This is a genomic window from Anaeromyxobacter terrae (genome assembly GCF_022690685.1).
Lineage (GTDB): Bacteria > Myxococcota > Myxococcia > Myxococcales > Anaeromyxobacteraceae > Anaeromyxobacter > Anaeromyxobacter terrae.
The window spans coordinates 54,433-107,715 of record NZ_JALCYY010000014.1; the positions used below are offsets into that span (position 1 = coordinate 54,433).

Consider the following 53,283-nt stretch of genomic DNA (forward strand, 5'->3'; position numbering starts at 1 on the left):
AGCACCTCGAGCCGGACGTCGTAGACGCCCGCCGGGAGCGCGCCGACCGCGACCGCGATCCGCCCGTCCGAGTCGGTGGTCGCCTCGCCCAGCGCGCGCCAGCCGCTGCAGTCGTCGAGGTAAACGCGGACGCGCTCGCCCTCGAGATCCTTGGAGACCGTGCCGTAGGCGAACTTGCCGTGCACGACGATCGAGGCGCCGTCGACGGCGACGACGTCCTGCATCGAATGGCCGGGCGAGCCGAGCGCGGCGAGCAGCGCGTTCGTGTCGTAGGCGAACCCCTTCGCCGGGGCGGGCGTGAAGGGCGCGCCCACGCACCAGGCGAGGCCGGCCGGACCGGTCTGGTCGGTCTCCTCCGGTCCGGTGGCGGGGAGCTGGCAGGCGGCGGCGAGGAGCAGCAAGGCAGCGGCGGATCGCATGGCGCCCTCTAGCGAGCGGCGACGAACGTCGCGCTCGCCTCCTCCTCGCCCTGGCCGAGATCGACGCTCGCGGTCCATACGCCGCCCGCGAACCGCTCCGCCGTCGCGATCTCGCTGGCCGGGTCGACCGCGACGCCCTCGGCGGTCGCGGTGCCGGCCTGCAGGTGGATCGCCTTGTAGTCGAGCGCGAGGATGCGGGCCTCGACCTGCGCGGCCGCCTCGTCGAGGCCCCCCTCGCACACCGCGGCGAGCTCGGTCTCGTGCCCGACGCAGACGAACCCGACGCAGCGCGCGCCCACGCTCTCGGCCATCGCGGCGCAGTCCACGGCGCCGGCGAGCACGGCGCGCACGTCCGGCACGCCGTACTGCGCCTCGAGCAGGATCGCGAGCGCCTGGCGCGCGTAGCGGCCGAACGGGACGCCCATCGCGTGGTCGCCGACGGAGAGCTTCGCGGGGCCATCCTGCCCCTCGACCCAGGACACGTTCGCGTACACGCCCGTCGCGGCGGCGACGGGAGCGGTTGCGTCGACCGGGATCACCAGGGGCTCGCCCGTCGCGTGGAAGGCGATCGCCTTCGGCGTGTGCCTGCCGGGCGCCGGCGTCAGGAGCTCCAGCTCCGAGCGCAGCTCCCAGTCGAGCAGCACGGAGCGGATGAGCGCGTCGAGCGCGACGAGGTCGTCGTGCGGCGTGCTCCCGCCGACCGTGGCGGTCTCGAGGAATGCGTTCATCCAGCCTTCCAGCTCGCCCTGGAGCGCGTCGGGGAGGACCGAGCGGATCGTCCCGAGCGCGGGGACGCCCGCGTCCTCGGCGAGATCGAGGAGCGCGCCGGCCGGGTTCACCGCGAGGCCGTGAACGAGGCCCAGCGCGTCGCCGAGCGGGCCGGGGGCCGCCGCTGCGGCCGGAACGCTGAACTGGGAGACGACCTGGTAGCTCCCGGCGAGCGGGTGGACCTCGGCGTTTACTGGAGGTGTCCCAAGGCCCGCGTCCGGGGTACACGCGGAGAGGAGCATCAGCGACACGGTTCCGAGCGCGATCGTTCGCATGTTGCCTGACAGTGCAATGGCCGGTCCGACGGCGCGATTGCGCGGCAACATGGGCGGATTCACTGGCGGAATGACGACATGTCGCACAGCGGGGCCGCGTAACGGTCGTGGCGGCACCGCGACGCGAGCGCCGCGGTGCGGCGATCTTGCGCTGATCGCCGTCAAGCGGTCACAGGCGTGGCATCCTCGCGGCATGGTCCGCTTCGCCGCCGACGTCCTGGTCGCGCTTCTCGCCGTCATCCTGATCGCGCGCGCGCTGCTCTGGTGGATCGAGCGCCGCGACCGCACGCGGGCGAGGCCGCCGGTGCCGCCGCCGGGCCCGCCTCTCGCCGGCACCGCCGTGCCGCTCCCCGCGCGGCTCGAGCCGCACCGGGCGCAGCTCGAGGGGCTCCTCGCGCCTGCGGCGAGGCTCGAGCCGCTCGCGCCTGCGCCGGCCGACGTCGCGCGGCGAGAGCAGGGCGGGGCCGACGCCGCGCCCGCGCAGCTCGGCGGCGCGCCCCACCTCCCGGACGACGTGCCGTGGCCCGCGGCGCCGGACCGGCCGCTGTCGTTCCTGGCCGAGCTGGATCTCGCCGCGCTCCACGCGCGCGCACCGGAGGCCGCGGCCGGGCTCCCGGACGAGGGCCTCCTCCTGCTGTTCTACGACGCGGAGGCCATGCCCTGGGGCCTCGAGCCCGCCGATCGCGAGCGCTTCTCGCTCCTGCACGTCCCCGCCGGCGCCCCGCCGCGCGCCGCACCCGCGGGCGCGACGGTGTTCCCGAGTCGCCGCCTGACGCCCGCGCCGGTGCGCGTGCTCCCCGCGGCCGACGAGCTTCCCGGGGGCCGCTTCGGCGACGACGCCGCCGACGAAGCCTACGTCGAGCACGCCTGCGCGCTCTGGGGCGAACCCGACCACCGGGTCCGCGGGTTCGCGGGTTGGATCCAGTCGGAAGCTCGCGAGGAGGCCGCGCTCGCGGCGTCCGAGTTCCCGACCGGCTCCCCGGCGCAGCTCCAGGCCGCCCGGCCGCACGCGCCCGAGGTGCGGCCCGCGGACTGGCGGCTCCTCTTGCAGCTCGACTCGGATCCCGCCGTCCGCTTCGAGTGGGGCGACGCGGGGCGGCTGTACGTGCTCGCGAGAGACGAGGACGTGCTGGCGCGCCGGTTCGATCGGGCCTGGCTCCTGCTGCAGTGCTACTAGCGCAGATCGCCCGGCGCGTGCCGACGAGGCGGCATGACAGCCTGGCGCCTGCCTGCCCTCCCGCCTTCGATGCGGCCCGCCGACAGCCTCTTCCGGGCGAGAAGGGGCGCGAGGATGAAGGTCGGGCTCGCGGCGGATATGGTGCTGCGCGACCCCGTCCTCGGGCACCGCTTCGAGCGGGAATCCCGCGGGCGGCGGCGTGTTGAGGCCCCGTGCGCTATCGAGTCCGTCACCGTTCCAACGGGATCACGGAGATCCGTCGCCGCACCGTCGCGGATGCGCTCCTCACCCGCGAGCTCGCACTCCTCGCGCTGCTGATGGGCGTGTGGGCCGTCTGCACCGTGGCGCTCGTCGAGGCGCTGGTCGTCCAGGCCGCCCTGACGAGCACGGTCGTCCTGCTCGGCGCGGTCTCCGTGTCGAGCGCCGTCGCCGCGACCCGGGCGAGCGCCAACGCGCCCGTCCAGCGCGGGCCGACTCGCGGGCCGACGCCTCCCCCCGGCCGCGCCGCGTGACGCGTTCGCTCGCACCGTCGACCCCGGTGCGGAGCGAGGGCGTGCCGTGAGGGAGACCTACGGCCCGACGGTGAAGAGCTTCAGCGCGGTGCTCGTGAGCGTCAGCATGCGTAGCCCGTCGCCGGAGACGGCGATCCCGCGGTCGGTGAGATGGGTGACCGTGTACGCCGACTGCAAGCTTCCGGCGGCGTCGTAGATCCAGACGTCGTTGGTTCCGGAGGGGTTGTCGGCGCCGCAATAGATGCGGCCCTCGGACCCGACCTCCACGGCGACGGGATACGCGGAACCGGAGAGATACTTCACCATCGGCATCGTGGCTCCGCTCGCCGTCGCGTCGAACTCCGCGAAAGCGTAAGGCGCTCCGGAGGCGACATAGACGCGCGACCCGTCCTCGTCGATCGCGACGTCCCGCCCGTTGCTGCCCGCGTCGCTCGGCGACTTCGCCGCCCCGAGCAAGATCTCTCCGGTGAGGCCGCTCACGTCGACGGCGTAGCACTTCAGCGTGTAGGGGCTGGACGACCGTGTGATCCCGCACAACCTCGAGCCGTCCCGGCTCGCCGCCAGGACCGACCCGCTGAACGCCGTGGTCGCGTACCGCGACCCGGTCGCCGCGTCGTAGACGTGGTGGTCGTTCGCGAAGACGACGCCGACCCCCTGCACGCGCGCGTACGCCACGAACGAGTTCGGCTCGCTCGTGTAGGTGGGGATCTCGAGCGCCCACGGGGCGCCCACCGTACGCGTCCCGAGATCCACCGGGACGATGGTCTTGCTCGTGTCATCGATGACGAAGAGTTGCGCGCCGTCGCTGCTCACCGTCATCTGGCCGAGCTTCGTCCCGATACGGGCGATGGTGGCGACCTGCGTGCCCGTGTAGACGTTGTACACGACGACGTCGGTGCCGCGGTTGTGGACGTAGGCGTAAGGCCTCATGGGATCGGCGGCGATCTCCGCGTAGATGGCAGCCAGGGACGTCGAGGCCGCCGGCGTGCTGGAGCCGATCCAGAGGGCGACCTGGACCGTCTCGGTGCCGACGACCGTAGGGTCCTGCGAGGTGATCGAGACCACGGCTCGGTGGAGCGTGTCCGCCGCGAGGCCCGCCGGATTCGCGGTCAGCACGAGGGCGTCGTCGGTGGTGCCCGAGGAGGTCACGGTGAGCCAGGTGGGAGCGTCGGTGGTGGCGTTCCACGTCGTGGTGAGACCGCGATTGCTGCGGATCCGCAGCGCGCGCGTCAGCCGGGACAGCCCGGGCACGCTCGAGAAGGCGACGCCGCCGTCGCTCGCGAAGAGCTTGTGCGCGTCGAGCGTCAAGCTCACGGGGACCGACGTCGAGACGTCGCTGCCGTCTACGTTGGCGGTGAAGGTCACGGCGCCGGTGTACGTGCCCGCGGCGAGACCCGCGAGGTCGGGCGAGAGCGTGACCGGCACGGCGGTGCCCGAAACCGATCCCGAGGAGGAGGAGAGCCGGAGCCAGGTGGGCGCGCCCGTCGCGGTCCAGCCGAACGCGCGGGTGCCGGTCGACAGGCTGAGCTGCACGTCCTTCCCGCTCAGGTCGTGCCCGCTCGCGCCTCCCAGCGCGATGGTTCCCGCCGGCGTCGCGGTCAGCGCGGGGGCGGTGATCGTCAGGGTCACGCCCACGATCGACGTCACCCCGCCCCCGGTGAAGGTCACCGTCGCGGTATGCGTCCCGGGTCCGAGCCCGGCGGGGTTCACGGACATCCGCGTGTTGGAGGGGACGGTGCCGCTCTCGGCGGTCAGCGACACCCAGCTCTCGCTCGGCGACGCCGTCCAGCTCACCCCGGTCGTGCCGCTCACGACGATGGTCTGCGTGGAAGGCATCGTGCTGGACCCGAGCACGTAGGCGAACTGCTCGGTCGAAGGCCAGGCGGAGATTCCCGGTTGCACCGTGTACGTCACCTGCACGTCCTTCATCTCGATGATCGTCTGATCCTGGCGCGCCACGCCCACGCGCAGCGTCGCGGAGTAGGTGCCCGCGGCGAGCGCGGTGGTGGTGACGGACGTGCTGAGGGTCCAGCTGTTCCCCGAGCCATAAAGCGACTTCGAGAGCCAGGTGGGCTCCGTGGTTCCCTGCGGGTACCCGGCGGCGACGTAGTACGCGTCCGGGTGGTTCACCGTGATTTGGAATGACCTGGAACCGGGGGTCGTCGATGCGTTCTCCACGGCCGAGAAGCTCACGGAGCCGGGCGTGACCGTCAGGGCCGAACCGCCCCCGCCCCCGCCGACAGTTCCACCTCCTCCACCGCTGCACGCGTCGAGCACCGCGACCAGCACGGCCAGCGACGAGGAACGGCGAAGCGCGAGCGCGAGCGACATGTGTGGTCCTCTCCCGAGGCCGCCCGCGAAACGCACCGCGACGGGCCGGCAACCACGGCGAGTGTACCATCGCCGTTCACTGTGCGAGCGGTCGGGATGGCGGTGGAGGTCGGACGTTCTCGGCGCTGTGACCGCAGCAACCACGACCGGGAGCCAGAGGGGCGGCGGATGCCCGCGTCGGGCTCGCGCGGGCGTTCCCCTGCGATCATGGAGCGAACGCAGCGCCGGCGGAGGGACCGGCTCGCGGGTGGAGACCACTGGTGGTCAATCAGGCGGACGTGCCGGCGAACGCGCCGTTCCGCCCGTATCCGCGAGGCTCGGGCGTAAGGTCCCGACCGACTACTTCCCCAGCGCACGCCGCGCCGCGGCGCGCGCCGCGCGCGCGAGCCCGGACCCCATAGGAAGGCGCGACCCCCCCGCCCCGGGGCGCGGGGGTCCTCGTCCTTGCTTGCGTCGCAGGGCGGGCGGCCAAATCGTCTCGGCATGCCAGCGATGTCAGCGTCCGGCGTGCGTACGGTCGTGCTCCCGCTCGGCGAGCGAATTCCCGCCCTGGGGCTCGGCACCTGGTTCATGGCAGAGGATCCGACGCGCCGGGAAACGGAGCTGGCCGCGCTCGAGCTCGGGATCGACCTCGGCCTCACGCTCATCGACACGGCGGAGCTGTACGCCGACGGAGGCGCCGAGAAGCTCGTCGGCGAGGCCATCGCCGGGCGGCGCGACGAGGTCTTCCTGGTGAGCAAGGTGCTCCCGACGAACGCCTCGCGCGCCGGCACGATCGCCGCGTGCGAGGGCAGCCTGCGACGCCTCGGGACGGACCGGATCGATCTGTACCTCCTGCACTGGCGCGGCTCCTTCCCTCTCGAGGAGACCCTCGAGGCCTTCCATGAGCTCGTCGACGCCGGGAAGATCCGTCACTGGGGCGTCAGCAACTTCGACGTGCCGGACCTGGAGGAGCTGTTCGGCCTGCCCGGCGGGCCGCGCGTCGAGGCCGACCAGGTGCTCTACAACCTCTCCCGCCGCGGCATCGAGCTCGATCTGCTGCCCTGGTGCCGCGCGCGGGGCATTCCCGTCATGGCGTACTCGCCCTTCGAGCAGGGACGGGTACTCCGCGACAACCCCGCCCTCGCCAGCGTCGCCGAGCGGCACGGCGCGACGCCGGCCCAGATCGCCCTGGCCTGGGTCCTGAGGCTGGGCGGTGTGAGCGCCATCCCGAAGGCGGGCACCCCTGCGCACGTCGAGGAGAACCGCGCCGCGCTCGACCTCCGCCTGACCGGAGAGGACCTCGCCGAGCTCGACGGCGCCTTCCCGCAACCGGAGGAGGAGCAGCCGCTCGAGATGCTGTGAAGGCCTTTGCCGCGGAACCCCTCGCAGGCCGTTGCCGCGCCCGTGGCGAAGAGCAAGACGTGTCACCCTGCGTGCGCAGCTTCTGACGCCTTCGGCGCCCCGAGAGCTTCGAGCTGACGGACGTCCCGAAGCCCGCATCCGCCCAGCCCCGGCATCCCGTTGACGAGGCGGACGCTCGCGACCATGTCAGCGCTTCAATCCGTCGTGCCTTCACTCGGGGCCCGCGCAGGCGGCCCGCGCGTGCGGGCGCGCGAGGAGGGGACCGTGGATCGTGACGACGTGACCGTGCTCCTGCAGGACGCAACCGCGCGTGCCTCGGCGTACCTCCGGGAGCTACGGACCCGCTCGGTAGCACCGTCCCCGGAAGCGGTGGAGCGGCTCGCCGCCCTGGACCGCGCGCTGCCCGCGGAGCCGAGCGACCCGAGGACCGTGCTCGCGGAGCTCGACGCGCTCGTGTCGCCGGCCACCATGGCCATGGCCGGGTCGCGCTTCTTCGGGTTCGTGATCGGCGGGGCGCTGCCGGTGACGGTGGCCGCGAACATCCTCGCGACGGCGTGGGACCAGAACTCGGCCCGTCGCGACGTGACGCCCGGAACGGCCGTGCTGGAGGACGTCGCGCTGCGCTGGGTCGTCGAGGCGCTCGGGTTGCCGCCCGGGACGGCGGGCGGGTTCGTGACCGGCGCGACGGTGGCGAACCTGACCGCGCTCGCCGCCGCGCGCCACGCGGTGCTGGCGCGGGCGGGCTGGGAGGTCGAGTCGCAGGGCCTCTTCGGCGCGCCGGAGATCACGGTCGTCGTCGGCGCCGAGGCGCACGTCAGCGTGATGAAGGCCCTCGCGATGCTGGGCCTCGGGCGCGACCGGGTCGTCGTCGTCCCCGTGGACGGGCAAGGTCGGATGCGCCCCGAGGCGCTGCCCCGGCTCTCCGGGCCGACGATCGTCTGCCTCCAGGCGGGCAACGTGAACTCCGGCGCGTTCGACCCCTTCGCCGAGCTCGTGCCGCGCGCCCACGACGCCGGCGCGTGGGTGCACGTGGACGGCGCCTTCGGCCTGTGGGCCCGCGCCGCCCCGAACCGCGCGGCGCTCGCGAGCGGGATCGAGGGCGCGGACTCCTGGGCGACCGACGCGCACAAGTGGCTGAACGTGCCGTACGACAGCGGGCTCGCGCTCGTCCGCGACGGCGCTCCCCTGCGCGCCGCCATGGGCATGACCGCGGCCTACCTGCCCGCGGGCGGCACCCATCGCGATCCGGCCGACTACACCCCGGAGCTGTCGCGCCGGGCGCGCGGAGTGGAGGTCTGGGCTGCGCTGCGCGCGCTCGGGCGTAGCGGGCTCGCGGACCTCCTGGAGCGGAGCTGCCGTCAGGCGCGCCGCTTCGCCGACGGGCTCGCCGCGGCGGGTTACCGGGTGCTGAACGACGTCACGCTGAACCAGGTGCTCGTGTCGTTCGGCGATCCGGAGCGCACGCGGCGGGTGATCGCGGCGATCCAGGCGGACGGCACCTGCTGGTGCGGCGGCACCGTCTGGCAGGGCCACACCGCCATGCGGATCAGCGTCTGCTCGTGGGCGACCACCGAAGAGGACGTGGAGCGGTCGCTCGAGGCGATGTGCAGGGCGGCGGGCGCGAACCCGCGGTGATCTGTCGGCTCGGTCGCGCACCGCGGGGCGCCTGCACCGCTCGCCGCGTACCGGGGCCGAGAGGGACCCTCACCGTCACGCCCGCCCCGCAGCGCGGCCGGCGCCTGAGCGGGCGTGGAGGGGTGCGCTCGGGCTCGCGACCACGCACGGTCCTGCCGCGCGACCGTCCTCTCTCGACGCGGGAGCAGAAGGCGCGCCCGCCGCTTGCGTCGGGGTGGGCTCGCGGGAGGATCAAGCCGAGGATCGAGTCATGGCAACCACAGCAAATACCCGCGCGCCCGGAGAGTTCGGCGCGACATTCTCTCTCGGAGCGTCCTCCTTGCCTCGGTTGATCAACCTCACACTGGGCGCATGGCTGTTCGTCTCCGCGTTCCTGCTGCCCCGCACCGGCGCGGGCTTCACGAACACATGGATCATGGGAGTCGTGATCTTCGGGTTCGCCCTCCTCGCGATGGGCGCGCCGCTCGCGCGCTGGGTGGACACGCTCGCTGGGGCGTGGGTGTTCATCGCGGCGTTCGCCCTCCCGCATCCGTCGGTCGCGTCGTTCTGGAACGACCTGATCGTCGGCGCCGCGGTGGCGCTCCTCTCGCTCGTCCCGACGAGGGAGTCCGGCCCGGCGTCGGTCCGGACCTGAGCGCGTCGCGGGTCGGACGTCGGAGCGGTCGCTCGAGGCGATGTGCAAGGTGGGGCGGGCGTAACCGACCGGCGCCGACCCCGGACCCAGAGTAATCCGCTGTCGCACGAAGCACGCGCACCGCTGTCGGCGGCCGGTCGCGAGGATCTCTGACGGTGTGTCATGCCGAGCTTCGAGAACGCCTCAGACTCCCGGTGGTTGCGTCCCCCGCTCCATTCCTGGGCCTTCCCGGACGCTGACATCTGCGACACACTCTTCGAAGCCGCCGCGTCGTTCCGCCGAGATCTTGCTGGGAATAGACGGGGCTCGCGCCTTTCGTTTACCCTGAGTCATGCGAGCTCTACTCGTACTCCTGCTTCTTGCCGTCGCCTGTGGTCGCGCCGCGACGCACACCGACGGAAGCCCCGCGGCCGACGCGGCCTGCACGGGAGGACCCTTCGCGGACGCCTGCGCAGCGATCGAGAACGCCGCGTTCAGGTCGATCGAGCAGCATGAGGTCGGTCTCGGGCCGGATGGCCCTGTGCTTGGAAGCTGGGCCGTGAGCTTCGCGAGCGGGAGCTTCGTCTACGACCACTCGGACGTCACCGAGTCCGGTACGTACACGTGCTCTGGACTGACCGTGACGGGCCAGGCGGGCGGCAGGACCTTCGCCGGAGTCTTCGACCCGGCCTGCCAGGTCCTCACCTGGGATGGCGTGACCTACGCGCGGTTGCCGGGGCCTTGATCGCGCAGGATGTCGAGCGCCCCGAACACGAAGCGCTCCCCGCTGCATTCGGCGATCACGGGTTGGACCGGCGAACGGCGGCTTGACGCGAGTTCAGCTCGCCGCGCTCGTGGCCGTGACGCCGAATCGGCGCACCATTCGGACCGCCACAGCTTCGAGCTCGCCAACGCGAACGGAGCGACTCCTGCGTCACGGCGATCCCGCCCCGTCCGGCGCGAGCGGTAGCTTCAGCGAACCAGCGCCGCCTCGACGACGTCCTCCAGCCGGCCCGCGACGTCGACGGCGACGCCGCGCTCGTCCGCCCCGCTATCCACGTCGTTGCGGTTGCTCGCTGGGCCGGCGGAGGTGCCCTCGGCGCTGGGGCGCAACGCCGTGCAGCGCGATCAGCGCCGTCTCCGCCTCCGGAACGAGCGCTGTGACGTCGGGAAGGAGCTGTGAAGGTGAGGTGCTCGCCGACGCCGGCGCCGCCGCGGATTACAGAGATCGGAGGAGAGACACCATGGATCTCGGACTCGCTGGAAAGAGGGTGTTGGTCACCGGGTCGACCGCCGGCATCGGCCGTGCGGCGGCGCAGGAGTTCGCGCGCGAAGGGGCCGAGGTGATCGTGAACGGCCGCACCGAGGCCCGCGTGAAGGAGGCGGTGCAAGCCATCCTCCGCGCGGAACCGCAGGCGCGCGTGCGAGGTGTCGCCGCGGACGTGTCGGTCGCCGCCGGGGTGGATGCGCTCGTCCGCGCGGTCCCCGACGTCGACGTGCTCGTGAACAACGCGGGCGTCTTCGAGCCGGTGCCCTTCGAGCAGATCACGGACGAGGGCTGGATGCGGATGTTCGAGACGAACGTGATGAGCGGCGTGCGTCTCGCGCGCCACCACTTCCCGCGGATGCTCGCGAGGAGCTGGGGCCGGATCGTCTTCGTGTCGAGCGAGTCGGCGCTCCAGATCCCGGAGGAGATGATCCACTACGGGGTCTCCAAGACCGCGCAGCTCGCGGTGGCGCGCGGGCTCGCCGAGCGCACGCGGGGCACGGAGGTGACGGTGAACGCCGTCCTCCCGGGCCCGACGCGCTCCGAGGGCGTCGGCGAGTTCGTGCGTCAGCTCGCGCAGGAGCGGGGAATCGGCGAGCAGGAGATGGAGCGGCAGTTCTTCGCGACGGCGCGGCCGACGTCGCTGCTCCAGCGCTTCGCCACCCCCGAGGAGGCGGCCCACCTGATCGTGTACGTCGCCAGCACGCCCGCCAGCGCCACCAACGGCGCGGCCCTGCGCGTGGACGGGGGCGTGGTTCGAGCGATCGTGTGATTCGCCGAGGGTGACTTCGTCGTCGTGCACGTCCACGGGGTACGGGAGCCGGGGCAGCGGAGAAGACGAAGCGATCATGAACGAGATCAAGACCACCGAGCTGACCGTGAAGCGCACCATCCCGGCGACCCCGGCGCAGGACGACGAGATGGGCCGCATGCACGCGGAGGGCTGGGGGTACGTGCTCGGCGCGATCGCCGACCGATTCGTGAAGCGGTAGGCGGCGAGCACCTTTCTGCCGGAGGAGACCATGTCCGTTCGACGAGAGGGCCGGGGCGGCGAGGCCTCGGAGCACGAGATCGTGAGCTCGCGCACGTTCGCGGCTCCGCCCCAGCGCGTGTTCGAGGCGTTTCGTGACCCGTCCCGCCTGGCGCGCTGGTGGGGGCCGCAGGGCTTCAGCAGCACCTTCGAGGTGTTCGACCTGCGCCCGGGCGGCACCTGGCGCTTCGTCATGCACGGGCCCGACGGCGTCGACCATCCGAACGAGAGCGTCTTCCTCGCGGTGGAGGAGCCGGGGCGCATCGTCTTCCGCCACCTGTCGGGAGGCCACCCGCTCGAGATGACGATCACGCTGGACGAGCAGAGCGGCGGCGCGACCCGCGTCACCTGGCGCATGTGGCACGAGACCGCTGAGGACTGCGCGAGGATGAAGCCGTTCGTCGTCCCGGCCAACGAGCAGAACTTCGACCGGCTCGCGGCGGAGCTCGAGCGGACGACGTGAAGCTCAGGGATGGCCGGCGCTGCGAGCCCCGAGCGTGCGCGGCCTGGAGGGGGGGAGTCCCCGACCCAGAGTCCCCGAGGTTCCGCTCGAGGTTCTTCCGCGCTGGCGCGCGGGGGAGCCTCAGGGACCGCGCAGGAGCTCGTAACCGCCGAGCTCGGACCGGACCTGCCACCGCTCCAGCGAGGCGGCACGGTCGAACCCGATCCGCTCGTAGTGGGCACGCACCGCAGTCGCTGCCCGGTCGATCGCCTCCTGGCTCTCCCAGACCGCGAGCGTCACCACGTCGAAGGCGGTCGGCCCGCCCGTCTTCCGGAAGACGAGGTGACCGCGGAAGCCGGGGAGGGTCGAGATGAAGTCCAGGTTGCGCCGGGTGGCCTCCTCGAACTCGCCCCGAGAGGCGGCGGGTACGCTGAAGCAGTCGATGCGGAAGCGCAGCCGGGGGTCGTCGAGCGCGGTTGTCAGCGGGGTCATGGCGATGGCCTCATCGGGTGTCGCGGGTTGATGGAGCCCTCCGGTGCGACGAGCACGCGGTGGACGTTCGCGGCACGTGACCTAGGGGCCTCGCTCGGGCGCCGCTTGTACGAACTCATTGCCTTGCGCGCGGGCCCGCGCGCCGGCAAAGACGCGAGGGTGCAGGTGCGGTCCTTCCAGCCTAGCGCGCGCCTCGCGCCGTTCGTCCACGCCCTCGAGATCGTCGAGGCGCGCGAGGAGGCGACGCGCACACTGCTCCCCGAGCCCGGGATCGTGGTCGGCCTCCGCTACGGCGGCTCGGCGGCCCTGATCGAGGGGGCGGCCGCGCGCCGTCTCCCCGACGCGACGGTCACCGGCCTGCACGGGACCAGCCGCCGCGTCCGCACTTCGGCGGGGGGCGGCGTGGTGCTCGTGAAGTTCCGCGAGGGGGGAGCCGCGCCGTTCCTCGACGTGCCCCTGCACGAGCTCCGCGGCGAGACGCTGCCCATGGACGCGCTCGTGCCCCGCGACGAGGTGGAGCGCGCCGCGGCGCGGCTCGCCGAGGCGACCTCTGCTGCCGAGCGCCTCGCAGTCCTGGAGGCGTTCCTCGTCTCACGGTGGAGGCCGGGCGCGCCGGACGGGGTCGTCCAGGCCGCGGTCGGGGAGATCCGGGCCCGTCGCGGCCACGTGCGCGTCGGCGAGCTCGCGCGGCGCCTGGGCCTCTCCCACGACTCCCTGGAGAAGCGCTTTCGGCGGGTCGTCGGCGCGTCGCCCCGGCAGCTCGCCTCGCTCCTGCGCCTGCGCCACGCCGTGGAGGTCCACCGCCGGGGAGCGACGCTGTCGAGCGTGCCGTACGAGGCCGGCTACTACGATCAGTCGCACTTCATCCGCGAGTTCCGTGCCGTCACCGGCCAGCCCCCGGGCCGGCTCTTCGCGGCCGGTGAGCTCTGCTGACGGGGCGGGACGGGAGCAGGGGCAATCGGCGCCGCCGCAGGCAGCCCGTAGTCCCACCTCCCAGAAACACCAAGGCCGGGACCCTTGTTCAGGATCCCGGCCTCGAGAGGTGGCGGGGTGTAGGGGACTCGAACCCCTGGCCTCCGGCGTGACAGGCCGGCGTTATAACCGACTTAACTAACACCCCAAGTCGAACACTTGGATGGGCGGAACAGGCTTCGAACCTGTGACCCTCGCCTTGTAAGGGCGACGCTCTACCCCTGAGCTATCCGCCCAAGGCGCGAAAGCGGTCGGGTTTCTAGCTTGAGCAGACCCGCGTGTCAACGGTGTGCCACGCGCCTGGGACGAGCCGCCGCGCGGCCTCCGCCGGGAGGTGGTCGGGCTGGACCAGCCTGGGTACGGATGGTAAGGGGGCGCCACGGATGGCCTGGAAAACGGGGACGAAGGTGATCCACCGCGCGCAGCGCGGCTGGGGCGTAGGGGTGATCGTCCAGATCGCCGACGAGGGGCGGCGCCTGGCGGTCCGCTTCGCCGGCCGCGAGGGCGTGACGGTCGTCTCCGGCCGCGACCCCGCGCTCACCGAGGTCCCGGCCGACACCCCGCTCGAGAAGGCGGGGGCCGGGGGTCCGCTTGACGCCCTCGCCGCCGGCGAGCACGCCTCCGCCGCCGCATTCGCGCTGCGCACCCGCGTCGACCGGCTCGAGGCGCTCCGCCGCGCCGACTCGCTCGGCGCGCTGCTCTCGTCGCGCGTCCACGTCCTCCCGCACCAGGTCGGCGCCGCCGGCCGCATCCTCTCGGATCGGCTGCCGCGCTTCGTGCTCGCCGACGAGGTCGGCCTCGGCAAGACCGTCGAGGCGGGCCTCGTCTTCGCCGGCATGCGCCAGCTCGGGATCGCCGAGCGCGTCCTCGTCGTCGTCCCCGAGCACCTCGCCTTCCAGTGGCTCGCCGAGCTGTTCCACAAGTTCAACGCGCTCTTCACGCTGCTCACGCCGGAGCGGATCGCCGCGCTCGGGGGGGCCGAGGCGGCGCTCGCGCGCTCGCCCCACGCGATCGTCTCCTTCGAGGCGCTCCGCGACGACCCGGAGCTCGTCGACGTCGCCGCCGAGATCCCGTTCGACCTCCTCGTCGTGGACGAGGCCCACCACCTCGCCGACGACGCGCTCCACGCCGCCGTCGCCCCGCTCTGCCGCGCCTCCTACGGCGTGCTCCTCCTCACCGCCACGCCGGTGCGCCTCGATCCGCGCGAGTACTTCCGGCTCCTCTCGCTCGTCGAGCCGGTCCCCTCGACCACGCTCGACGAGTTCCTCGTCCGGCTCGAGCAGCACGACGCGTACGCGGACGTCGCGCGGAAGCTGCTCGCCGGCGGCTCCCCCGAGGAGGCGCTCGCGCAGCTCCGCGAGCTCTCCCCCGGCGACGAGGTCTTCACCCGCGAGGAGCCGCTGGACCGCCTCGCGATCCTCTCCCACCTCGCCGATACCTACAGCCTCTCCGCCCGCCTCATCCGCAACCGGCGCGTGAAGGTCGGCGCCTTCACCGCCCGCGTGCTGCGCCGCACGGACGTCGGTGAGGGCGAGAAGCGCGCCGCGCTCGTCGAGCTCTGCGCGCGGCTCGCGAAGGGCGGCGAGAAGGTCCTCGTCTTCGGCCACGACGTCGGCGAGCTCCGCGAGCTGCAGGCCGGCATCGGCGTCGCCGGGCTCGAGGCGCTCCTCTACGACGACGCGCCCTCGCTCGAGGGGCGCGACCGGCTCGTCGCGCGCTTCCGCGATCCCGAGGGGCCGATGGTCCTCCTCTCCGGCGAGTCCGGCGGCGAGGGCCGCAACTTTCAGTTCGCGAGCCAGCTCGTCTGCGCCGACCTCCCCGAGTCGCCGCTCGTGCTCGAGCAGCGCATCGGCCGCCTCGACCGGCTCGGCCAGCACCGGCCGGTCGAGATCCACCTCGTGGTCGAGCCGGGCGAGGAGGCGTTCCTCGCCGACCTCTACGAGAAGGAGATCGGCATCTTCGAGGAGCCGGTGGGCGGCCTCGACGCGGTGCTCGCCTCGTTGCCGGAGGAGCTCGACGCGCTCCGCCGCAAGCGCACCGAGCGCACGCGCGAGGCGTTCCGCAAGGACCTCGCCGAGCGCGTCGCCTCCGCCCGCAGGGCGCAGCACGAGGGCGACCCGCTCCTCGACATCCGCTCCGCCTCGCTCCCCGAGCTCTCGCGCCTCGTCACGAACGCGTTCGGGCGCATGGGCGAGGAGGTCCCGGACGGCATCACCGGGGCGAAGGCCTCGGGCGAGGCCGTGGAGCAGGCGCTCGTCACGCTCTCGCGCTGGCTCGAGGAGGAGCTCGAGGACCTCGCGACCGACGTCGGCCAGCGGATCGGGATGGAGGTCGACACCGATCAGAACGTCCACCCGTTCGAGGTCGCCTTCACCCTCGGCTCCGGGATGCGCATCGAGGCGCTCCCCGGGATGGAGATGCCCGAGGAGCCGGTCACCTACCTCGGCTCGTTCTGGCGCGAGACGGCGGTCGCGCGCGACGAGCTGCAGTGGTTCGCGACCGGGCACAAGCTCGTCGAGGCGCTCGTCGGGCTCGTCCGCGACGGCGAGGCGGGCCGCTCCGCCGCCCTGAAGCGCGAGTGGGCGCCGCGCCGCGGCGGGCTCTACGCGCGCTTCGAGCCGCGCCTCGCCTCGAGCGCCGACCTCGCCCCGGGCGCGCGCGTCGCCTCCCGCCAGGCGTCGCGCTACCTCGACCTCTCCCCCGTGTCCGTGCTCGTCGACCTCGAGGGCGTCCACAAGCACGTCCCGGGCGGCGCGCAGCGGCTCGAGGACGAGATCGCCGACGTGCAGGACGCGAAGGTCGGCGCCGCGCCGGCGGCGCTCCTCCAGGCGGCGCGCGAGGCCGCCGAGCGGGAGGCGCTCGAGCTCCTCGCCCGCCGCCGCGAGGAGGCCCACGAGCTGCTCGCCTTCCACGCCGACTCCGAGGAGGAGCGGCTCATCGAGTCCGCTTTCCAGGGCGGCGCCCCGCGCGCCCGCATCGAGGCGGCGCTCGGGCTCCTGCGCCAGCACCGCGAGATCGTCGCCCGGGCCATCGACAAGGCGAAGCTGGAGCTGGACGCGGTCGCCGTGGTCGTGCCGTAGCGCCGGCATCCCGCTCACGGACCCTCGCGAGGTCTCCGTGGCGCGCCGCCTGGGCGCCACGTGAGCGGCGGCGCGCTGCGCGCGGTGTGGCTGGGGATGGTCCGCGACAGCGCCTACCCGCAGAACCGCTCGATCGCGCGCGTCAGGATCCCCGCCGCCTGCTCGAGCTGCGCGATCTCCACGTACTCGCCGGTCCGGTGCGCCACGCGGATGTCGCCAGGGCCGAAGACGCACGCCTCGGCGCCGAGGCCGATCACCTCGGGCAGCTCGGTCCCGAACGGCACCGTCGTCGGGCGGTTCCCGCTCTCCGACTCGAGGAAGCGCACGATCTCGGCCTCCGCCGGCGTGACCGCGGCGGCGTCGGTGCGGAGCGGCGTCACCTGGACCTGCACCTTGCCGCCGTTCGCCTGCGCGACCCGCGCGCAGGCGTCCTCGACGAGGCGGAGGGCCTTGCGCGGATCCTGGCCCGGGATCGGCCGCCACTCGTAGGTGAAGCGGCACTCGCCCGCGATGATGTTGCGCGCCTTGCCGCCCTGGATGACCCCGACGTTCCAGGTGGTGTGCGGCGGCGAGAACGCGCCGTCCACCTCGGCGCGCAGCGCCTCGCCGATCTTCTCGAGCTCCGGGAAGAGCCGCCCGGCGGCGTGGATGGCGGAGGCGCCGACCTCCGGGTAGGCGCTGTGGCCCTCGACGCCGGTGAACACCACCTCGACCGCGCAGTAGCCCTTGTGCGCGCGCACCGGCGTGAGCGAGGTCGGCTCGCCCACGATCGCGTGGCGCGGGTGGACGCGGCCCTCGGCGAGGAGCCGCTTCGCGCCCAGGCAGCCGATCTCCTCGTCGGCGGTGAAGAGGAGCGAGAGCGGGCGCCGTCCGGGCGCGGCGCGCGAGGCGGCGACGAGCGCCGCGGCGAGGAAGCCCTTCGTGTCGGCCGCCCCCCGCCCGTAGATCCGCCCGTCGCGCTCCACGCCGAGGAGCGCCTCGCCCCACGCCGGATCGAACGGCACGCAGTCCGAGTGGCCGACGAGCGCGAGCCCGCCGCCCGCCTCCGGCCCGCGCCGGCAGACGAGGTTGCCCTTCTCGACGCCGTTCGCGTCGAGCCAGGCCTGGCGGCGCGTCTCGAAGCCGAGCGCGCGGGCCTCGCGCTCGAGCAGGTCGAGCATCGGCAGGTTCGACCGCGTGGAGGTCGAGTCGACGGCGATGAGGGAGCGGAGGAGCGGGACGAGGTCCATGGCGAGGAGCCTAGACGACCTGCGGCCGGCGCGCCGTCTTCTCGTCACCGCGTCAGGCGGCACCCCAGAGCCGGCCCATCGCCGCGCGGAAATCCGCGAGGATCCGCTCCGCCGGCACCCGGCCGGGAGCCGCGGCGCCGTCCGCGATCACAGCCTCGCCCGCGACGTGCACCTCGCGGATGGCGGTGCGCGCGAGCGCGAAGACCACGGTGGGGAGGAGCGCCTCGGGCGCCGCGCCGGCGATCGACGGGTCGTCGAGATCGACCGCGACGAAGTCGGCTGGCTCGCCCGGCGCGAGCGTCCCGCCGCGCCGCCCGAGCGCGCGCATGCCGCCCGAGGTCGCGGCGCCGAGGAGCCGCGCCGCGAGCGTCCCGGGGGGATCGTCGAGCACGTTCCGCTCCCCGCGCACGAGCCGGAGCTGGAGCTCGAGCGCGCGCGCCTCGCCCAGCAGGTCGACCTCGGCGAGCGAGTCCGCGCCGAGCGCGAGCCGCGCGCCCGCCGCGACGAGCCGGTCGGCGGGGACCACCCCGTCGCCGAGGTTCCGCTCGGTGAGGGGGCACGCGCACACGGTCGCGCCCGCGGCGCCGATGGCCCTCACGTCGGCGTCGTCGAGTTGGATCGCGTGCACGAGCGTCGCGCCCGGGTGGAGCGCGCCCGCGCGGGCGAGGAGGGCGACCGGGGAGAGGCCGTGCTCGGCGCGGCAGGCCTCCACCTCCGCCGGCTGCTCGGCGGCGTGGACGTGGAGCGGGAGCCGCCGCCGCCGCGCCTCCGCGGCGAGCGCCGCGAGCCACGGCTCGGGGCAGGCGCGGACGCTGTGGGGGGCGACGCCGACCGTCGCGAGGGGATCGCCCTGGAGCGCCGAGGCGAGCTCGTCGAGGCCGGCGAGGTAGGCGTCCACGCTCGGCTCGACGAAGCGGCGCTGGAGCGGGTCGGCCGGGAGCCCGTGGCCGGCGCGCGCGTACGCGGCGCGCAGGAGGACGACCCGGAGGCCGACGTCGCGCGCGGCGCGCACGACCCGCAGGGCGAGCTCGGCCGGCTCGGCGTACGGGCGGCCGTGCGGGTCGCGGTGCAGGTAGTGGAACTCGCCCACGGCCGTCACCCCGGCGCGCGCGAGCTCGTGGAACGCCATCCGCGCGACCGCCTCGAGGTCGTCGGGGCCGAGCCGGTTCGCGGCGGCGTACATCGCGGCGCGCCAGCTCCAGAAGTCCTCGCGCCCCGCGCCGCGCCGCTCCGTCCGCCCGCGGATGGCCCGCTGGAAGGAGTGCCCGTGGGCGGAGACGAGGCCGGGGAGGAGGAGCCGGCGCGGGAGCCGGACGAGCTCGGCCTCCGGCGGCGGCTCGCCGACCGCCACGACCGCGCCGTCCCGGACGGTGAGCGCCGCGCCGGCGCGCAGCTCGCCGCCGGCGAGCAGGAGATCGGGCAGGTAGGCGCGCGGTGGGACGGGCACGGGGGAGGCGCGGAGCGGCAGGCGAGCTATGATGCGCTCCGTGCCGCTCTCCTTCGTGAAGTACCACGGGCTCGGGAACGACTTCATCGTCGTGGACGGGCCCCTGATGGATCCCGACCGCGCCCGGCGCCTCTGCGACCGGCGCCGCGGCATCGGCGCCGACGGCGTGCTCACCGTCCTGCCGCCCCGGACGACGGGCGCCGTCGCGACGATGCACATCTACAACTCCGACGGCTCGGTCGCGGCCATGTGCGGGAACGGGATCCGCTGCGTCGCGCGGCACCTCGCCGAGACGCGCGGCCTCTCGGGCGAGCTCGTCATCGACACCGACTCCGGCCCGAAGCGCTGCGCCGTGCACCGCGACGCGGCCGGCGTCCCCTCGAGCGTCTCGGTCGAGATGGGGCCTGCGCGGGTCCTCGGGGACGAGGAGTTCCGGGTGGAGGGCGAGACCCTCCGCGCCGCTCGCGTCTCGATGGGGAACCCGCACGCCGTCCTCTTCGACGCTCCCACCCGCGAGCGCGCGGCCGCCATCGGGCCGGCGATCGAGCGGGCGGTGGCGGGCGGCGTGAACGTCGGGTTCGCGCGCCCGCGCCATGGCGGCGGGATCGACCTCGTGGTCTGGGAGCGCGGCGCGGGGCTCACCGACGCGTGCGGGACGGGCGCGTGCGCCGCGGCGGTCGCGGCGGTGCGCGCGGGCGCGGCCCCGGTCCGGACGCCGGTGGAGGTGCGGCTCCCGGGCGGCGCGCTCGAGATCACGGTCGGCGAGGACCTCACGCGCGTGACGATGCGCGGCCCGGCCGAGCGGGTGTTCGCCGGCGAGGCGGATCTCTAGGAATGGCGACGGGCAGGATCCTGGTCGTCGACGACGAGCGGCTCTTCCTCGAGCTGTTCGGCCGCGCGCTCGCCGACGCGGGGCACGCGACGCGCACGGCCTCCTCCGCCGAGGAGGCGCTGGCGCTCCTCGCCGAGGAGCGCTTCGAGCTCGTGGTCACCGACATCGTGATGCCCGGCATGGACGGCGTCGCCCTCGTCCGCGAGGCGAAGCGGCGCGACCCCGAGCTCGAGGCGGTGGCGGTGACCGGGCGCGAGGACGTGCGGCTCGCGGTCGAGGCGATGAAGGCCGGCTGCGCGGACTTCCTCACGAAGCCGGTCGAGCCGGGGGAGCTCGTCCTCGTCGCGGAGCGCGCGCTCGGCCGCGCACAGCTCCGGCGCGAGCACTCGCAGCTCGTCTCCGAGAACCTCGACCTCACCCGCGCCCAGGCGCTCTACCGGCAGGGGCTGCAGATCCTCTCGACGCTCGACGGCGAGCGGCTGCAGGACGTCGCGCTCTCGGTGCTCGCGCGCGTCACCGACGCGCAGGGGGCGGCGCTGTGGACCGCCGACGAGCGCGGCGGCCTCCAGCTCCGCGCCTACCGCGGCGTCGTCGACCGCGCGGCGCTGCCGGCGCGGATCGACCCGGGCGGCGCGGAGTGGGCCGAGCCGCTGCGCGGCGGCGCGCCGTTCGAGGCGCCGTTCGGGGCGGGGGAGGCGGTCCTCGTGCCGCTCGTCGCGGACGACGAGCCGGTCGGCGTGGCGCTCCTCTCCGACCGCGCGGCCGGCAGCTTCGGCGCGGAGCAGCACCAGGCCGCCGCCACCATCGCCGACTTCACCGCCATCGCGGTGAAGAACGCGCGGCGCTTCCAGGCGGTGGAGCGGGTGGGGCTGCGCGACCGCGAGACCGGCGCCTACAACCTCGCCTACTTCGTGGACTACGCGGGCAAGGAGTTCTACAAGGCCCGCCGCTACGCGCGGTCGTTCTCGCTCGTGGTCCTCTCGCTCGACAACGCCGAGCAGATGCGCAAGGAGGCGGGGCGCGAGCCGTACCGCCGCGCGGTGCGGGACCTCGTCGCGGCGGTGACGCGCGTCGGCCGCGACGCCGACATCCTCGCGAAGGTCTCCGAGAGCGAGTACTACGTCCTCCTCCCCGAGACCGACCACTTCGGCGCGCTCATGTTCCTGCGCCGCGCGGTCGAGGAGGTCCGCCGCGAGGACGCGATCCAGCGCGTCGAGGAGCGCTGCCCGGTGCTCCTCTCCATGGGCGCCGCGACGTTCCCGAAGGACGGGGAGGACTTCGACGAGCTGCTCCACTGGGCGCGCGCGCGCATCCAGGAGCAGCGCGGCTCGCTCGTCCGCCGCCTGCACCTCGACGACCTCGACCCGGCCGCCTTCTGGGAGCTCGCCGATCTGCTCCTCTCCGGCGCCGGCCCCATCCCGGAGAGCTCCCCCTCGGCGCGGGCGCGCGCCGACGGCGACCTCCTCGCCGCCGCCCAGCGCGAGGCCGCCCGCGAGATCGCGCGCGATCCGCGGGCGCGCGGGATGCTCTACGTCGGCGGGCAGGGCGGGCGCGGGCTCTCGGCGCTGGTGCAGGCGCTCCCGGCCGGCGACGCCGCCGCGCGCGCCGGCGACCCGTCCGCGCGCGTGTACCTGCTCGGCCCGCGCGGCCGCGACGCGGCGCCGGTCCTGCACCCGCTCGTCACCGAGGTCTACCTCGACGGCGACAAGCGCTTCGCCGATCACGCCTTCGTGCTCTTCCTCTCCGAGCACTCCGCCTACGCGCTGCTCGCCGGCCCCGGCGGCCGCGTGTTCCACACCTCGGACGCGCCGCTCGTCGACGCGCTCGTCGCGAAGCTCCAGCACCTCTACGACCTGCAGCCCCTGTAGCGAGGCTCAATCGCGATGGCTCCCGGCCGCAAGATCCTCATCGCCGATCCCGACGCCGCCACGGTGCGCGCCCTCGCGCCGGCGCTGCGCCAGCGTGGCTACCAGGTCCACGCCGCCCGCGACGCCTCGCGCGCCCTCCAGATCGCGATCCTCCGCTTCCCGGACCTCGTCCTCCTCGACGAGCGCGCGGGGCTCCTCGACCCGCGCACCTTCGTGCGCATCCTCCGCACGAACCCGCGCACCGAGCGGATCCCGGTCGTGCTCACCGGCGAGACCGTCGATCCCGAGCGCGCGCGGCTCGGCACGTTCCTGAAGAAGCCCTTCAACCTCGACGAGGTCCTCGCCCGGATCGAGCAGATCTTCCGGCGCGCCGACGCCGCCCGGGCCGTCTCCGGCGAGAGCCGCGAGATCGAGGGGAACCTCGCGCAGATCCCCATCGCCGACCTCCTCCAGGTCCTCGCCGGGAACCGCAAGACCGGCCGGCTCACCGTGGAGCGCGAGGGGGAGCGCGCCGAGATCGCGCTCTCCGAGGGGCGCGTCGTGGACGCCTCGATGGGCGCGGCGGTGGGCGAGAAGGCGCTGTGGAGGCTCCTCACCCGGCGCGAGGGGCAGTTCGCGTTCGTGCCGGGCGCGCTCGCCGGCCCGCAGCGGATCGACCGGCGCGTCGAGGAGCTCGTGCTCGAGGGCCTCCGGCAGGCCGACGAGCTCGCGCGGCTCCTGCCCGCGCTCCCGGCGCCCGGCGACCTCGTCGAGCTCGCCGTCCACGCGAGCGAGATCCCCGCCGGCCTGCACCCGGTCACCGAGGAGGTGGTCGCGCTCCTCGCCGGGCCGCGCCGCTTCCAGGACGTGGTCGATCGCTGCCGCGCCTCGGACCTCGAGACGGTCCGCGCGCTCGTCGCGCTCCTCGACCACGGCTACGCGCGCCGCCTCGCCGGGCCGGCCGCCGAGGAGGCCGCGCCGCTCCTCGGCCCCGCCGAGCTCCACGCGCTCCGCGCGCGCATCGCCCGCGGCCGCTCCTCCGGCGCGCAGGCGGTCGGCAAGGTCGTCCTCGCCGGCGGCGGCCCGCTCGCGCGCCGCGCGGCGCTCCAGCGCTTCCAGACCGTCCCCGGGTTCCACGCCGAGGTCGAGGCACCGGCCGGCTTCGGCACGCTCGGCCGGGTCACGCTCGGCGAGGGCGTGCGCGTGGATCTGACCGAGCTCCCCGGCGACCGCGCGCAGCGCCCGCTCTGGCGGCCCTTCGCCGCGGGCGCCGTCGGCGCGCTCATCCTGCTCCCCGCCGACGAGGACGCGCCCCTCCTCGCCGAGCTCGCGAACGTGCTCCGTCTCCCGGTGGTGGTGTGCGGGCCGCCGGCGGCCACGGTGCCGGAGTCGCTCCGCCAGGCGCCGGGCGGGTTCGCGTTCGAGGGGAGCGACGCCGCGGAGGGGCTGCGCGCGCTCCTCGCCGGCGCGGGTGCTCGCGCGGCGACGTACTGAGCGGGGCGCGATGCGGATCCCGATCTGGCAGGTGGACGCGTTCGCCGACCGCGTGTTCGCCGGGAACCCGGCCGCGGTGTGCGCCCTCGACGCCTGGCTCCCGGACGAGACGCTCCGCGCGATCGCCGCCGAGAACGCCCTCTCCGAGACCGCCTTCCTCGTCCGGGAGGGCGACGGGTACGCGATCCGCTGGTTCACGCCGGAGGTCGAGGTGGACCTCTGCGGCCACGCGACGCTCGCCGCCGGCTTCGTCGTGCTCGCGCGGCTCGAGCCCGGCCGCGCCGCGGTGACGTTCCGCTCGCGGAGCGGCCCGCTCGGCGTCGCGCTTGGCGAGGTCGGTCGCCTCGTCATGACGCTCCCGCGCCGCCCGGCCGTGCCGATCGAGCCGCCCGAGCTGCTCCTCCGCGCGCTCGGTCGCCGCCCGCTCGCGACGCTCCGCGCGCGGGACCTCGTCGCGGTCCTCGAGAGCGAGGACGCGGTGCGCGCCGCGACGCCCGAGCTCGCGGCGGTGGCTGCGCTCGACGCGGAAGGGCTCGCGATCACGGCGCCGGGGAGCCGCGGGGCAGACTTCGTCTCGCGCTACTTCGCGCCGCAGGCCGGTCTTCCGGAGGACCCCGTGACCGGCTCGGCGCACTGCACGCTCGCGCCCTACTGGGCCGCTCGGCTCGGCCGGTGCCGGCTGCTCGCCCACCAGGTGTCGCGCCGCGGCGGCGTGCTCGAGTGCGAGGTTCGCGACGACGCGGTGGTGCTCGCCGGTCGCGTCGCGCCGTACCTCGCGGGCGAGCTCGAGCTCCCGGACGGCGCCGCGCGCTGACCGCGGCGCGCGCTTCCAGCGGCCGTTCACCGTTGACCAGGCGAGCGAAGCGAGCGCGCCGGGGCGGCGGCGCAGCCCCGGTCAGGGAAGATCGGCTTCCAGCAACGCGTCGCCGAGCGCCGCGCGGACGATCGGGCTCGTGCACAGGAGCCGGAACTCCGCGCGCGTGAGCCACGCCGTCCGGGACGAGCGCTTCCCGCGCAGGACGAGGCGGACCCGCTCCGCGTCGCGGGCCACGGTCGCGGCGGCGCCCGCCGAGAGATCGCGCTCGAGCGAGCGGAGGTGGCGGTGGATCCGGAGGGCGCGCTTCCCCTCCGGCGAGGAGAGCGCGTGGAAGTAGCGGTTCCGGCTGAAGCCGGGATCCTGCCGGAGCCGCTCGACGGCGCGCGCGATGAAGTCCGCCATGGAGCCGAGGACGTTAGCACCCGTCCCGGCGGGCGGCCACGGGATCACGCCTCGGGCGTGCGCCGCTCGCGGGCGGCGCTGGCGCTCTCGCTGGCGAGGGGCACCTCGCCCCGCCGCGCGAGGACGAAGCGGGCGAGCGCGTGGTCGGTCGAGTAGACGTGGTCGTGCAGCCAGCCGGTCACCTCGCGCTCCAGCCGGAGGACGAGCCGGGCGCTCGCCCCCTCCAGCGCGAGCAGGTGCGCGAGCGCGTCGATCTCGGCGGCGAAGGCGACGTGCTCGGCCGCGTGCAGCGCCGCGTCCGGGTACGCCACCTCGCGCATGAGCCGCTCCTCGGCGGCGAAGTGATCGCGGACGTAGTGCTGGAGGAACGCGATGAGGTGTGACGCCTCGCTGCGATCGTGCGCGAGCATGGCGTCGAGGAGCCGGTCGAAGCGGCGAAACAGCTCCTCGTGCTGCGCGTCCAGTTCGGTCACGCCGATCGACAGCGTCGACGTCCAGCGGAGCGCCATGGAGTCTCCCCCCGCGCGCCATGGTCGCGCGGTCCTCTGACGGAGGGTACGAGCGAGCGGAGCCGCTGACACGCCCACGGTTGATGGACATCACGACCGCCCCGAGAGGAGCGGCGTGCGGGGCCGGCTCCTCACTCTAAGTGGGGATGGCGGTCGTCGTGGTGACCAGGCGCGACAGGGCGGTGCGGTCTCGCCGGCCGGAGGGCCCGACCACGACCGCGACGAGGTTCCGCCGCCGGAACGTCTCGGCGGCGACGCGCTGGACGTCCGCGGGCGTGACCCGCTCCACGCGCCGGCAGCGCTCCTCGAAGCTCTCCGGCGCCGAGAGCACCTCGCCCGCGCCGTACCAGCCGGCGAGGTCGGCCGCGCTGTCGAGGGAGAAGGCGAGGGTCATGCGGTGGCGCCGCTGGACGCGCAGCAGCTCCTCCTCGGGCATCGGCTGCTCGGCGAGCTGGCCGAGGACCCGCAGGACCTCCTCGAGGACGCGCGGGAGCTTGCGCGGCGCGCACGCGCCGTCGACGACGGTCATGCCGGCGTCGGCGAAGGTGTCGATCCCGGCGTGCAGCGAGTAGGCGAGCCCGCGCCGCTCGACGATCTCGAACGGCAGCCGCGAGGAGAGCCCGTCGTCGAGGACGCGCCGGATGCAGAGGTGGACGGGGTAATCCGGGTGGCGCTCCGGCGGGCAGGGGAAGGAGACCGAGAACTCGGCCTGGGCGTCGTCGTGGTCGACGAGCTCGAGGCGCGGCCCGCCCGGCCAGGGCGGCGGGGCGAGGTCGGTGCTCGCCTTGCCGCGCGGCAGGCGCCCGAGGTGCTCCTCGGCGAGCTCCTCCACGTCGCTCGCCCGCACCGGACCGGCCACCGCGAGGACGAGGTTCGACCCGCTGTAGAAGCGCTGGTGGTGCGCCCGCACGTCGCTTCGCGAGATGCGCCGGACGATCTCCGGCGTGCCCGCGATCTTGTAGCCGAGCGGGTGATCGCCGAAGACGATGCGCTTCGAGAGGTTGTCCGGGTCGATGTCCCGCCCGTCCGCGTCCACCTCGTCGAGGATCTCCTCGAGGATCACCTCGCGCTCGACGTCCATCTCCTTGAGGAGCGGCCGGCGGATGAGGTCGCCGAGGATGGCGAGCCCGGTGCCGACCTCGTCCGGGTGGATCGGCGTGTAGTAGCAGCCGTGGTCGCGCGCGGTGATGCCGTTCAGGCTCCCGCCGGCGCTCTCCACCGCGGCGTTCATCGCGACCGTGTCCGGCCAGGCGACGGAGCCGCGGAAGAACAGGTGCTCGAGGAAGTGCGAGACGCCGTTCCGCGCGGCGGTCTCGTGTCGTGAGCCGGCGCGCACGTAGAGCGCGATCATGGCGGAGTGGAGGCCCGGCGCGCGCGCCGTGAGGACACGAAGCCCGTTCGACAGCACGGACCGGTGCACCTCGCCCCAGTTCTCGCGCGGCCGCCTGGGCCGCGCCGCGACGCGCTGGCGGGGATCGCCGGCGCGGATCATCGCGTCGGCCTTCTGCGGGAGGAGCTTTCGCCGCTTCCGCCGGATCTCGTGCCTCGGCTGCCTCATCTCGTACTCACGACCTCCGTGGGTCCTGCAATCTGCTCGTCCGCCGCCGCCGGCAGGCGGACGGCGAACGTCGTCCCTCGACCGACCGCGCTGTCGCAGCGGATCGAGCCTCCGTGCTCCTCGACCACCTGCCGGGTGAAGGCGAGACCGAGACCGGTACCGCGTTCCTTCGTCGAGTAGAACGCCTCGAAGATGCGCGTCAGATCCCCTGGGGGGATGCCCCCGCCCGTATCCGCGACCTCCGCCTCGATCGCGTCCCCCGCGCGGCGGGTGCGCACCGTCACGACCCCACCCGAGGGCATGGCCTCCCGGCTGTTGCGGAGCAGGTTCAGGAAGACCGCGCGGAGCTGGCCCTCGTCCGCCTGGACGGCGGGCAGGCCGGGCGCGAGGTCGCGCTGGAGCTCGATCCGCGCGGCCGACAGCTCGGGGGCGAGGAAGTCGAGCAGGCCGGCCAGGATCTCGTTCAGGTCCTGGCGCTCGAACGCCGGCTTCGGCAGGCGCGCGAACCGCAGGTACTCCTCGGCGACGCCATTCAGGCGGTCGACCTCGCGCGAGATGGCCGCCACGAGCTGCGTCGCCTCGCGGGGGGCGGGCAGCTCCGCGAGCTCCTCGGCGAGGAGCTCGGCGTTGAGCCCGATCGCGTTCAGCGGGTTGCGGATCTCGTGCGTGATCTGCGCCGAGATGCGGCCCACGGCGGCGAGCCGCTCGGCCCGCCGGAGCTCGTCGCGCTGCCGGCCGAGCGAGGCCGCCATGGCGTTGAACTCGCCGGCGAGCAGGCCGATCTCGTCCTTGCTCGCGACGTCCACCTTGCGCGTGAGATCGCCCGCCGCGACCGCCTTCACGCCCTCGGTGAGCGTCTGGATGGGCGCCAGGAGCCGCTGCGAGAGCAGGGCGGCGCCCACGCCGATCGCGAGCGCGCCGAGCGAGTAGAGGACGATGAGCGCGACCGTGCGGCCCTCGGCGCGCTCGGCCGATCGGACGCGATCGCCGATCTGGCTCTCGAGCGCGACCTGGAGGAGCTTCACGTCGAGCGAGAGCCCCTTCTCGAGCTGGCGGACCTCCTGCGCGCGCGCCTCGAACGCGCCCGTCGTCCGCGGATCCTGCCCCTCGCCCGCCTCGAGCGCGTCGAACAGCGCGCGCGCCTGCGTGTCGTACTCCGACCAGCGGGCCCCGAGCGCAGCGAGCCGCCCCTGCACGTCGTCGAGGAAGCGCGCGTCGTCCTCGCGGGCGAGGAGCCGCGCGTCGGCGATGACGCGGTTCGCCTCCTCGATCTTCTCGCGGACGAGCGCGGGGAAGTGCGCCCGCGCGACCGGGAGGTAGGCCTGGCGCGCGGCGCGATCGAGGCCGCGCGCCTCGAGGGCGCGGGCGGCGACCCAGTCCTTCGTCTCAAGCTGCGCCGCGATGCGGGTGAGCGGCAGGTAGCCGGAGGAGAGGAGCCGGAGGTCGCGCCGCGCGTCGTGCAGCCGGACGATGGCGAACACCGCGACCGCGCCGAAGGCGGCGAGGGCCACTGCGAAGGTGAGGAAGATGCGGGTCGCGACGCGGTGCATTCGAGGGGCGGGGATCCTAGCGCGGTCCGGAGGTGCGGCCCCGCCGAATCGTTCCTAACCTCCGGCGGAGCGGAGCGCGGCGGCCGGGCGCACGCCCGCCGCGCTCCTTCCAAGACGCTGGAAGGTCTGTTAGTTACCGGGGTCCTCCACCGGAGCACATCCGCCATGACCGGACTCTTCGCCTTCGTCGCCCTCGTCGGCGTCCTCGCAGCCGTCGCCTTCTTCCTCTCCGCCCGCGGTGCCCGCGCCGAGCTCGCCGCGCGCGCCGGTGATCGCGCGAAGCTGGAGGCGGACGCGGAGGCGGCGCGCAAGGCCGCCCAGGACGTGCGCGCCGAGGCGAAGAAGGCGCGCGAGGAGGCCACGGCGCTGCGCGGCGATCTCGAGCGCGCGAAGAAGAAGGCCTTCGAGCAGCAGGAGGCCGCGCGGCGCGCGGGCGGCGCCCCGGCGCTGCGCGAGGAGATCGACAAGCTCGGGGCGCGGCTCGCCGAGGCGCGCGCCGAGGCGGAGCACCAGGCGGAGCGGGCCCGCGCGGTCGAGGGCGAGCTGCAGAAGGTCGCGGCCCAGCTCGAGCGCGCGCGGAGTCGCCCGGTCGAGGCGCCCCCCGTTCCCGCGCCGGCCCCGACGCCCGCTCCGGCCGCCGCGCCCGCCGCCGACGACGGACGCCTCGCCGCCGAGAAGGATCGCGCCGACAAGGCCGAGTCGAAGCTCGCGGAGGCCCGCAAGCGCGTCGCCGAGCTGGAGCGCGATCTCAAGGCCATCCGCGGGCGGCTCGAGACCGAGAAGCGCGTCTACATGGTGCAGAAGGGCGAGCTCGAGCGCGCCGCCGATCGCGACGCCGAGCGGCGCCGCCCCCACGACACGCTCCGCAAGGAGCACGACGAGCTCGTCGAGGCGGTGCGGCAGGCCGCGCGAGAGGAGCGCCGCCTCGCCGAGAGCGCCAAGGGGAAGGGCGAGGGGAGCGAGCCCGCCGGCGGGAACGCCGCGTAGCCCCGCGGCGTCCCCGGGCGGACGGCGCCGTCAGGCGGGCTGCGCCTCGCCGCCCGCGGTCGGGTTCACGCTCGCGCTCGCGTTCGCGAGCAGCTTGAACACCGGCGCGAGATCGCGGAACACGCCGAGAAGATCGCCGAGCGACAGGCTCCGCGCCTCCTCGCTCGTCCAGGTGATCCCGACGTCCAGCCCCGCCGCGCCCGGGGTGAGGTCCTCCGCGAGCTCCAGCCAGAAGGCCACCGTGTGCGCCGGCGCGAGCTCGGGCAGCTCCTCGAAGTTCCAGTCCCGGAAGCTGCGCAGCTTGCGGAACGGCTTGCCCTTCCGCGCGAGGTTCGGCGCCTCGCGAACGAGCGCGCCCTGCATCGCGGCGCGCCTCGCCGAGTCCCCCTTCACCCCGACCCGCGCGTGCAGGTGCTCGCGTGTCGCGACCACCGCGAGGTAGGGCAGGCCGCGGTAGCCCTTCGGGCTCTCGCAGAACGTGACGAGCGCCTCGTCGGGCGCGACGCCCTTGCGGTGGACGACCTTGCCCGGGTGGACGAAGAGCTCCCGGCCGGCGACCCGGGAGAGGCCGGAGAGGCAGTGGTGCCCGAGCTCGACGAGCTTCGGCTGGAGCTTTCCCTCCAGCGCGGCGGACCGCGCGTCGGGATCGTCGAGCTCGAACATCCCGAAGTCGGGTGGACCGAGGCCGAGGCCTGCCATGAGCGCCCCCAGCGCGTTTGGGCGGGCGATCCTATCACACGTTGACGGCCCCGGCGGCGTGGGCCTAGGTTCAGCCCTCCGATGCAGAAGGACCAGCGGCTCCTCGACCTCGCGGCGTTCCTGCTCAAGGCCGCCGAGCCCGTCTCCTGGCGCGAGATCCAGGAGCAGTTCCCCGAGGACTATGGCGGGAAGGGCGAGGCCGCGATCCGCAAGTTCGAGCGGGACAAGGCCGATCTGCTCGAGCTCGGGATCCCGGTCCGCTACGCCGCGGGCGACGAGGACCTCCCCGCCGGCTACCTCATCGAGCGGGACGAGTTCTACCTGCCCGACCTCAAGCTGCCGCCCGAGGACCTCGCGCTCCTCTACCTCGCCGGCTCGGCGGCGCTCGCGAGCGGCACGTTCCCCTACGCGCGCGACCTCGCGCACGCCCTCAACAAGCTCTCCTTCGCCGCGCGCGCGCCGGGCGCGTCCGAGGCCGCGGCCCTCGCGACGCGTCAGCTCTCCGCGCCCGAGGAGGGCGACCCCGTGGACGTCGGCGCGCGCGTCGAGGAGCTCTCGCGCGCGGTCGCGCACCGGAAGCGCGTTCACGTCGTGTACCTCGGCGCCGAGCGGCGCCACACGACCGAGCGCGACGTCGACCCTTACGGCCTGTTCCAGCGCGGCGGCGCATGGTTCCTCGCGGGGTTCTGCCACCTGCGCCAGGCGATCCGCACGTTCCACCTGAAGCGCATCGTCTCCCTCGCCATGAACCCGTCGGCGCCCCGCACCCCGGACTTCGCGCCGCGCAAGGACTTCTCGCTCGCCGACTTCGCGACGCGCGAGATCTGGGAGTACGACGTCCACGGCGCGGTCCGCTGCCGGATCCGGCTCGACCCGCCCGTGCCGGCCGAGGTGATCGCCTCGTTCGGCCCGCGCGCGAAGCTCGCCGAGGACGGCGGCGCGACCTTCGTCGAGGTCGACGCCACGAACGAGGAGGGGCTGCTCCGGCACGTGCTCGCGCTCGGAGATCGCGCCGAGCTGCTCCAGCCGAAGGGCCTGCGCGAGAAGGCGCGGGCGGTGCTCGCCGGCCTCGAGCGGGGGCTCGCGTGACCGCGGCGAAGAGGCGCAAGGCAGAGCCCGCGGCGCCGGCGGTCCGTGCGTCCGGCGCCGCCCCGTCGCGGCGCGCGTCGCCGAAGGCCGCGTCGCCCAAGGCCGCGTCGACGAAGCCGGCCGCGAAGGCCTCCGCGCGGAAGGCCGCCGCCGCCGCGCCGCGGCCCGACCCCCGCGACCGGCTCCGGCGCGTCCTGTTCCTCGTGCCGTACGCGGTGCGCCACCCGGGGATCCCGGTGAAGGAGCTCGCGCGCCGCTGCGGCTGCACCGAGCGCGAGCTGCTCGAGGACCTCGACTTCCTCCTCGAGGTCGGCTCGCCGCCGTTCGCCCCCGACGACTTCCTCGACCTGTACGTCGAGGGGGACCGCGTCTACGTGGCGCTCCACCAGAGCTTCTCGCGCCCTCCGCGCTTCACCGAGAGCGAGGCCGCCGCGCTCGCCGCCGCGGCGCAGGCGCTCGGCGGCGAGGGGCGCGAGCGCGCCGTGAAGGCGCTCCGCGAGTCGGTGCCGCGCGACCGCCGCGCGAGCTTCGACGAGCTCGTCGGCCGCATCTACGCCGGCGCGCCGCCCGCGCGCGACTCGGTGCTCGGCCGGCTCCAGCGCGCGATCGCCGAGCGCCGCGCGGTGCGGCTCGCCTACCACTCCGCCTCGCGGGACGCGGAGACCGAGCGCGTCGTCCGCCCCTACACGCTCGCCCAGCGGTTCGGCCACTGGTACCTCTACGGCCACGACTCCGCTCGCGGGAAGGCGCTCGCGTTCCGGCTCGACCGGATCCGCGAGTGCACCGTCTCCGACGAGCGCTTCGATCCGCCGAGCGAGTCGGAGCTCGCGCGGGCGCGGCTCTTCTCGGAGGCGCAGGGGGAGCCGGTGCAGATCCGGCTCGGGCCGCTCGCCGCCGCGTGGGCGCTCGCCCGGCCCGGGGTGCGGCTCGTGGAGCGCGCCGAGAAGGGCGGGGCCGTCGTCGAGCTCGCCGGGACGAGCGACGAGTACGCCACCCGGTACGCGCTCTCGCTCGGCGGCGACGCCGAGGTGATCGCGCCGGCCTCGGCGCGGCGGCACTTCGTGGACGCAGTGCGGCGGACGCTCGCCCGCTACGGATGAACGTCCGAACAGCGGGGGCGAGGCTGGCCGGGGCAGGGCGCGCACCCTGGGTTCCGCAAGACCACCTCGCGCCAGCCGAGATACGGGTACTTCCCTGCGGCACGCGAGCCGCATCCCGGCCCGCCGCTGCTCTCGCGGAGGTGCCGTGGCCCGGGTTCTCATCGTCGACGACACCGACATCGTCCGCCGTGCGCTGGAGCTCGCCGTGCGCCGGATGGGACACGCCGCCGTGTCCACCTCCAGCTCCCTCGAAGCGCTGGCCCTCGCCCGAGAGCAGCCGCCCGATCTCGCCCTCGTGGACTTCCGCATGCCGGGCATGGACGGCGCGGCGCTGTTCCACGCGCTCCGCGAGGCGCTCGGAGAGCGCTGCCCGAAGGTCCTGTTCGTGTCGGCCACCCCGCCGGACGAGGTCGCGCGCGAGGTCGAGCGGATCGGTCGCCCGGCGGGCTACGTGAAGAAGCCGTTCCACCTGGATGATCTGGTGAGGGTGGTCGGCGAGGCGCTGGCCTAGCCGGCGCACGATCCTCGGCCTGCGCCGGGCGGACTCGTCGCTGCGCTGCTCGGCGTACGGAAGCAGTACGCCTGCGCTGCTCGCTCCTCTTGCGCCCGGCTCGGCTCGAGGCTCGTGCGCCGGGACTCCTCGGCCTGCGTCGGGCGAACCGGCGCGGCGCTACTTCTTCCCCGCCCACTCGAAGAACAGCTCCGCGATCGCCGCGATGTCCTCGTCGCCGCGCCCGCTCTCTGCGGCGCTGGCGAAGAGGCGGCGCACCGTCTCGTTCAGCGGCACCTTCGCGCCGAGGTCGGCGGCGGCCTCCTGCGCGAGGCGCTGGTCCTTCTCGGCGAGGGCGATCGAGAACCGCGGCGCGAAGTCCTTCCGCTCCACGAGCTCGCCCTTCATGAGGTAGAGGGGCGAGTGGAACGACGAGGCCTGGAGCACCTCCACGAGCCGCGGGACGGGGATGCCGCCCGCCCGGCCGAGCGCGAGCGCCTCGCCGAAGCCCGTGATCATCGCGCCGCCGATGGCGTTCACGCAGAGCTTCAGGAGCGCGGCCTGCGCGGGGTCGTCGACCTCGAACAGGCGGGCCGACACCGCGTGCAGCGCCGGACGGGCCCGCTCGCGCGCCGCCGCCGGGCCGCCGACCACGAGGACGAGCTGGGCCTGCTCGGCCGCGGTCCGCGATCCCAGCACCGGGCACGCGACGAACCGGGCGCCCCGCGCGCTCACCCGCTCGGCGACCGAGCGTGCGGCGCGGACGCCGGCGGTGCTCAGGTCGACGAGGACGTCGCCCTCGCGCAGCGCCGCGAGGGCGCCGTCCGGTCCCTCGAGCACCGCGTCGAGCGCGCGCTCGTCCGTGACGCAGCAGAGGACGAGGTCGCGTCCCGTCGCGCACTCGCGCGGCGACCTCGCGAGCTTGCCGCCCTTCGAGACGATGTGGTCGGCCTTCGAGGGCGTCCGGTTCCACACCGTGAGGTCGTGGCCGGCCTTCCGGAGGTTGTTCGCGATGGGCTCTCCCATCGTCCCGAGCCCTAGGAAACCGATGCGGAGTCGCATGTAGGCCTTGTAACCCGAGGCCGCGGACCCGGCCAACGTCACGGAAGCGGCGTGTGCGCCTGCCGCAGGTGCGGCGAACCCGCCTCTGGCGCGCTGCGGCGTTCTCTGCGACGCTTCCCCCGCTCGCCGGCCCCGCGCCGGCAGTCTTCACCCGAGGTTACGGAGCACGAGGCGCATGGCGACGGCGGACGTCATCGTGGTGGGCGGCGGGGTGAGCGGGCTCGGGCTCGCGTGGAAGGCGGCCCAGGCGGGCCGCAAGGTTGTCGTGCTCGAGCGCGAGGCGCGTGTAGGCGGCTGCCTCCACTCGGCCCGGAGGCCGGACGGCTACTGGTTCGAGATGGGCGCCCACACCGCCTACAACAGCTACGGCGCGCTGCTCGACATCGCGGTCGGCACCGGGATGGCCGGGAAGGTCAAGGAGCGCGGACCGGCGCGGGGTCACTTCGGGCTGCTCCGGAACGGCGAGTACCGCTGGCTCACGCCGCCCAGGATCCTGCTCCAGCTGAACTGGCTCGAGGCGGCCGTCCACTTCCCCCTCAACTTCCTGCGCAAGAAGGACGGCGAGACGGTCGGGTCGTACTACTCGAAGCTCCTCGGTCACCGGAACTACGAGCGGCTCTTCTCCCCGTTCTTCGCCGCGGTCCCCTCGCAGAAGGCCGACGGCTTCCCCGTCGAGGGGGCCGGGTCGCTGTTCAAGAAGCGGCCGCGCCGGCCGGAGTTCGTGAGGAGCTTCGGCTTCGAGGGCGGCCTGCAGTCGGTGTGCGACGCGGCGGCGGCCGCGCCGGGCGTCGCGGTGGAGAAGGGCGTCCGCGTGACGAAGGTCGCGCGCGCCGGCGCCGGCTTCGTCGTGACGGCCGCGGACGGGCGCAGCTTCGACGCGCCCATCGCCGCGGTCGCGGCCACGGTCGACCAGGCGCCCTCCCTCCTCCGCGACGACTTCCCCGCGCTCGCGAGCGCGATCGCGCGGGTGCGGACGGTCGCCGTCGAGAGCGTGGGCGTGGTGCTGCCGCGCGAGAAGTGCTGGATGCCGGAGTGCGCGTTCCTCGTGCCCATCGACGACGTCTTCCACTCCTGCGTGACGCGCGATCCGTTCCCGGATCCCCGCTTCCGCGGCTTCGCCTTCCACTTCAAGCCGGGCCTCTCGCGCGACGAGCGGCTCGCGCGCGTCTCCCAGGTGCTGCGCGTACCGGCGGCCGAGCTCGCGGACGTCGTGGAGCAGCGGGTCGTCCTGCCCTCTCCCGTGCTCGGCCACGCCGAGCTCGTGGCGGAGATCGATCGCGCCCTCGCCGGGCAGAAGCTCGCCGTGACCGGCAACTACTTCGCCGGCCTCGCCATCGAGGACTGCGTGCTCCGCTCCAACGCGGAGTGGGCGCGCCTGGGGGGCTAGGGCGGCGGCCCCGCCGGCTCCGCGGGCGGCGGAGCGGCCCGCAGCTCGGCCGCGAAGCGGAAGGCGCCCTCCGCGAAGTCCACCCGCACGCGCGCGCCCTCCGTCACCTCGCCGCGGAGCATCATCCGCGAGATCGGCGTCTCGAGCTCGCGCTGGATGGCGCGCCGGAGCGGACGCGCGCCGAAGCGCGGCTCGAACCCGCGCTCGACGAGCCCGTCGATCGCGGCGGGCGTCACCTCGAGCGAGATGGCCTGGCCGTGGAGCTTGCGGCGCGTCACCTCGAGGAGGCGCTCGACGATCCCGCTCATCTGCTCGCGCGTGAGCGGGTGGAAGACGACGATCTCGTCGATGCGGTTCAGGAACTCCGGCCGGAATGCGCCCCTGAGCGCCTCCATCGCCTGGTCGCGCATGTCGCGCGCCGCCTGGTCGTCGCTCCGCATGAACCCGACGGTCGTGCGGTAGGCGAGCGCGTCGGCGCCGACGTTGGAGGTGAGCACGACGATCGCGTTCTTGAAGCTCACCGTGCGCCCCTTCGCGTCGGTGAGCCGGCCGTCGTCCATGAGCTGGAGGAGCACGTTGAAGACGTCGGGGTGCGCCTTCTCGATCTCGTCGAAGAGCAGGACCGAGTACGGCCGCCGCCGCACCGCCTCGGTGAGCTTCCCCGCCTCCTCGTACCCGACGTAGCCCGGGGGCGCGCCCACGAGCCGGGAGACGGTGTGCCGCTCCTGGAACTCCGACATGTCGAAGCGGATCATCGCCCCCTCGTCGTTGAAGAGGTACTCGGCGAGGGCGCGGGCCGTCTCGGTCTTCCCGACGCCGGTCGGGCCGAGGAAGAGGAACGTCCCGATCGGCCGGTTGGGATCCTTGAGGCCGGTGCGCGCCCGGCGGACCGCCTCGGACACGGCGCGGATCGCCTCCTCTTGCCCCACGACGCGCTTCTCGAGCGCGCGCTCCATCTCGAGCAGCCGCTGCATCTCCTCCATGCGCAGCTTCTCGGCGGGGATCCCGGTCCACTCCGCGACGACGCGCGCCACGTCCTCGGGGTCGACCGACGGCTCCTGGGTGGAGCGCTGCTCGCGCCAGCCCTTGCGCATCTCGTCGAGCTCCGCCTTGAGCCCCTCGAGCTCCTTCTTGACCTCCGCCGCCTCGGCGTAGCGCTCCGCGGCGACGGCCTCGGCCTTGTCCTTCTCGCGCTGCGCGACGCGACCCTCGAGCTGGGAGAGCCGGTCCGGGCCGCTCGCCGCGGAGAGCCGCACCATGGCGGCGGCCTCGTCCATGAGGTCGATCGCCTTGTCCGGCAGGAAGCGATCGGTGACGTACCGGTCCGAGAGGTCCACGGCTGCGTCGAGCGCCGCGTCGGTGATCTTGACGCGGTGGTGGGCCTCGTACGGGTCGCGCAGGCCACGCAGGATCTCGAGCGTCTGCGCCGGGGTCGGCTCGGAGACGAGCACCGGCTGGAAGCGCCGCTCGAGCGCGGCGTCCTTCTCGATGTGCTTGCGGTACTCGTCGAGCGTGGTCGCGCCGAGCGCCTGGAGCTCGCCGCGGGCGAGCGCGGGCTTCAGGAGGTTCGAGGCGTCCATCGCCCCCTCCGCGCCGCCCGCGCCGACCACGGTGTGGATCTCGTCGATGAAGAGGATGATCTTCCCCTTGAGCTTGCGGATCTCGTCCATGAGGCCGGTGAGCCGCTGCTCGAAGTCGCCGCGGAAGCGCGTTCCGGCGAGCATCCCGCCGAGGTCGAGCGCGAGGACGCGCTTGTCCCGCAGCACCTCCGGCACGTCGCCCGCGGAGATGCGCTGGGCGAGCCCCTCGGCGATGGCGGTCTTGCCGACGCCGGGCTCGCCCACCAGCACGGGGTTGTTCTTCGTCTTGCGGGAGAGGACGCGGATGACCCGCTCCACCTCGGCCTCGCGCCCGATCACCGGGTCGAGCTCGCCGGCCCTGGCGAGCGCGGAGAGGTCGCGCGAGAAGCGGGCGAGGTTCGGCGGCAGATCGCTCCCCCGCGGCGGGGCCGCGGCTGCCCCCTCGGGCGCGCCGCCCTGGAGCCGCGCCTCGAGGGCCTGGGGATCGATGTCGCGGAGGAACTGCGCCGCGAAGCTCTCGCCGTCGATGACGATCGCCGCGAGGAGGTGCTCCGGGCCGATGAAGTCGTGGCCCCGCTGCGCCGCCTGCACGCGCGCGACCTGCAGGACGCGCTTCATGCCGGACGAGAGCCCGACCTGCTCCGCCTCGCGCGGCGCGCTGCGCGGGATCGCCTGCTCGAGCCGGGCCTCGTACTCCTCCACCGCGACCCCGGAGACCCGGAGCGCCTCGCGCAGCTCGGGGACCTCGTGCAGGAGCGCGAGCAGGAGGAAGTCCACCCCCACGCGCGGCTGGCCCCACGCGAGCGCCTCCTGCGCCGCGCGCTGGAGCACCCGCTGCGCCATCTCCGACAGGCGGCCGAGCATGCCCTCGCGCCCGCGCAGGCGTGGCCCGAACAGCCCCTCCATCAGGCTCTCCAGGGAGCCGAGCCGGCCCCCGCCGGCCATCGCGCTCGCGCAGTGATGGCAGAGCCGCACCGCCGCCTCCCGCCCGCCGTCCATCCGCCGCCGCAGCTCGATCGCCGCCGGCCGCACGCCGCAGTTCTCGCAGAGCAAGGTCGCCACGTCGGATCCCTCCGCCGCAAACGTAGGCTCCGTCCGCTCGCGACGAGGCGAGGAGATTCGGGGGAGCGGGGGGAGGACCGTGCGCCGAGCGGGCGCGAGGCGCGGCGCCGCGCCTACGCGGCCGCGCCGCCGCCGCTCGAGACGGGGGCACCGAGCAGCTCGCCGAGCCGGGCGGCGAGCCGGCGGGGGCGGAGCTCGCCCGCCGGCGCGACGAAGATCGTGTCGTCGCCGGCGATGGTGCCGAGCACCTCGGGCAGCTCGGCGAGATCGATCGCGCGGGCGATCGCGGGCGCGCTGCCGGGGTGGGTGCGGATGACCACGAGCGAGGCGTTCGAGGTCACCTCGGAGACGAGGCCGCGGAGCGTCCCGAGGCCGTCCGAGCCGCCGGCGCCGTCGGGGAGCTCGTAGACGGTGCCGCCCTCCGGGCGTGACACGCGGCGGGCGCCGAGCTGGGCGAGGTCGCGCGACAGGGTCGCCTGCGTCGCCTCGATCCCCGCGGCGCGCAGCGCGTCGAGGAGCTCCTCCTGCGTGCCGATCCGGCGCCCGCGGAGCAGGCGGGCGACGGCGTCCCGGCGGCGGCGCTGCGTGTTCATGTGGCGGTCACGAGGGAGCCCACCCCGCGGTCGGTGAAGAGCTCGGCGATGACGGTGTGCGGCTGGCGCCCGTCCAGCACGTGGACGCGCTCCACGCCGCCCGCGAGCGCGGCGAGGATCGACTGGGCCTTCCACTTCATCCCGCCGGTCACGGCGCCGGCCTGCACCCGGCGCGCGAGATCGAGGGTGTCGAGCTGGCGCACGAGCGCGCCGTCCGGGGAGGACTCGAGGATGCCGGGGACGTCGGTGAGGTAGATGAGCTTCTTCGCCCCGAGCGCCACCGCGACCGCGCTGGCGACCTCGTCGGCGTTGATCGACAGGCTGCCGCCCTCGTCGGAGAGGCCGATGGGCGAGATGACGGGGACGTACCCGCCGTCGAGGAGCATGCGGAGGAACTCCCGGTTCACCTCCACCACCTCGCCGACCTGCCCGAGGTCGCGCCCGGACTCGTGGGTCGCCTTCTTGGCGCGGAGGAGCCGCCCGTCCTTGCCCGACAGGCCGACCGCGCCCGCGTTCCGCGCGTTGAGGAGCGCGACGAGCTCCTGGTTCACCTTGCCGGTGAGGACCATCTCCACGACGGGCAGGCTCTGGGCGTCGGTCACCCGCATCCCGTCCACGAACTCGCTCCGCTCGCCGAGCTTCTCGAGCGTCGCCGTGATCTCGGGCGCGCCGCCGTGGACCACGACGGGCTTCAGCCCCACCTTCTTGAGGAGGTACACGTCCTCGGCGAACGCCTCCTTGAGGCTGTCCTTCACCATCGCCGCGCCGCCGTACTTGATGACGGCGATCTGGCCGGAGAAGGCGGCGATGTACTTGAGCGCCTCGGCGAGGAGCGCGCGCTTGAAGGCGGGGCTGTAGTTCGAGACCCGGTCGTCCTTCGCGATGCCGCCGTCCGGCTTCTGGATGATGAGCGAGGTGTAGTCGGCGTTGATCTTCACGTAGTCGTAGGAGAGATCGCAGCCCCACGCGGTCGCGCGCGCCTCTCCGTCGGCGAGCTCCACGAGCACGTCGATCCGGCTCTCGCGCAGGCGCGTGCGGAGGTTCTCCCGGTCGAACTCGATGGGCGCGCCGCCGCCGAAGACGGCGATGCCCTGCAGGGACACGCGCGCCTTGAACGGATCGATGGGGTAGCCCGCCGCCCCGGCGCGGGCGCCGACGGTGGAGAGGATCCGTCCCCAGTTCGGATCCGCGCCGAAGAGCGCGGCCTTCACGAGGGGCGACGACGCGATGGAGCGGGCGCAGTCGCGGGCGGCCTCGTCGCCGGGCGCCCCGGAGACCACCACCTCCACGAGCTTCGTCGCGCCCTCGCCGTCGGCGGCCATGGCGCGGCCCATCTCCCCGAGCAGATCGCCGAGCGCGGTCTCGAGCACCGTGAGGTCGGGGCCCGGCTCGGCGATGCGGGGGTTCCCGGCGAGCCCGTTCGCGAGCGCGATCACGCAGTCGTTCGTGGACATCTCGCCGTCCACGGTGACCATGTTGAGCGTCTTCTGGACCGCGCGGGAGAGCGCCTCCTGCAGGGCCTTCGGCGTCACGGCGGCGTCGGTCGTGACGAGGCACATCGTCGTCGCGAGCTGCGGCGCGAGCATCCCCGAGCCCTTGCAGATCGCCGACACGACCGCGGCCTTCCCGCCGAGCGTCACCTCGCGCGCGGCCATCTTCGGCCGCGTGTCGGTGGTCATGATCGCCTCGGCGGCGAGGTCGGGGTGATCGCCGAGCTGATCCACGAGCGCGGGCAGGGCGGTCACGATCTTCATCGCCGGGAGCCGCGCGCCGATGACGCCGGTGGAGGCGGTGAGCACGGCGCGCTTCTGCACGCCGAGCGCGTCCGCGACCGCGCTCCGGATCACCGCGACGTCGTCGAGGCCGGCGGGCCCGGTGAGCGCGTTCGCGTTCCCGGAGTTCGCCACGATGGCGCGGATCCCCTCGGCGGGGACGCGCGGGCGCGCGTCCTGGATCGGCGCGGCGGCGGCCTTGTTGATGGTGAAGACGCCGGCCGCGGCGGCGGGATGATCCGACACGACGAGGGCGAGATCGCGCCGCTGGGGCTTGAGCCCGCACGCGACGCCGCCGAACCGGAAGCCCTTCGGGATCCTCACGTCAGCCTCCGAGCAGCTCGAGCCCGGCCGTCTCCGGCCAGCCCATCGCGGCGTTCATCGCCTGCACGGCCTGGCCGGCGGCGCCCTTCACGAGGTTGTCGATGGCGGCGGTGGCGAGCGCGACCCCGGCGCGCGCGTCGACCGCGACGCCGACGTGGGCGCGGTTCGTGTGGAGCACGTCCTTCACCATGACCTTGTCCGCGGCGAGCACCTTCACGAAGGGCTCCTCCGCGTAGGCGGCGCGGAGCGCACCCTCGAGATCGGCCTGCCGCGCGCCGCCCGCGAGCCGGAGCGCGACGGAGGAGAGGATCCCGCGGCGGATGGGGACGAGCACCGGCGTGAACGCGATGGGCCCGCAGGCGCCGGCGTGGCGCAGCACCGTCTGCTCGATCTCGGGGACGTGCTGGTGGCGGCCGAGGCGGTAGGCGCGCAGGTCGTCCGCGACCTCGACGAAGCTGTAGTCCTCGCTCGCCTTGCGGCCGGCGCCGGACACGCCGGAGAGGCCGGTGACGACGATCCCTTCCGGCGCCACGAGCCGCGCCTTCACGAGCGGCGCCACCGCGAGCGCGATCGAGGTCGCGTAGCAGCCTGGGTTCGTGACGAGCCGGGCCCCGGGGAGGGTGGCCCGCGCGAGCTCGGGGAGGCCGTAGCGCGCCTCCGCGAGGAGCTCGGGCGCGGGGTGAGAGAACCCGTACCAGGCCGGATAGGCGGCGGGGTCCTCGAGCCGGAACGCGCCGGAGAGATCCACGACCCTGGCGCCGCGGGCGAGGAGCTTCGGCGCGAGGTCCGCCGACACCTCCGAGGGCGTCGCCAGGAAGACGATCTCGCCGTCGGCGCGCGCGGCCTCGGAGAGCGGGCGGTAGCGCAGCGCGGCGAGCTCACCCGAGAGCGGGAGCCGCGCCCCGGCGGGCTCGTCGGCCCAGCGATCGGAGTACAGCGCCGCGACGCGGGCGTGCGCGTGGCGGGCGAGGAGCCGCGTCAGCTCGAGGCCGGTGTAGCCGGAGGCCCCGACCACCGATACCGGATGAACATGCATGGGTCTGCATATCTATGCAGACGCGCGGCGAACGTCAATAGCCGGGGGGCTGGAACGGAAACGGGCCGGCGGGAGCGTGTCCCGCCGGCCCGAGTGCCCAGGAGAGGATTCGAACCTCCACGGTTTTGAGGCCGCCAGACCCTGAATCTGGTGCGTCTACCAGTTCCGCCACCTGGGCTTTGGGGGCCACCTCATATGCTGCGCGCCGACGGGGTGTCAACCGGGAATCCCCCGGCCGCCCATCCGTTCCGTCCCTGCCGCGCTTCTCGCTAGAATGCGCCCTCCGGAGGAACCGCATGCTCGCCTCGCTCTTTGCTCTCCACCTCGTGCTCGCGACAGCCTCCGCGCAGGGCGCCCCCGCCGGCAAGCAGCCCCCGCCCGCGGACGACTGGCCCTACGAGACGCCACCCGGGCAGGAGCAGCCGCCGCCCCAGGCCGAGCCGGCGCGCCCGTCTCCCACGGCGCCGCACGCCGCCTCGCCTGCGCCGGGCACGGCGACGCGGCCTCCCCGCACCCTCTCGCTCCTCTCCGCGGAGCCGCTCGGCGGCGGGTCGGCCACGCTCGCCTGGGCCGGCTGGTCGTCGCTCGGGATCGCCTGGGCGCAGGGGCTCACGCCGCAGGACGACCTCGGCGCGTTCGCCGATCTCGACTGGGCGAAGACGGAGCTGCGCCTCGGCGGCTTCTATCGCCGCCCGCTCGGCACCGCGGGCGGCTTCGATCTCGCCGGCCGGGTCGGCCTGGCCTGGTACGCGAACTTCGGCGGCGAGTGGATCCACGACGAGAACCACAAGGACCGCGGCGTCGAGCTCGCGCCCGCGCTCGTCCTCTCCAAGCGCGCGATCGGCGGCGTCATCTCGCTCTCCGGCGAGACGCCCGTCACGGTGACCACCCGCTACGACGCCGGCGTGCTGTTCACGCCGCGCGCCGCCGCCTCCTACGAGACCCCGCTCTACGACGAGCTCACGGTCGGCGTCCGCGCCGCGATCGGCTTCCGCGTCGGCGCCGGCGACGCGCCGCTCCGCGACGGCATGGCCGATCTCCAGTTCCTGGTGCTCGCGGGCTACCAGGTCCTGTAGGCGGAGGTCGCAGGGCGGGCGCGCCGCACGCCGTCGTGGCGGCGTTCGACTGGACGGCCGCAGCGAGGGATGTTCTCTTTTGGTGACATCGACCCCGGCGCTTCGCCGGGTGGAGGGGGTCACCATGAGGAAGCGCATCGCGCTCGCCGCGCTCGCGGCCGCGCTCGCCGGCTGTTCCGATCCGAAGGTCGACCCGCCGGCGTCGCCGCTCGACACCTCCACCATCGCGGCGTTCTGCGACTCGATGCTGTCCGTCTACGCGGGCAAGTTCCAGTCCTGCTACCACGTGACGCCGGCCGCCGCCGCGGCCGAGCTCGATGCCTCGTACTGTCGCGCCCAGCAAGCGTTCGCGGACGCCGGCCGGCTCTCCTATGACGCCGCGCAGGCGGCGCGGTGCCTGGCCGAGATGCAGACCGCGAGCTGCGATCAGCTCTGGTTCTGGGACGATCCGGGCGCACCCTCCTGCGCGTCCGTCTTCGCGGGCCACACGTCGTCCGGGAGCGCCTGCGCGGTGTCGGAGGAGTGCGCGGGCGGCCGGTGCACGGCGTGGACGGCCGACTGCAGCGGCACCTGCGTCGCGTGGCTCGCTGCGGGGGAGGCGTGCGACGCCGATCCCTCGGGCTGCGGGCCCGGCCTCGCCTGCGACGCGGCCCAGGTCCCCGCGCGCTGCGCCGCGCCGATCTACGCGGGCGCGGGCCAGCCCTGCGGCGCCTTCGGGTGCGACGTCGGGCTCTGGTGCGACGCCGGCACCTGCCGCGCGAAGACCTCGACCGGCAGCTGTACGGGGGGGGCGGAGGCCTGCGTCGCAGGCTCGATCTGCATGGCGGCCGGTCCGGTCGACGCGCTCTGCGTGCCGCTCGTCGGGGTCGGTGACGCCTGCGGCACGACGGCGCTCTGCGGACCTGGATCGCACTGCGCCACGAGCGGGCGGTGCGAGGCGGATCCCGGCCCCGGCCAGCCCTGCGCCGTGAGCCTCTGGACCGACGGCTGCGCCGCCTCCTGGTGCGACGCGGGGACCTGCCGCGGGTACGTCGCGGCGGGCGGAGCGTGCACCGACCCCGCGCAGTGCGGCCCGCTCTCGTGCGTGTCCGGGGCGTGCGTCGACGACCGCGCGGCCTGCGTGCCCTGAGCGCTGTCCGCTTGGGTTGATCCCTGCTGCGGCGCACGCTGGCTGCCTGCGGCGGGCAGACTCGTCCCTGCGCTGCTCGACGTGCCTTACAGGCACGCCTGCGCTGCTCGGTCCTCGTGTGCCCGCCTCGGCGACGCCATCGTGCACCTCGCGACGGGCTCTACCCAAGCGAACAACGCTGTGATGCCCGGAGCGCCTGCGCCGTCGCGCTACCAGCGCGCGGCGCAGGCGAGCGCGCCCGCCGTCCTCGGGGCGGCCGGCGCGCCCTCGCAGGCCCTGTCCACCCCGCGCAGCCTGCCCACCATCTCCTCCGCGGCGATCGCGCCGGTGACGCGCTCGGGCACCTCCCGGCCGCGCGGGTCGATGAAGATCACGGTCGGCATCCCCACGATCCCGTACTTCTCCGAGAGCGCCTGGAACGCGTCCGAGCCGTCGGTCCCGTCGAGCTTCACCGCGACGAACCGGCTCGCCTCCTCGCGCACGCGCGGGTCTGCCCACGCGATCTTGTCGAGCTCCTTGCAGGCGGTGCACCAGTCGGCCCAGAAGTCGATGATGACCGGGCGGCCTGATGCCTTCGCGAGCGCGATCGCCTCCTCCTCGGAGTGGAGCCACGCGAACGCCGCGGCCGAGCGCGCTCGCTCCCGCGCGCCGGCGGCGCCCGCGGCGTAGACGATCCCGCCCACGAGCAGCGCGACCCCCAGCCCCTTCGCGAGCCGCTCGCCCGCCGGGCCGTGGAAGCTCCCGTGCAGCGCGCCGAGGGCGACGCCGAGCGCGGCGAGCGCCGCTGCCACGAACGCCGCCTCGCGGGCGGCCGAGAAGACCGGCTTCACCTGCGGGAAGGCGTCCTTCAGGAAGATGCCGGCCGCGGCGAGGAGCGCGACGCCGAAGATCGACTTCACCGTCTCCATCCAGGCGCCGCTCTTCGGCAGCGAGATGGAGAACGCGCCGATGAGGAAGAAGAGCAGCCCCATCCCCAGGGCGTACGTGAACATGATGCCGAGCCCGAACGCGACCGAGCCCTTGGCGGCGACGAACGTGAGCGCGGCCGCGAGGACCGGGCCCGTGCACGGCGCGGCGATGATCCCGGAGACGAGCCCCATCGCGAACGCGCCGGCGCGCCCCGCGCCGCCGACGCCGGAGAGCCGCGCCTGCAACGACGAGGGGAGCTGCAGCTCGAACGCGCCGAACATCGAGGCGGCCATGGCGGCGAGCACGATCGCGACGAACCCGATCACCCACGGGTTCTGCATCACGCTCCCGAACGCCTTGCCGGTGAGGGCCGCGCCCACGCCGAGCGCGGAGTACATCGCGGCGATCCCGAGGACGTACAGGCCGGAGAGGGTCATCGCCTCCGCCCGGGTGCCCGCCTTGCGGGCCCCGAAGATGGAGACGGTGATCGGGATCAGCGGGTAGACGCAGGGGGTGAGGCTGGTCGCGACGCCCCCCACGAAGGCCACGGCGAACGCGACGATCGAGCCCTCGGCGAGCAGGGTGCCGAGCTGGAGGTCGCTCTGAGCCCCGGCCGGGCCCAGACCGACGAGCTCGGGCAGCCACGCGACCGCGGCGAAGGTCAGCGCCGCAAGGAGGATCCGGGTGAGAAGGCGCATGTGTCCCTTGGGGAAAGGATAACGAAATTCTGCTGTGTCGCCCGGCGTTTGCTCGCGGTGCACGCTTGACCGGGTGGCTGATTTCCTTATACTCGACCCCGCCCGTCGACGTCCGGCGTGGCCTTCCCCTGCTGGTTAAGAGCCCTCGGGTGCAATGAAGATTCCCATCTACATGGACTACCACGCCACGACCCCGGTCGATCGCCGGGTGCTCGAGGCGATGCTCCCATACTTCTCCGAGCAGTTCGGAAACGCCGCCTCCAAGAGCCACGTGTTCGGCTGGCACGCCGAGGAGGCGGTCGAGTCGGCGCGCGAGGAGGTGGCGAAGCTCATCGGCGCCTCCGCCAAGGAGATCGTCTGGACGAGCGGTGCGACCGAGTCCGACAACCTCGCGGTGAAGGGGGTCGCGCAGTTCTACCAGTCGAAGGGCAAGCACCTCGTCACCTGCAAGACCGAGCACAAGGCGGTGCTCGACTCGATGCACGCGCTCGAGCGGCAGGGCTTCGAGGTGACGTTCCTCGACGTGGAGAAGGACGGCCGGCTCGATCCCTCCCGGCTCCAGGCGGCGCTGCGCAAGGACACGACCCTCGTCTCGATCATGCACGCCAACAACGAGACGGGCGTCGTCCACCCGATCGCCGAGATCGGGCGGATCACGCGCGCCGCGGGCGTGCTCTTCCACTGCGACGCGGTGCAGGGCATCGGCAAGATCCCCTTCGACGTCGAGGCGGCGAACGTCGACCTCGCCTCGATCTCCGCGCACAAGATGTACGGGCCGAAGGGCATGGGCGCGCTGTACGTCCGGCGGAAGCCCAGGGTGCGGCTCACCGCGCAGATGGACGGTGGCGGCCACGAGCGCGGGTTCCGCTCCGGCACGCTGAACGTCCCGGGCATCGTCGGCATGGGCAAGGCGGCCGAGCTCGCGCGGCTCGAGGGCGCCGCCGAGGCGGAGCGAGTGCTCGCTCTCCGCGAGCGGCTCCGGAAGGGGCTCCAGGCGGGCCTCGATCTCCTGACCGTGAACGGAAGCCTCGCGCACCGCGTCCCGGGCAACCTGAACGTCAGCTTCGCCTATGTCGAGGGCGAGGCGCTGATGATGGCCATCAAGGACGTGGCGGTGTCGTCGGGGTCGGCCTGCACGAGCGCCTCGCTCGAGCCGTCGTACGTGCTGCGCGCGATGGGCATCTCGGAGGACCTCGCGCACTCCTCGATCCGCTTCGGCCTCGGGCGGTTCACCACCGAGGAGGAGGTGGACCACGTCGTCCGCCTCGTGGTCGCCAAGGTCAAGAAGCTCCGCGAGATGTCGCCGCTCTACGAGATGGTGAAGGACGGCGTCGACCTGTCCCAGATCGAGTGGGCGAACCCCCACTAGCGAAGGAACGAAGATGTCGTACTCGGAAAAGCTCCTCGATCACTACGAGAACCCCCGCAACGTCGGCTCGCTCGACAAGGGCGACCCGGACGTCGGGACCGGGCTCGTCGGCGCCCCCGCCTGCGGCGACGTGATGAAGCTGCAGATCAAGGTGAACGGCGAGGGCGTCATCGAGGACGCCAAGTTCAAGACGTTCGGATGCGGCTCGGCGATCGCGTCCTCCTCGCTCGTGACCGAGTGGGTGAAGGGCAAGACCGTCGACGAGGCGCTGACGATCAAGAACACCGACGTCGCGAACGAGCTGAACCTGCCGCCGGTGAAGATCCACTGCTCGGTGCTCGCGGAGGACGCCATCAAGGCGGCCGTCGCCGACTGGCAGAAGAAGCACGGCCTCGCGCCGACGGTGAAGCCGGACACGGTCCAGGGCGATCGTGCCGCGCTGCTCGAGCGCGGCGTCCTGAAGTCGGGGATCTAGGGAGGCGCGACGGATGGCAGGAAACATAGACTTGAGCGAGAAGGCGGCGGTGCGGATCCGCGCCCTCTCGACGGAGAAGGGGACGCCGAACGGCGGCCTGCGCCTGGGCGTGAAGGGGGGCGGCTGCTCGGGCCTCTCCTACGTCATCGACTGGGCCGCGGAGCCCTCGAAGCACGATCAGGTGATCGAGCGCGACGGCGCGCGGCTCTTCGTCGATCCGAAGAGCGCCGTGTTCCTCGCGGGCACGGTCGTGGACTGGCAGCAGACGCTGATGCAGAGCGGCTTCGTGTTCCGCAATCCCAACGTGAAGAGCGCCTGCGGCTGCGGCGAGTCGTTCACCATCTAGTCGATCCGTGCTAGTGCGTTCCCGCTCCGCGCCGGGATCTCCCCGGGCGAGCGGGAATCCGCTTTTCTGAGCGCATGCGTCACCCGACCTGCTGGAGCTGCGAGCTGGAGCTGGAGAGCGGGACGCTCTTCTGCCCGCGTTGCCGCAAGATCCAGCCGGTCGCGCGCACCGAGGACTACTTCTCGCTCCTCGGGCTCCAGCGCGAGTTCGCGCTCGACCGGGCCGACCTCGAGCGGCGCTTCCGCGAGCTCTCCCGCGTGCTCCACCCGGATCGCTTCGCGCGCGCCGAGCCGCGGGAGCGGCGGCTCTCCCTGGAGCGCGCGACCCGTCTCAACGACGCCTTCCGCTACCTGAAGGACTGGCGGCTGCGCGCCGCCTACCTGCTGAAGCTCGCCGGGACGGACGTGTTCTCCGAGGGGAGGACCTTCGCCGACCCCGAGTTCCTCGAGGAGCAGCTGGAGTGGCGGGAGGCGCTCGCCCTCGCGCTCTCCGACGGCGACGTCGAGGCGCTCCGGCGCATCGCGCGCGCGGCGCGCGCCCGGCTCGAGGGCATCGAGGCGGAGGTCGGCGGCATGTTCGAGGACGACCACTGGTTCTCCGAGCTGCCGGTGGAGATCGCGCGGCGCCTCTCCCGCGCGCGGTACTACGACAACATCGTGGCGGACGCCGAGCGTGGCGCCGCCGCCGCCGGACACTGAGGAGCCCCATGCCGCGCGCGATCGGGATCGATCTCGGTACGACGAACTCGCTCGTCGCCCACGTGGACGAGCGGAACCGCCCGCAGGTGCTGGAGGTGGACGGCGGGAGCCGGCTCTTGCCCTCGGCGGTGTACTACGACGCGGGCGGCGATCCGGAGGTCGGCGCGGGCGCGAAGCGCCGGGCGCCGGAGCGGCCGCTCGACACGATCCTCTCGGTGAAGCGCTTCATGGGCCGCGGCCCGGGCGACATCCGCCCGGAGGACCGCGGCATCTACCGCTTCGACGAGGCGGGCGCGGTCGTGAAGCTCGTCCTGAACGGCGGCACGCGGGCGGTCACGCCCATCGAGGTCTCCGCCGAGATCCTCCGCGTGCTGAAGCGGAGCGCCGCTGAGGCGCTCGGCGGCGCGCCGGGCGGCTGCGTCATCACGGTCCCCGCCTACTTCGACGACGCGCAGCGCCAGGCGACGAAGGACGCGGGGCGGCTCGCCGGCCTCGAGGTGCTCCGGCTCCTCAACGAGCCCACCGCGGCCGCGCTCGCGTACGGCCTCGACAAGCGCTCGCGGGGCGTCTTCGCCGTGTACGACCTCGGCGGCGGCACGTTCGACGTGTCGATCCTGCGGCTCGACGGCGGCGTCTTCGAGGTGCTCTCGACGGTGGGCGACACGCACCTCGGCGGCGACGACTTCGATCGGCTCGTGGCGCGGAAGCTCATGCAGGAGGGGCTCACGCCCGTGAACGACGCGCCGTCGCCGGCCGTGCTGCGCGGCGCGGTGGCCGCGGCCCAGAAGATCCGCGAGGAGCTCACCGCGCACGAGGTGGTCGAGGCGGACGTGGAGCTCCCCGAGGGGCACCGCCTGCGGGCGCGGCTCACCCGCGCCGAGCTGGAGGCGCTCATCCAGCCGGTGGTGGACCGCACGACCGGACCGTGCGAGTCGGCGCTGCGCGACGCGAACGTCGTGAAGGTGGACGGGGTCGTCCTCGTCGGCGGCGCGACGCGGACCCCGCTCGTGCGGCGTCACGTGAGGCGGCTCTTCGGGCAGGAGCCGCTCACGGACCTCGACCCCGACACGGTGGTCGCGCTCGGCGCGGCGGTGCAGGCCGACGCGCTCGACCGCGGCGGGCGCGAGGACGTGCTCCTCCTCGACGTCATCCCGCTCTCGCTCGGCGTCGAGATGATGGGCGGGGTGGTCGAGAAGATCATCATGCGGAACTCGACCATCCCCGCGAGCGCCACCCAGCAGTTCACGACCTACGCCGACGGTCAGACCGGGATGGTCGTGCACGTCGTGCAGGGGGAGCGCGAGCTCGCCCGCGACTGCCGCTCGCTCGCGCGCTTCACGCTGAAGGGGATCCCGCCCATGCCGGCGGGGATCGCGCGCGTCGAGATCACCTACGCCGTCGACGCGGACGGGATCCTCCAGGTCTCCGCGCGCGAGCTCACGACCGGCATCGAGCAGAAGATCCAGGTGAAGCCGACCTACGGCCTCACCGAGGAGGAGGTCGAGCAGATGCTCGTCGAGAGCATCGAGCACGCCGAGGAGGACGTGACCCAGCGCTTCCTCGTCGAGTGGCGCGTCGAGGGCGACCGGATCCTCGGCTCGCTCGAGTCGGCCTTCGGGCTCGACGGCGGGCTGCTGAGCGACGCCGAGCGGGCGGCGATCGACGAGCGCATGCGCGGGCTGCGCGACGCGATGGCGGGCACGGACTACCTCGCCATCAAGGCGTGGATCGAGTCGGTGGACGCCGCGTCGAAGGCGTTCGCCGAGCGACGGATGGACAAGCACATCCGCCAGGCGATGGCCGGCCACCGCGTGCAGGAGTTCGCCGAGAGCATCGTCGAGCACCCGCGCGCGACCGGCTCCAAGGACGGCGACCTCGAAGACGAGGGGACGTAGGCATGCCGAAGGTCACCTTCCTGCCCGAGGGCAAGAGCGCGGAGGTCCACCGCGGCTCGTCGATCCTGGACGCCGCCGAGCAGGCCGGGGTCGAGCTCGCCCACAACTGCGGCGGCGTCGCCGCCTGCACCACCTGCCACGTCTGGATCGAGGCCGGGCTCGACTCGCTCTCCGAGATCGAGGACCGCGAGGACGACAAGCTGAACGAGGCCGCCGGGCTCGCGCCGAACTCGCGGCTCGGCTGCCAGGCCTGCGTCGCGGACGAGGACGTGGTCGTGCGGATCCCGGGGAACCGGATCGCCTCCTGACCGGCCCCGGCCATGATTCGAACAGGCGAGCGAAGCGAGCCCGCCGGGGCGCCACCGCGACAGCGGCGAAGTCGCGCGCGGTGGCGCATGGGACTTGGCTGGCGGGGTGGGGCCCCGACGAGCTTTGCTCGGCGGGGCGGGGGCGCAGCCCCGTGATTCGTGAACAGGCGAGCGACGCGAGCCCGCCGGGGCACCACCGCGATCGCGGCGAAGCCGCCCGCGGTGGTGCAGGGACCCGGCGAGCCGGGGCGGGGGCGCAGCCCCCGTTAGACCGACAAGGAGTCACGCGTGAGATGGACCGACGTGCACGAGATCGCGATCGCCCTCGCCGAGACGCACCCCGGCGTGGCGCCGCTCTCCGTCCGCTTCACCGACCTGCACCGCTGGGTGCGTGAGCTCCCCGGCTTCGCGGACGACCCCGAGAAGTCGAATGAGAAGGTCCTCGAGGCGATCCAGATGGCCTGGCTCGACGAGGTCGAGGACTAGAGCACCCGCCGCGGCGGCGAGCGCCACCACTCCAGCAGCGCGGGGGCGATGCCCGGGAGCGGGAGGACCCGCTCGACCGCGCCCCGGGCGATCGCCTCCTTCGGCATGCCGAACACGACGCAGCTCGCCTCGTCCTGCGCGAGCGTGCGCGCACCCGCGGCGCGGAGCTCGGCGAGGCCGTCGGCGCCGTCGTCGCCCATGCCGGTGAGGATCACGCCGGCCGCGTTGCCGCCGGCCGCCTGGGCCGCCGAGCGGAACAGGACGTTCACGCTCGGCCGGTGCAGCGACACGGGCGGACCGTCGAGGACCTCCACGAAGTAGTGCGCGCTCGAGCGCCGCAGCGCCAGGTGCCGGTTGCCGGGCGCGACGAGCGCCCGGCCCGGGCCGAGCCGGTCGCCGTGCGCGGCCTCCTTCACCTCGATGCGGCAGCTCCGGTCGAGGCGAGCCGCGAACTGCGCGGTGAACACCTCCGGCATGTGCTGGACGATCGCGACGCCGGGAGCGTCCGGGGGCAGCGCCTCGAGGAGCTGGCGGAGCGCCTCGGTCCCGCCGGTGGAGGCGCCGATGACGACGACGCGCTCGGCCGCGCCGCGCGCCGCCGGCCTGGGCGGGATCACCGCGTCGGCGGACAGCTTGGCCGCGGGGCGCGGAGCGGCCGTCCGCCGGGAGACGCGCGCGAGCACCGCGGCGCGGACGACGTGCACGAGGCGCGCGGCCGAGTCCTCGAGGAACCCCTTCACCCCGAGGCGCGGCTTCGCGACGAGGTCGACCGCGCCCTCCTCGAGCGCCCGGAGCGCGATCTCGGTGCCCGGTCCGGCGAGCCCGGAGCAGACCACCACCGGGATGGGATCCTCGGCCATCACCTTGCGCAGGAAGGTGAGCCCGTCCATCCGCGGCATCTCGATGTCGAGGACGATCGCGTCCGGGCGCTCCCGGCGCATCTTCTCCATCGCGATGATGGGGTCGTGAGCGGTCGCGACCGCGAGCCCCGCGCGGCCGAGGATCTGCGCCAGCGCCTGCCGCACCACGGCGGAGTCGTCGACCACGAGGACGCGGGCGGGCATCAGGCGCTCCGCGCCGGGGGCGGCACCGTGTACACGGTCGGCATGGCCGCCCGCGCGCGGGTGGTGAGCCCGCCGAGGCTCTCGGCGTGGCCGAGGAACAGGTGTCCGCCCGGCTCCAGCCGGTCGACGAGCCGCTCCACCACGCGCTCCTTCGCCTTGCGCTCGAAGTAGATGAGGACGTTCCGGCAGAACACGAGCTCGAAGCGCGCGTCGGGCCAGGCGTCGCCGTTCAGGTTCAGCCGATCGAACCGCACGAGCCGGCGGATCTCGGGGCCCGCCTTCATGAGCCCCTCCTGGCTGCCCACGCCGCGGAGCATGAAGGCCTTGAGGTACGCCTCGGGGATCTCGCTCGCCTTGTCGATCGGCCAGACGGCGGCGCGGGCGCGCTCGAGGATCTTGGTGGAGAGGTCGGTCGCGAGGACCTCGAGCTCCCAGCCGGAGGGGAACGCGTCGAGCAGCGCCATCGCGAGCGAGTAGGGCTCCTCGCCGCTCGAGCACGCCGCGCTCCACACCCGGATCCGCCGCGGGCGCCGACCGGCCTCCGCCTCCTCGCGCAGCGCGGGGAACACCCGCCCCTGGAGGAACTCGAAGTGGCGCGGCTCGCGGAAGAAGTGCGTCTCGTTCGTGCAGATCGCGTCGAGCATCCGCACCTTCTCGGCCGGGTCCTCGCGCACGCGCTCGTAGTAGGCGCGGTAGCTCGCGAGGCCGAGCTCCCGCAGCCGGCGCGCGAGCCGTCCGACGAGGAGGGCCTTCTTCACCGGCGCGAGCCAGATCCCCGCCTCGGCGTGGATGAGCCGCTGGAAGAGCTCGAACTCGCCGTCGCTCACCGCGGTCACGGCCGGCGCCACGGCGGCGGGGAGGGTCCCCGCGCCGGCGGCCGGGCGCATCCGACGCTCCGCGCGCGCGGTCACGCGAACCAACCTACGCGGCCTCCGCCGAGCCGGCGGCCGGGGTCTCCACGGCGGGGTCGGTCGCGCCCTCGAGCGCGCCGGCGGCGGCGTCGCGCGCGAACTCCTTCTCGTCGGCCGAGATGACGCGGTCGAGGTCGAGGAGGAGCACGAACCGCTTGCCGACCTTGCCCATGCCGAGGAGGAAATCGACCTTCACCGCCGTGCCGAAGGCCGGGGCCGGCTCGACGTCCGCGGGGCCGAGCTCGATGACCTCGCGCACCGCATCGGCCATGACGCCCACGACCGCGGGCTGGCCGTCGAGCCGCGCCTCGACGATGAGGATGCAGGTGAGGCGCGAGACCTCGGTCTCCGGCAGCCCGAACTTGGCGGCGAGGTCGACGACGGGGACGACCTGGCCGCGCAGGTTGATGACGCCGCGCACGGAGCGCGGGGTGGACGGCACGCGCGTGACCGTCTCGTACTGGAGGATCTCCTTCACCTTGAGGATGCCGACGCCGTACTCGCCGCCCGCGAGGGAGAAGGAGAGGTACTGCGCGCGATCGTCCGCTTCAGTCGCCTGAGTCATGTCGTCTCCATTTGAACGGGGGCTGCGCCCCCGCCCCGCCGAGCGAAGCTCGTCGGGGCCCCACCCCTGCTCGGCGGGGCCCGTGAACGGTCGCGCCCGCTTCGCGGGGTCGCGACCGTTCCCCGCCGGGA

The 53,283-nt window shown here is 74.0% G+C and carries 50 protein-coding genes and 3 tRNA genes (1 of these 53 only partly in view); 29 read left to right on the plus strand and 24 right to left on the minus strand.

Features of this window, described 5'->3' with window-relative positions; translation table 11 throughout:
• Both MNY62_RS08520 and MNY62_RS08525 read right to left on the minus strand, forming a co-directional pair.
• Nucleotides 1–419, minus strand: the start of a protein-coding gene (locus MNY62_RS08520) for an LNS2 domain-containing protein (RefSeq protein ID WP_242343726.1). The gene continues 598 nt to the left of window position 1, outside the view; 419 of the gene's 1,017 nt are visible here — the first part of the coding sequence; it begins with the start codon at nucleotides 417–419; the stop codon falls past the left edge of the window.
• Nucleotides 420–427: 8 nt separating this feature from the next.
• Nucleotides 428–1,462, minus strand: a complete 1,035-nt coding sequence (locus MNY62_RS08525) for a hypothetical protein (RefSeq protein WP_242343727.1) — start codon at nucleotides 1,460–1,462, stop codon at nucleotides 428–430.
• 193 nt (nucleotides 1,463–1,655) lie between these two features.
• Between MNY62_RS08525 and MNY62_RS08530 the strand changes: the two genes are divergently transcribed.
• Nucleotides 1,656–2,639, plus strand: coding sequence for a YwqG family protein (locus MNY62_RS08530; protein WP_242343728.1), 984 nt, complete (start codon nucleotides 1,656–1,658; stop codon nucleotides 2,637–2,639).
• A gap of 212 nt (nucleotides 2,640–2,851) precedes the next feature.
• Entirely contained in the window at nucleotides 2,852–3,151 is a 300-nt protein-coding gene (locus MNY62_RS08535) for a hypothetical protein (RefSeq protein ID WP_242343729.1), read from the plus strand.
• Nucleotides 3,152–3,208: 57 nt separating this feature from the next.
• Here MNY62_RS08535 and MNY62_RS08540 read toward each other — a convergent pair whose 3' ends face one another.
• A complete protein-coding gene (locus MNY62_RS08540; protein WP_242343730.1) occupies nucleotides 3,209–5,281 on the minus strand; it encodes a BACON domain-containing protein in 2,073 nt (690 codons plus the stop codon).
• Nucleotides 5,282–5,965: 684 nt separating this feature from the next.
• Between MNY62_RS08540 and MNY62_RS08545 the strand changes: the two genes are divergently transcribed.
• The 4 genes from MNY62_RS08545 to MNY62_RS08560 all read left to right on the plus strand — a co-directional run bounded on the left by MNY62_RS08545 (nucleotide 5,966) and on the right by MNY62_RS08560 (nucleotide 9,819).
• A complete protein-coding gene (locus MNY62_RS08545) occupies nucleotides 5,966–6,826 on the plus strand; it encodes an aldo/keto reductase (RefSeq protein WP_332842117.1) in 861 nt (286 codons plus the stop codon).
• A gap of 264 nt (nucleotides 6,827–7,090) precedes the next feature.
• On the plus strand, nucleotides 7,091–8,461 hold the full coding sequence (locus MNY62_RS08550; RefSeq protein ID WP_242343731.1) for a pyridoxal phosphate-dependent decarboxylase family protein: 1,371 nt from the start codon (nucleotides 7,091–7,093) through the stop codon (nucleotides 8,459–8,461).
• 319 nt (nucleotides 8,462–8,780) lie between these two features.
• On the plus strand, nucleotides 8,781–9,095 hold the full coding sequence (locus MNY62_RS08555; RefSeq protein WP_242343732.1) for an SPW repeat domain-containing protein: 315 nt from the start codon (nucleotides 8,781–8,783) through the stop codon (nucleotides 9,093–9,095).
• Nucleotides 9,096–9,633: 538 nt separating this feature from the next.
• The gene (locus MNY62_RS08560) at nucleotides 9,634–9,819 is read left to right on the plus strand and encodes a hypothetical protein (RefSeq protein ID WP_242343733.1); all 186 of its coding nucleotides are present in this window, start codon (nucleotides 9,634–9,636) and stop codon (nucleotides 9,817–9,819) included.
• Between the two features lie 227 nt (nucleotides 9,820–10,046).
• Here MNY62_RS08560 and MNY62_RS08565 read toward each other — a convergent pair whose 3' ends face one another.
• On the minus strand, nucleotides 10,047–10,187 hold the full coding sequence (locus MNY62_RS08565) for a hypothetical protein (protein WP_242343734.1): 141 nt from the start codon (nucleotides 10,185–10,187) through the stop codon (nucleotides 10,047–10,049).
• Between the two features lie 131 nt (nucleotides 10,188–10,318).
• Here MNY62_RS08565 and MNY62_RS08570 point away from each other — a divergent pair, with 131 nt between their 5' ends.
• From MNY62_RS08570 to MNY62_RS08580, 3 genes are all read left to right on the plus strand, one after another.
• On the plus strand, nucleotides 10,319–11,113 hold the full coding sequence (locus tag MNY62_RS08570) for an SDR family NAD(P)-dependent oxidoreductase (RefSeq protein ID WP_242343735.1): 795 nt from the start codon (nucleotides 10,319–10,321) through the stop codon (nucleotides 11,111–11,113).
• 76 nt (nucleotides 11,114–11,189) lie between these two features.
• Nucleotides 11,190–11,333, plus strand: coding sequence for a hypothetical protein (locus MNY62_RS08575; RefSeq protein WP_242343736.1), 144 nt, complete (start codon nucleotides 11,190–11,192; stop codon nucleotides 11,331–11,333).
• Between the two features lie 30 nt (nucleotides 11,334–11,363).
• Nucleotides 11,364–11,834, plus strand: a complete 471-nt coding sequence (locus tag MNY62_RS08580) for an SRPBCC family protein (protein ID WP_242343737.1) — start codon at nucleotides 11,364–11,366, stop codon at nucleotides 11,832–11,834.
• 120 nt (nucleotides 11,835–11,954) lie between these two features.
• Here the strand turns inward: MNY62_RS08580 and MNY62_RS08585 are convergent, their stop codons facing one another.
• Complete coding sequence (locus MNY62_RS08585; RefSeq protein ID WP_242343738.1) at nucleotides 11,955–12,305, minus strand: antibiotic biosynthesis monooxygenase family protein; 351 nt, start codon at nucleotides 12,303–12,305, stop codon at nucleotides 11,955–11,957.
• 159 nt (nucleotides 12,306–12,464) lie between these two features.
• Here MNY62_RS08585 and MNY62_RS08590 point away from each other — a divergent pair, with 159 nt between their 5' ends.
• Nucleotides 12,465–13,238 (plus strand): helix-turn-helix domain-containing protein, encoded by a 774-nt coding sequence (locus MNY62_RS08590; protein WP_242343739.1) that lies wholly within the window; start codon nucleotides 12,465–12,467, stop codon nucleotides 13,236–13,238.
• A 110-nt stretch (nucleotides 13,239–13,348) separates the two neighbouring features.
• Here MNY62_RS08590 and MNY62_RS08595 read toward each other — a convergent pair.
• Together MNY62_RS08595 and MNY62_RS08600 are read right to left on the minus strand one after the other, a co-directional pair.
• A tRNA-Asp gene (locus MNY62_RS08595) sits at nucleotides 13,349–13,425 on the minus strand.
• 16 nt (nucleotides 13,426–13,441) lie between these two features.
• Nucleotides 13,442–13,513: transfer RNA gene (locus tag MNY62_RS08600), tRNA-Val, on the minus strand.
• Between the two features lie 147 nt (nucleotides 13,514–13,660).
• Here MNY62_RS08600 and MNY62_RS08605 point away from each other — a divergent pair.
• A complete protein-coding gene (locus tag MNY62_RS08605) occupies nucleotides 13,661–16,357 on the plus strand; it encodes an SNF2-related protein (protein WP_242343740.1) in 2,697 nt (898 codons plus the stop codon).
• Between the two features lie 113 nt (nucleotides 16,358–16,470).
• Here the strand turns inward: MNY62_RS08605 and argE are convergent, their stop codons facing one another.
• Both argE and MNY62_RS08615 read right to left on the minus strand, forming a co-directional pair.
• On the minus strand, nucleotides 16,471–17,586 hold the full coding sequence (gene argE, locus MNY62_RS08610; RefSeq protein WP_242343741.1) for an acetylornithine deacetylase: 1,116 nt from the start codon (nucleotides 17,584–17,586) through the stop codon (nucleotides 16,471–16,473).
• Between the two features lie 52 nt (nucleotides 17,587–17,638).
• The gene (locus MNY62_RS08615) at nucleotides 17,639–19,120 is read right to left on the minus strand and encodes a formimidoylglutamate deiminase (protein WP_242343742.1); all 1,482 of its coding nucleotides are present in this window, start codon (nucleotides 19,118–19,120) and stop codon (nucleotides 17,639–17,641) included.
• Between MNY62_RS08615 and dapF the strand changes: the two genes are divergently transcribed.
• Genes dapF through MNY62_RS08635 form a run of 4 tightly spaced genes read left to right on the plus strand, consistent with a single transcriptional unit; the run spans nucleotide 19,065 to nucleotide 24,020 of the window.
• Nucleotides 19,065–19,865, plus strand: a complete 801-nt coding sequence (gene dapF, locus MNY62_RS08620; RefSeq protein ID WP_242343743.1) for a diaminopimelate epimerase — start codon at nucleotides 19,065–19,067, stop codon at nucleotides 19,863–19,865. The genes MNY62_RS08615 and dapF overlap by 56 nt on opposite strands.
• Nucleotides 19,866–19,867: 2 nt before the next feature.
• Complete coding sequence (locus MNY62_RS08625; RefSeq protein WP_242343744.1) at nucleotides 19,868–21,733, plus strand: GGDEF domain-containing response regulator; 1,866 nt, start codon at nucleotides 19,868–19,870, stop codon at nucleotides 21,731–21,733.
• 15 nt (nucleotides 21,734–21,748) lie between these two features.
• Nucleotides 21,749–23,206: a DUF4388 domain-containing protein gene (locus MNY62_RS08630; RefSeq protein ID WP_242343745.1), complete on the plus strand. Its 1,458-nt coding sequence runs from the start codon at nucleotides 21,749–21,751 to the stop codon at nucleotides 23,204–23,206.
• 10 nt (nucleotides 23,207–23,216) lie between these two features.
• Nucleotides 23,217–24,020, plus strand: coding sequence for a PhzF family phenazine biosynthesis protein (locus tag MNY62_RS08635; protein WP_242343746.1), 804 nt, complete (start codon nucleotides 23,217–23,219; stop codon nucleotides 24,018–24,020).
• Between the two features lie 81 nt (nucleotides 24,021–24,101).
• Here the strand turns inward: MNY62_RS08635 and MNY62_RS08640 are convergent, their stop codons facing one another.
• From MNY62_RS08640 to MNY62_RS08655, 4 genes are all read right to left on the minus strand, one after another.
• Nucleotides 24,102–24,425: a hypothetical protein gene (locus MNY62_RS08640; RefSeq protein WP_242343747.1), complete on the minus strand. Its 324-nt coding sequence runs from the start codon at nucleotides 24,423–24,425 to the stop codon at nucleotides 24,102–24,104.
• A gap of 44 nt (nucleotides 24,426–24,469) precedes the next feature.
• Entirely contained in the window at nucleotides 24,470–24,934 is a 465-nt protein-coding gene (locus MNY62_RS08645) for a bacteriohemerythrin (RefSeq protein WP_242343748.1), read from the minus strand.
• A 136-nt stretch (nucleotides 24,935–25,070) separates the two neighbouring features.
• The gene (locus tag MNY62_RS08650) at nucleotides 25,071–26,492 is read right to left on the minus strand and encodes a M16 family metallopeptidase (protein ID WP_242343749.1); all 1,422 of its coding nucleotides are present in this window, start codon (nucleotides 26,490–26,492) and stop codon (nucleotides 25,071–25,073) included.
• Nucleotides 26,489–28,042: a sensor histidine kinase gene (locus MNY62_RS08655; protein ID WP_242343750.1), complete on the minus strand. Its 1,554-nt coding sequence runs from the start codon at nucleotides 28,040–28,042 to the stop codon at nucleotides 26,489–26,491. Before MNY62_RS08655 ends, MNY62_RS08650 begins: the two co-directional genes overlap by 4 nt.
• A 165-nt stretch (nucleotides 28,043–28,207) precedes the next feature.
• Here MNY62_RS08655 and MNY62_RS08660 point away from each other — a divergent pair, with 165 nt between their 5' ends.
• Nucleotides 28,208–29,029 carry a coiled-coil domain-containing protein gene (locus MNY62_RS08660; protein WP_242343751.1) on the plus strand — a complete coding sequence of 274 codons (822 nt, stop codon included), beginning with the start codon at nucleotides 28,208–28,210 and terminating at the stop codon, nucleotides 29,027–29,029.
• 30 nt (nucleotides 29,030–29,059) lie between these two features.
• Here the strand turns inward: MNY62_RS08660 and MNY62_RS08665 are convergent, their stop codons facing one another.
• A complete protein-coding gene (locus tag MNY62_RS08665) occupies nucleotides 29,060–29,728 on the minus strand; it encodes a DUF1054 family protein (RefSeq protein ID WP_242343752.1) in 669 nt (222 codons plus the stop codon).
• A gap of 81 nt (nucleotides 29,729–29,809) precedes the next feature.
• On the opposite strand from MNY62_RS08665, the gene MNY62_RS08670 reads away from it, so the two are divergent.
• The 3 genes from MNY62_RS08670 to MNY62_RS08680 all read left to right on the plus strand — a co-directional run bounded on the left by MNY62_RS08670 (nucleotide 29,810) and on the right by MNY62_RS08680 (nucleotide 32,428).
• The gene (locus MNY62_RS08670; RefSeq protein ID WP_242343753.1) at nucleotides 29,810–30,817 is read left to right on the plus strand and encodes a helix-turn-helix transcriptional regulator; all 1,008 of its coding nucleotides are present in this window, start codon (nucleotides 29,810–29,812) and stop codon (nucleotides 30,815–30,817) included.
• On the plus strand, nucleotides 30,814–31,917 hold the full coding sequence (locus MNY62_RS08675; RefSeq protein WP_242343754.1) for a helix-turn-helix transcriptional regulator: 1,104 nt from the start codon (nucleotides 30,814–30,816) through the stop codon (nucleotides 31,915–31,917). Before MNY62_RS08670 ends, MNY62_RS08675 begins: the two co-directional genes overlap by 4 nt.
• A gap of 145 nt (nucleotides 31,918–32,062) precedes the next feature.
• Complete coding sequence (locus tag MNY62_RS08680; RefSeq protein ID WP_242343755.1) at nucleotides 32,063–32,428, plus strand: response regulator; 366 nt, start codon at nucleotides 32,063–32,065, stop codon at nucleotides 32,426–32,428.
• A 159-nt stretch (nucleotides 32,429–32,587) separates the two neighbouring features.
• Here MNY62_RS08680 and MNY62_RS08685 read toward each other — a convergent pair whose 3' ends face one another.
• Nucleotides 32,588–33,469 carry an NAD(P)-dependent oxidoreductase gene (locus tag MNY62_RS08685; protein ID WP_242343756.1) on the minus strand — a complete coding sequence of 294 codons (882 nt, stop codon included), beginning with the start codon at nucleotides 33,467–33,469 and terminating at the stop codon, nucleotides 32,588–32,590.
• 175 nt (nucleotides 33,470–33,644) lie between these two features.
• On the opposite strand from MNY62_RS08685, the gene MNY62_RS08690 reads away from it, so the two are divergent.
• Nucleotides 33,645–34,856, plus strand: coding sequence for a protoporphyrinogen/coproporphyrinogen oxidase (locus MNY62_RS08690; RefSeq protein ID WP_242343757.1), 1,212 nt, complete (start codon nucleotides 33,645–33,647; stop codon nucleotides 34,854–34,856).
• On the opposite strand, the gene MNY62_RS08695 is transcribed toward MNY62_RS08690, so the two are convergent.
• The 5 genes from MNY62_RS08695 to MNY62_RS08715 form a co-directional block, all read right to left on the minus strand.
• Nucleotides 34,853–37,498, minus strand: coding sequence for an ATP-dependent Clp protease ATP-binding subunit (locus MNY62_RS08695; protein WP_279426342.1), 2,646 nt, complete (start codon nucleotides 37,496–37,498; stop codon nucleotides 34,853–34,855). The two genes, MNY62_RS08690 and MNY62_RS08695, sit on opposite strands and share 4 nt — an antisense overlap.
• 113 nt (nucleotides 37,499–37,611) lie before the next feature.
• Nucleotides 37,612–38,091 carry an arginine repressor gene (locus tag MNY62_RS08700; protein ID WP_242343758.1) on the minus strand — a complete coding sequence of 160 codons (480 nt, stop codon included), beginning with the start codon at nucleotides 38,089–38,091 and terminating at the stop codon, nucleotides 37,612–37,614.
• A complete protein-coding gene (gene argJ / locus MNY62_RS08705; protein WP_242343759.1) occupies nucleotides 38,088–40,187 on the minus strand; it encodes a bifunctional glutamate N-acetyltransferase/amino-acid acetyltransferase ArgJ in 2,100 nt (699 codons plus the stop codon). The genes MNY62_RS08700 and argJ overlap by 4 nt, the downstream gene beginning before the upstream one ends.
• A gap of 1 nt (nucleotide 40,188) precedes the next feature.
• Nucleotides 40,189–41,223 carry an N-acetyl-gamma-glutamyl-phosphate reductase gene (argC, locus tag MNY62_RS08710; RefSeq protein ID WP_242343760.1) on the minus strand — a complete coding sequence of 345 codons (1,035 nt, stop codon included), beginning with the start codon at nucleotides 41,221–41,223 and terminating at the stop codon, nucleotides 40,189–40,191.
• A 94-nt stretch (nucleotides 41,224–41,317) separates the two neighbouring features.
• Nucleotides 41,318–41,401: transfer RNA gene (locus MNY62_RS08715), tRNA-Leu, on the minus strand.
• Between the two features lie 118 nt (nucleotides 41,402–41,519).
• Between MNY62_RS08715 and MNY62_RS08720 the strand changes: the two genes are divergently transcribed.
• Entirely contained in the window at nucleotides 41,520–42,299 is a 780-nt protein-coding gene (locus MNY62_RS08720; protein ID WP_242343761.1) for a hypothetical protein, read from the plus strand.
• A 124-nt stretch (nucleotides 42,300–42,423) separates the two neighbouring features.
• Nucleotides 42,424–43,428 (plus strand): hypothetical protein, encoded by a 1,005-nt coding sequence (locus tag MNY62_RS08725; protein ID WP_242343762.1) that lies wholly within the window; start codon nucleotides 42,424–42,426, stop codon nucleotides 43,426–43,428.
• Between the two features lie 209 nt (nucleotides 43,429–43,637).
• On the opposite strand, the gene MNY62_RS08730 is transcribed toward MNY62_RS08725, so the two are convergent.
• Complete coding sequence (locus tag MNY62_RS08730; RefSeq protein WP_242343763.1) at nucleotides 43,638–45,035, minus strand: protein-disulfide reductase DsbD family protein; 1,398 nt, start codon at nucleotides 45,033–45,035, stop codon at nucleotides 43,638–43,640.
• A 154-nt stretch (nucleotides 45,036–45,189) separates the two neighbouring features.
• On the opposite strand from MNY62_RS08730, the gene MNY62_RS08735 reads away from it, so the two are divergent.
• The 7 genes from MNY62_RS08735 (at nucleotide 45,190) to iscX (ending at nucleotide 50,612) form a co-directional block, all read left to right on the plus strand.
• A complete protein-coding gene (locus tag MNY62_RS08735) occupies nucleotides 45,190–46,404 on the plus strand; it encodes an IscS subfamily cysteine desulfurase (RefSeq protein ID WP_242343764.1) in 1,215 nt (404 codons plus the stop codon).
• Nucleotides 46,405–46,417: 13 nt separating this feature from the next.
• Nucleotides 46,418–46,879 carry a Fe-S cluster assembly scaffold IscU gene (iscU, locus tag MNY62_RS08740; protein ID WP_332842119.1) on the plus strand — a complete coding sequence of 154 codons (462 nt, stop codon included), beginning with the start codon at nucleotides 46,418–46,420 and terminating at the stop codon, nucleotides 46,877–46,879.
• Between the two features lie 31 nt (nucleotides 46,880–46,910).
• Nucleotides 46,911–47,225: a HesB/IscA family protein gene (locus tag MNY62_RS08745; RefSeq protein ID WP_242343765.1), complete on the plus strand. Its 315-nt coding sequence runs from the start codon at nucleotides 46,911–46,913 to the stop codon at nucleotides 47,223–47,225.
• 74 nt (nucleotides 47,226–47,299) lie between these two features.
• Nucleotides 47,300–47,923 (plus strand): Fe-S protein assembly co-chaperone HscB, encoded by a 624-nt coding sequence (gene hscB / locus MNY62_RS08750; RefSeq protein WP_242343766.1) that lies wholly within the window; start codon nucleotides 47,300–47,302, stop codon nucleotides 47,921–47,923.
• 8 nt (nucleotides 47,924–47,931) lie between these two features.
• A complete protein-coding gene (hscA, locus tag MNY62_RS08755) occupies nucleotides 47,932–49,818 on the plus strand; it encodes a Fe-S protein assembly chaperone HscA (protein WP_242343767.1) in 1,887 nt (628 codons plus the stop codon).
• A 2-nt stretch (nucleotides 49,819–49,820) separates the two neighbouring features.
• Nucleotides 49,821–50,126 carry a 2Fe-2S iron-sulfur cluster-binding protein gene (locus MNY62_RS08760; RefSeq protein WP_242343768.1) on the plus strand — a complete coding sequence of 102 codons (306 nt, stop codon included), beginning with the start codon at nucleotides 49,821–49,823 and terminating at the stop codon, nucleotides 50,124–50,126.
• Nucleotides 50,127–50,414: 288 nt separating this feature from the next.
• Nucleotides 50,415–50,612, plus strand: coding sequence for a Fe-S cluster assembly protein IscX (gene iscX, locus MNY62_RS08765; protein ID WP_242343769.1), 198 nt, complete (start codon nucleotides 50,415–50,417; stop codon nucleotides 50,610–50,612).
• Here the strand turns inward: iscX and MNY62_RS08770 are convergent.
• The 3 genes from MNY62_RS08770 to MNY62_RS08780 are packed head-to-tail and all read right to left on the minus strand — an operon-like array spanning nucleotide 50,609 to nucleotide 53,152.
• Nucleotides 50,609–51,676 carry a protein-glutamate methylesterase/protein-glutamine glutaminase gene (locus tag MNY62_RS08770; protein ID WP_242343770.1) on the minus strand — a complete coding sequence of 356 codons (1,068 nt, stop codon included), beginning with the start codon at nucleotides 51,674–51,676 and terminating at the stop codon, nucleotides 50,609–50,611. The two genes, iscX and MNY62_RS08770, sit on opposite strands and share 4 nt — an antisense overlap.
• Nucleotides 51,676–52,563 carry a CheR family methyltransferase gene (locus MNY62_RS08775; RefSeq protein ID WP_242343775.1) on the minus strand — a complete coding sequence of 296 codons (888 nt, stop codon included), beginning with the start codon at nucleotides 52,561–52,563 and terminating at the stop codon, nucleotides 51,676–51,678. Before MNY62_RS08775 ends, MNY62_RS08770 begins: the two co-directional genes overlap by 1 nt.
• A gap of 34 nt (nucleotides 52,564–52,597) precedes the next feature.
• Nucleotides 52,598–53,152: a chemotaxis protein CheW gene (locus MNY62_RS08780; RefSeq protein ID WP_242343771.1), complete on the minus strand. Its 555-nt coding sequence runs from the start codon at nucleotides 53,150–53,152 to the stop codon at nucleotides 52,598–52,600.
• Nucleotides 53,153–53,283: the final 131 nt, after the last annotated feature.

Coding starts and splice junctions, on each gene's coding strand:
- MNY62_RS08545 (WP_332842117.1), top strand. CDS start 5,966: ATGCCAGCGATGTCAGCGTCCGGCGTGCGTACGGTCGTGCTCCCGCTC.
- MNY62_RS08605 (WP_242343740.1), top strand. CDS start 13,661: ATGGCCTGGAAAACGGGGACGAAGGTGATCCACCGCGCGCAGCGCGGC.
- MNY62_RS08725 (WP_242343762.1), top strand. CDS start 42,424: ATGAGGAAGCGCATCGCGCTCGCCGCGCTCGCGGCCGCGCTCGCCGGC.
- MNY62_RS08690 (WP_242343757.1), top strand. CDS start 33,645: ATGGCGACGGCGGACGTCATCGTGGTGGGCGGCGGGGTGAGCGGGCTC.
- MNY62_RS08780 (WP_242343771.1), bottom strand. CDS start 53,152: ATGACTCAGGCGACTGAAGCGGACGATCGCGCGCAGTACCTCTCCTTC.
- MNY62_RS08525 (WP_242343727.1), bottom strand. CDS start 1,462: ATGCGAACGATCGCGCTCGGAACCGTGTCGCTGATGCTCCTCTCCGCG.
- MNY62_RS08645 (WP_242343748.1), bottom strand. CDS start 24,934: ATGGCGCTCCGCTGGACGTCGACGCTGTCGATCGGCGTGACCGAACTG.
- hscA (WP_242343767.1), top strand. CDS start 47,932: ATGCCGCGCGCGATCGGGATCGATCTCGGTACGACGAACTCGCTCGTC.
- MNY62_RS08580 (WP_242343737.1), top strand. CDS start 11,364: ATGTCCGTTCGACGAGAGGGCCGGGGCGGCGAGGCCTCGGAGCACGAG.
- MNY62_RS08575 (WP_242343736.1), top strand. CDS start 11,190: ATGAACGAGATCAAGACCACCGAGCTGACCGTGAAGCGCACCATCCCG.
- MNY62_RS08635 (WP_242343746.1), top strand. CDS start 23,217: ATGCGGATCCCGATCTGGCAGGTGGACGCGTTCGCCGACCGCGTGTTC.
- MNY62_RS08570 (WP_242343735.1), top strand. CDS start 10,319: ATGGATCTCGGACTCGCTGGAAAGAGGGTGTTGGTCACCGGGTCGACC.
- MNY62_RS08615 (WP_242343742.1), bottom strand. CDS start 19,120: ATGAAGTCGTTCCCGAGCCCGTGGTACTTCACGAAGGAGAGCGGCACG.
- argC (WP_242343760.1), bottom strand. CDS start 41,223: ATGCATGTTCATCCGGTATCGGTGGTCGGGGCCTCCGGCTACACCGGC.
- MNY62_RS08770 (WP_242343770.1), bottom strand. CDS start 51,676: ATGCCCGCCCGCGTCCTCGTGGTCGACGACTCCGCCGTGGTGCGGCAG.
- MNY62_RS08700 (WP_242343758.1), bottom strand. CDS start 38,091: ATGAACACGCAGCGCCGCCGCCGGGACGCCGTCGCCCGCCTGCTCCGC.
- hscB (WP_242343766.1), top strand. CDS start 47,300: ATGCGTCACCCGACCTGCTGGAGCTGCGAGCTGGAGCTGGAGAGCGGG.
- argE (WP_242343741.1), bottom strand. CDS start 17,586: ATGGACCTCGTCCCGCTCCTCCGCTCCCTCATCGCCGTCGACTCGACC.
- MNY62_RS08685 (WP_242343756.1), bottom strand. CDS start 33,469: ATGCGACTCCGCATCGGTTTCCTAGGGCTCGGGACGATGGGAGAGCCC.
- dapF (WP_242343743.1), top strand. CDS start 19,065: ATGCGCTCCGTGCCGCTCTCCTTCGTGAAGTACCACGGGCTCGGGAAC.
- MNY62_RS08640 (WP_242343747.1), bottom strand. CDS start 24,425: ATGGCGGACTTCATCGCGCGCGCCGTCGAGCGGCTCCGGCAGGATCCC.
- MNY62_RS08735 (WP_242343764.1), top strand. CDS start 45,190: ATGAAGATTCCCATCTACATGGACTACCACGCCACGACCCCGGTCGAT.
- MNY62_RS08760 (WP_242343768.1), top strand. CDS start 49,821: ATGCCGAAGGTCACCTTCCTGCCCGAGGGCAAGAGCGCGGAGGTCCAC.
- MNY62_RS08720 (WP_242343761.1), top strand. CDS start 41,520: ATGCTCGCCTCGCTCTTTGCTCTCCACCTCGTGCTCGCGACAGCCTCC.
- MNY62_RS08775 (WP_242343775.1), bottom strand. CDS start 52,563: ATGCGCCCGGCCGCCGGCGCGGGGACCCTCCCCGCCGCCGTGGCGCCG.
- MNY62_RS08625 (WP_242343744.1), top strand. CDS start 19,868: ATGGCGACGGGCAGGATCCTGGTCGTCGACGACGAGCGGCTCTTCCTC.
- MNY62_RS08630 (WP_242343745.1), top strand. CDS start 21,749: ATGGCTCCCGGCCGCAAGATCCTCATCGCCGATCCCGACGCCGCCACG.
- MNY62_RS08730 (WP_242343763.1), bottom strand. CDS start 45,035: ATGCGCCTTCTCACCCGGATCCTCCTTGCGGCGCTGACCTTCGCCGCG.
- MNY62_RS08655 (WP_242343750.1), bottom strand. CDS start 28,042: ATGCACCGCGTCGCGACCCGCATCTTCCTCACCTTCGCAGTGGCCCTC.
- MNY62_RS08660 (WP_242343751.1), top strand. CDS start 28,208: ATGACCGGACTCTTCGCCTTCGTCGCCCTCGTCGGCGTCCTCGCAGCC.
- MNY62_RS08665 (WP_242343752.1), bottom strand. CDS start 29,728: ATGGCAGGCCTCGGCCTCGGTCCACCCGACTTCGGGATGTTCGAGCTC.
- iscU (WP_332842119.1), top strand. CDS start 46,418: ATGTCGTACTCGGAAAAGCTCCTCGATCACTACGAGAACCCCCGCAAC.
- MNY62_RS08585 (WP_242343738.1), bottom strand. CDS start 12,305: ATGACCCCGCTGACAACCGCGCTCGACGACCCCCGGCTGCGCTTCCGC.
- MNY62_RS08650 (WP_242343749.1), bottom strand. CDS start 26,492: ATGAGGCAGCCGAGGCACGAGATCCGGCGGAAGCGGCGAAAGCTCCTC.
- MNY62_RS08530 (WP_242343728.1), top strand. CDS start 1,656: ATGGTCCGCTTCGCCGCCGACGTCCTGGTCGCGCTTCTCGCCGTCATC.
- MNY62_RS08670 (WP_242343753.1), top strand. CDS start 29,810: ATGCAGAAGGACCAGCGGCTCCTCGACCTCGCGGCGTTCCTGCTCAAG.